Origin of the sequence: Pseudomonas sp. FW305-28, assembly GCF_017351395.1 — a bacterium.
GTDB classification, from domain to species: Bacteria; Pseudomonadota; Gammaproteobacteria; order Pseudomonadales; family Pseudomonadaceae; genus Aquipseudomonas; species Aquipseudomonas fluorescens_AA.
The window spans coordinates 1-44,093 of record NZ_JACNDD010000042.1 but is presented as its reverse complement, the minus strand read 5'-3'; the positions used below and the strand labels follow the sequence as shown (position 1 = coordinate 44,093).

Genomic DNA, 44,093 nt, shown 5'->3' with positions numbered 1-44,093 from the left:
CCACATTGATTCGGCGGGGCCCCTCCCACAGCGGTGCGATTTGTGACCGCATGACCGGATCAGAGACCCGGGTCACAAATTTCGCGCAAACATCGGTCATCGTGCTGGCTATTGCCGAGAACTGGACAGTCATTAAGGCTTTGCGGCATAGTCGCCGGGTTCTGATAACTGCTCACAGATAACAAGGAACAGCAGATGGCGACCCTATTGGTCCTGCACGGACCCAACCTGAACCTGCTGGGCACCCGTGAACCGGGCGTCTACGGCGCCGTGACACTGGCCCAGATCAACCAGGACCTGGAGCAGCGGGCCCGCAACGCCGGCCACCATTTGCTCTATCTGCAAAGCAACGCCGAATATGAACTGATCGACCGCATCCATGCCGCGCGTGGCGAAGGCGTGGATTTCATTTTGATCAATCCAGCAGCTTTTACACATACAAGTGTCGCATTACGTGACGCGCTGCTGGCGGTGAGCATCCCATTCATCGAAGTGCACTTGTCCAACGTGCACAAACGCGAACCTTTCCGCCATCACTCCTACTTCTCCGATGTAGCAGTGGGAGTGATCTGCGGCCTTGGCGCCAGCGGTTACCGACTGGCCCTGGAGGCCGCCCTAGAGCAGCTTGAACAACAAGCTATACGCCCCTGACCGACCCTTGGGAGTTGATGATTCATGGATATCCGTAAAGTTAAGAAATTGATCGAATTGCTGGAAGAGTCCGGCATCGACGAGCTTGAGATCAAGGAAGGCGAAGAGTCCGTACGCATCAGCCGCCACAGCAAGACCCCGGCCCAGCAGTTCTATGCACCGGCCCCGATGCAGGCTCCGGCCGCCGCGCCTGCTCCAGCAGCAGCCCCGGTTGCCGCCGCAGCGCCAGCCGCACCGGCGGCACCGACGCTGAACGGCACTGTCGCTCGTTCGCCAATGGTGGGCACGTTCTATCGCAAGTCTTCGCCATCCTCGCCGTCCTTCGTTGAAGTCGGCCAGACCGTGAAGAAAGGCGACACCCTGTGCATCGTCGAAGCCATGAAGATGATGAACCACATCGAAGCTGAAACCAGCGGTGTGATCGAATCCATCCTCGTCGAAGACGGCCAGCCGGTTGAGTACGACCAACCGCTGTTCACCATCGTTTGAACCGCGGAGAGCCTTTGATGACTGCGAAGTTGGAAAAAGTTCTGATCGCTAACCGCGGTGAGATCGCCCTGCGGATTCTGCGTGCCTGCAAAGAGATGGGCATCAAGACCGTCGCCGTTTACTCCAAGGCCGACAAAGAACTGATGCACCTGGGCCTGGCGGACGAATCCGTCTGCATCGGTCCGGCGTCGGCTGCGCACTCCTACCTGCACATCCCGGCGATCATCGCCGCTGCCGAAGTGACCGGCGCCACCGCCATTCACCCGGGCTACGGTTTCCTGGCGGAAAACGCCGACTTCGCCGAACAGGTGGAAAACTCCGGTTTTGCCTTCATTGGTCCGAAAGCCGACACCATCCGCCTGATGGGCGACAAGGTTTCGGCCAAGCACGCCATGATCGCGGCTGGTGTACCGACCGTTCCGGGTTCCGACGGCCCGCTGCCTGAAGACGAAGAAACCGCTTTGCGCATCGGTCGCGAAGTCGGTTATCCGGTGATCATCAAGGCCGCTGGCGGCGGCGGTGGTCGCGGCATGCGCGTGGTACACAAGGAAGAAGACCTGATTTCCTCGGCGAAACTGACCCGCTCCGAAGCGGGCGCGGCGTTCGGCAACCCGATGGTCTACCTGGAAAAATTCCTGACCAACCCGCGTCACGTCGAAGTCCAGGTGCTGTCCGACGGCCAGGGCCAGGCCATCCATCTGGGCGACCGCGACTGCTCGCTGCAACGTCGTCACCAGAAGGTCCTCGAAGAAGCGCCGGCACCGGGCATCGACGAGCAGGCTCGCCAGGAAGTCCTGGCGCGTTGCGTCAAGGCGTGTATCGACATCGGCTATCGCGGCGCCGGTACCTTCGAGTTCCTCTACGAGAACGGTCGTTTCTACTTCATCGAAATGAACACCCGTGTTCAGGTGGAGCACCCGGTTTCGGAAATGGTCACCGGTATCGACATCGTCAAGGAGATGCTCAGCATCGCCGCCGGCAACAAGCTGTCGTTCACCCAGGATGACGTGGTCATCCGCGGTCACGCGCTGGAATGCCGGATCAACGCCGAAGACCCGAAAACCTTCATGCCAAGCCCAGGCACGGTCAAGCATTTCCATGCCCCGGGCGGCAATGGCGTTCGCGTCGATTCGCACCTGTACAGCGGTTATGCCGTTCCGCCGAACTACGATTCGCTGATCGGCAAGCTGATCACCTACGGGGCGACCCGTGAAGAAGCCATGGCGCGCATGCGCAATGCGCTGGACGAAATCGTGGTAGACGGGATCAAGACCAACATCCCGCTGCACCGCGATCTCGTACGTGACGAAGGCTTCTGCAAAGGCGGCGTCAACATCCATTACCTGGAGCACAAGCTGGGCAACCAGCACTGATGCTTCACGTGATGTAAAAAGACCCCGGTCCATTGGCCGGGGTCTTTTTTTGTGCGCGCCTCAAAAGAGCAAGTGACGGATCACTTCAACTCCACCATGGAGTACGCGTGTGATTCGACCTTCGCAGCATTCGCCCGCCTCCCCTGCTGGGTGAGCACGACGCCGTTGGCATTTTCGACCAGGATGTCGCTGCGCATGCGCGCCATGAATCCGCGAGCTCGCATGGACACCGGGTCAGTGTTGTTCTTCGCTCGCGCCAGGACGGGTATGTAAAAGCGTTCGACCTGGCTGCCGGACGTCTTGAATACCGACGTGACACCCGTGCGCAGATCCAGTGACATGCCATAGTTATTGCCCAGGCAGGAAGAATACGACCAGTGATCCCAGGTCGGTCGCAGCCCGTGCTTCCTCATCACCTGCCTGACCGGCTCGCCGATGTCAGCCCCCGTCAACCAGTCCCCGCCGACCAGGGTGGCACGAACATCCTTGGCCGATCCCCCCAGGCGCCGCATCACGTCCCGGACACTTCGCTCGATCAGCGCGCGGATGTTGTGATCGAAGTGAATGACCGCCCCGACCCGGGTGGTCGGGTTGTACAACGAAGCGATCACGCACGTCTGGGCATTGAGCGAGAACAGGTAGTTGTCCGCTGCCTCGCTGAACCTCGCCACCACGGCCTCGCCCTGCAACGCTCCCCTGGTCACGTCCGGGAAGACATGCCCGGGGAACGCCTCGCGCAAATCGCCTATGCGCCCCAGGTTTCGCACCTCATCATTGCCCCCGCGCAAACCGACTTTGTTATGGGTCCACTTGCCATTCGCCATCCTGCGGATGGGCAATTTGTAAATAGCGCCGGGACGCCGGGCATCCACCAGGCACAGGCCGCCAAAGTAAGGGTCCCTCTTCACCTGGTAGTACCTGCCCCCGCTCGCGATGTAGTAAGTGCTCCGCGGTTGCGAAGCGCTGGGCGGGCTGCGATAGGTGCCGAAAAAAATCCCCTCCTCCGTCACCAACTGCAGATTCCCTGGTGTTTTGCCGACCGCCTGCTGCGGCTTGAGGCGAATGGCCGGGGCCAGCGGCCCGGACTCTTTGGCGACCACCGATGGCGCACGTCTCAAGCGTTGCGCAGACAATGACAAGGGCTTCACGGCGTGCTGCAAGTGCCTGGCCGCGTGCCCCAGTGCCGTGGCCATGCTGGCGGCGCCGAGCGTGGCGAACAGCGCCCCCCAGGTCGCGATCAGCCAGTGACCGAGCGCGCCCTCCGTGTCGCCTTCCACATGTCTCTGGACGGCCTGCCTGGCGCTGACGGCAATCAAGCCAACGTCCAGCAACAAGGCAAAGGGCGGATAAACCATGCACACCGGAACGGCCGCGAAGACCAGGCCCTGGAATACCTGGTTGCGGATCATTTCGGCACGACTGGTGGTGATGTCCTCCACATCGGTGACAGCGCGCTCGATGCCGGCATCGAACTCGGCACGGATATCAATCAACCGATTGAGTTCACGCAATGTGTCGACACGAGTGGTCCCGGCCGCCAGCCCCACCAGTGTCCGCCCCACGGCGGCACGGGCGGCGAGTGCGACCCGCTCCAGTACGTAATCGTGCAGTTGCGCGGCGATGCTCCCGGAAAACGCCAGGTACGGGCGAAACAGGATGCCGTCCGGCGCGTCGGGTGTGTACAACCAGTAAGAAGCCTTCGGATCGAAGTAGGTGAACACGTAGACGCCCAACACCACATGGCCGGCGACGGTCAGCTTGATCACGCCTTCACGCGTCACGGCGACACCGGGGTACGTGGCGCTGTTTGCAGGTCGCCCATCGCTCAATAGCGTCACTTGCCGGGTGAGCCACTGGAACACTTCGGTGCTCAACAGCGACTTGCCGTAGGCCACACGCAGGTCGCGGTCCATCCTGGCCAACAGCATGTAGCAGTAAGCCTCGCGGCGCTTGGCATACTCGGGTGCCGTGGCGTCGAGGAATCCTGCACGGATGTGCCTGGCATATCGCTCACCCAAGTAGGCCACGCGAATATAAGACGCCAGATCGGCACTGCGAACCTGCGCCAAATCCTGCCCGACAGAAGAACGCACGCCCTTGGGGGGGTCGTCGATGTCCGCGTTGCGCTCGTATCCGTAGATGGCCAGGTCCAGCAGGCTGGTGGTTTTTTTCTCGGCGGCCAGCCCCGGACTGTAGTCGATGAAGACCGTGGCCGGATCGACCGCCTCAAGCACCCCCTTGCTGCGCATGTAGGGCGCGATCATGTCGGCGAAGGTACGCTTGGCGAAGTCCATGAACACTTCATAGCCTACGAACTGCTCATCGAATACTTGCTGCTGAACCAAAAACTCCTGGCTCAAACCGCTGATGTTGCGCCGGGACTCGAGCGGCAATGCCGAGTACCAGCGAGGCGACTCATTCAGCTCCACGTGTGCCAGGTTATTGGCCAGGCCGGTCGAGACAGCATTTTGCAGACAGGTCCTGAAACTTGCCTGCGTGCCCCTGAGGTCTTGTTCCAGATCCCAGGAAACCGGTTTTTCCATCACGCGGGCAAAGTACGCCCGCGCCTGTCCACGATCAGTCGGCGAGAGTTGCTGCAACAGGTATTCGCGACCGGCCTCGTGTTGGGTCCAGGCCCCGACTTCGCCGCTCAGGGCCCGCAGCGAGGGCAATTCGATCCATTCCTGGCCATCGGGTTTGCCGGGGGCAAACAGCAGCAGGCCACTGACAGCACCGCCCACGTCTTCACGATAAAACACCAGGAGATCGGCACACTTCAGGCCATGGGGAAGCACCAGGCTGGCGACACGCAACCCGCCGGCGACTGGCGTCGCGATGTCGCTTTCCCAGAGGGCTGCGAGGTGGTCATGACTGGTCACCGACAACTGGCCGGCACAACGGGCGACAAACGCACTGTGCTGCAACCGCGCCACAAACCAATCGAGCATGGCGTCCTTCAGGTCTCCCCTCTCATACCGCTCGGCCAAGGCTGGCAAGTACCCGGCAGGCGCGTCGACGCTGGCCAACAACTGCGCAATGAAGGCCGGTGAAAGAGGCTGGTTACGGAGCATGCCGCCGTTCTCCACCAGGAACACCGACACCGCGTCCGGCCGGTCCGGGCCTGCCGCCACCAGCTCACTCAGGCTGTAGGTGCGTACGGGCTGACCAACGACCGTTCGCCACTGCAACTGCACACGAATGCTGTCCGGCTCGACCTCCATATCCAACTCGTGCCTGACATAGTCCCTGGCCAATTGCCGAGCGAAGGCCCGCAGCGAGCCCAGGCCATCGACCCGCTCATCCACCAGCGCCTGTGCCAGCGCGGCCTGGCTCTCGAAAGCCCGCAACAATTCACGATCTGGAGGGCTCAGCCCCCGCAGCCAATGCGGCAATTGCAATCGCGCCAGCGCGCCAAGGTCCCGGCGCTCGGCCGTGGTTGCCAGCGCGGTCAAGCGACTCGTCCGGCGCCAGGCGTCCTGGAGTGCTTCGATCTGCTCTCGCAACTCGTCGACACCCAGGCCAACCAGACGGTCAGGCCGAAACAGCTCGTCGACCGCGACCCTGTGCCCATCCAGTTTTTGCCTGACCACGTCTTCGAGGGAGGCATCGAGCGCCGTCATTCGCCAATGCCGTCGCAGATAGTCCTTGTAGTGATCGACAAACCTTGAGGCCGCGCCTTCCACCACCTGGACAACGAACGCCCGGCGCTCGGCCGCAAAACCCAAGTCTGGCCCGTCGGGCCAACGGTAGGGCGCGTCTTGCTCCTGGTCATACACCAACGGCGTCTGGTCGATCATGCGCTGCAGCACGGTATCAAGCAGGGTGCCCAGGAAGTGTGGATCGATGTTGCCTTGATAATGGTAGGTGCGCAGCTCGACCAGCAAGTACTCTTCCAGCACCTCCAGCAGGCTCATCTGGGTGTGCAGTCGCGCCTCGATCGCCTCCCGCCAACGTGTCAGTTTCTCCAGGGTCGCCTGTGCGGTCGCCACCGGCGGGGAATCGACCGACCCCGTGCGCTCCATGTTGCCTTGCCGTCCGGCAATGATGTCCATGCACAATCCTCCCTGTTGTGTGGACCGGCACCTTATCCGCCCTGCGACATGCCCATGGCATACATATATATATCGAAACACCACCCGGACGGCGCGAGACTCGCTTATCCACTTTGGCGGCGACCTGGCGTACACTGCGCGCCTTTGCAGCCCTGCGCTGCCCCCCTGTGGATTTTTTCAAAGGTGCCCGCCATGCCTTGGCTGCAAGTACGCCTGGCCATCAGCCCGGAACAAGCCGAAACCTACGAAGACGCGTTTCTTGAAGTAGGCGCTGTATCGGTAACCTTCATGGACGCCGAAGACCAGCCGATCTTCGAGCCGGAGCTCAATACCACCCCGCTGTGGTCCCACACCCACCTGCTGGCCCTGTTCGAAGGCGGCACCGAGGCCGCCAGCGTGCTGGCCCATCTCGAGCTGCTGACCGGCAGCCCGCTGCCCGAGCATCACAGTGAAGTGATCGAGGATCAGGATTGGGAACGCAGCTGGATGGACAACTTCCAGCCGATGCGTTTCGGCCAGCGCCTGTGGATCGTCCCGAGCTGGCATGCCGCGCCAGAGCCGGACGCGGTCAACCTGCTGCTGGACCCGGGCCTGGCGTTCGGCACCGGCACCCACCCGACCACCGCGCTGTGCCTGGAATGGCTCGACGGCCAGGACCTGAAGGGCTGCAACGTACTCGACTTTGGCTGCGGCTCGGGGATCCTGGCGATTGCCGCGCTCCTGCTGGGCGCCCGGGAAGCGGTCGGCACCGACATCGACGTCCAGGCCCTGGAAGCCTCCCGCGACAACGCCGGGCGCAACAACATCGCCGAAGCCCTGTTCCCGCTGTATTTGCCCCAGGACTTGCCACAAGTCCAGGCCGATGTGTTGGTGGCCAACATCCTGGCCGGCCCGCTGGTATCCCTGGCGCCGCAACTATCGAACCTGGTCAAGCCGGGCGGACGCCTGGCGCTGTCGGGCATCCTCGCCGAACAAGGTGAAGAAGTCGCCGCCGCTTATGCCGCGGACTTTGACCTGGACCCGATCGCCAATCGCGATGGTTGGGTGCGCATCACCGGACGTCGGCGCTAGAATGAACGCCTGTATCCACCGGATTGCCGCATGACTGACAGCTTCGTCACCCAGTGCCCGCATTGCCACACCCGTTTTCGCGTCAGCCATGCTCAACTGAGCGTGGCCCGCGGGGTGGTTCGTTGCGGCTCGTGCCTGCAGGTATTCAATGCCGCACAACAGTTGCTGGAACAACGCACAGCCAAGCAAGCGGTGCCTGCCGTCGCGCCACCCGCCAAGCCGGCCGCCGAAGCCCCGCCCCGGGCGATCAGCCAGAAACAGTGGAGCGCCGCCGAGCTGGATCTGGATGACCTGGACAAGGAACTGGCGCGCCTGGAGCGCCGCGACAATCGCGCCCCGGGCAATGCCGGCCGGCGCCGGGAAGACAACCTGAGCGCGCAACGCGATTCGCTCTCCAGCGAACAGCAAGCCTGGCCCGACAGCCTGTACAGCGAAACCTCGAACGAGCGCGTCGAAACCGTCCTCGATACCCCCTTCGAACCGTTCGAACCCCACGAACCGGCGCGACCGCCGCGTACCGAGCCGTCCCTGTCCCTGGCCCTCGAACCGCTGGAACCGGACGACGAACCGGCCGCCCCGCTCCACCTCGCGCCGGACGACGAGCCCGACGAACACCTCGAGCGCCTCTCCGCCACCGATGATCACGACCACGACGATGAGCCCGAGCGACCGCTGCCACTGCGCAAGTCACGGGAACGCCAGGAGCCGGGGATACGCGCCGAAGCCCTCCACGACCTCGACGACGACCCGCTGCAACTGGACTGGCGCAAACGCCGCTCGCCCTGGGGACGACGCCTGTTATGGACCCTGCTGATCCTGCTCGCCGCCGCGGCCCTGGGTGGCCAGTACATCGCCTACCATTTCGAAGAACTGGCCCGCCAGGACCAGTACCGGCCGTGGTTCCTGCAAATCTGCCCGACCATCGGTTGCGACGTACCGTCCAAGGTCGACATCGCCAAGATCAAAAGCAGCAACCTGGTGGTGCGCAGCCATCCGGAGTTCAGCGGTGCCCTGGTGGTGGACGCGATCATCTACAACCGTGCGCCCTTCTCCCAACCTTTTCCGTTGCTGGAGCTGCGCTTTGCCGACCTCAACGGGCACCTGATCGCCAGCCGTCGCTTCAAGCCCGGGGAGTACCTGGGCGGCGATCTCGAGGGCCGCGGCGAAATGCCGCCGCAAACGCCCATCCACATCGCGCTGGATATCCTGGATCCGGGCCCCAAGGCGGTGAACTACAGTTTGAGCTTTCATTCCCCCGAATGAAACCGGCCAGGGTCGGCCAATTGACGGCAGCTTTCTGACTGACCCCACCCAGACCAAACCGCTGGCGATAACAAAATAGCTGTTCAGATTTTATCCAATTCGATCTTTATCCAGTCATCGAGAGCGGGTATCATGCCAACCCTTTTTCGAAGTCTCATGATCCGGCCCCACTTCAGGGAAGTCCTATGTCGGCGGTACGCATCGGCCCATACACATTGCAGAACGGCCTGGTTCTCGCCCCTATGGCGGGCGTCACCGACCAGCCCTTTCGTCAGTTGTGCAAACGCTTGGGCGCAGGACTGGTGGTATCGGAAATGGTCACCAGCGACATGAGTTTGTGGAACACCCGCAAATCGCGTCTGCGCATGATCCACGAAGGCGATCCCGAGCCACGCTCGGTACAGATCGCCGGTGGCGACGCCCAGATGCTGGCGGAGGCGGCCCGGGCGAATGTCGAGCTGGGGGCGCAGATCATCGACATCAACATGGGTTGCCCGGCGAAAAAGGTCTGCAACAAGGCCGCTGGCTCGGCACTGTTGAAAGATGAAGCGCTGGTCACCGAGATCCTGCAGGCCGTAGTGGCCGCGGTCGATGTGCCGGTGACCCTGAAGATCCGCACCGGGTGGGACCGGGAGAACAAGAATGGCCTGGTGGTGGCGAAGATCGCCGAACAGGCGGGCATCACGGCGTTGGCGGTCCATGGCCGCACCCGTGCCGACCTGTACACCGGCGAAGCCGAGTACGACACCATCGCCGCGATCAAGCAGGCGGTGTCGATTCCGGTCTTTGCCAACGGCGACATCGATTCGCCCGAGAAGGCCCGGTACGTGCTGGACGCGACCGGTGCCGATGGCCTGTTGATCGGCCGGGCCGCCCAGGGGCGGCCATGGATTTTTCGTGAGATCGAACACTACCTGCGCACTGGCGAAAAGCTGGCGGCGCCGCAGTTGTCCGAGGTGGAACGTATTCTGCTAGAGCATCTGGCCGCGCTACATGCCTTCTACGGAGAAGTCATGGGCGTACGCATCGCTCGCAAGCATGTGGGCTGGTATCTCGCAACCCTGCCGGGCGCCAGGGAGTTTCGCGCCCGTTTCAATCGTTTGGATGGTACGCAAGCACAATGCGCCGACGTTCAGGCGTTCTTCGCTGAGCGTTACAAGAGCCTGACAGGGGACGAAGGGGTGGCCGCATGACGATGATGACCGAGACTTTAGTGAGTGGAACAGCACCCGTGAGCGACAACGTGAATTTGAAACAGCACCTCAATACGCCCAGCGAAGAAGGTCAGACCCTTCGCGGGAGTGTCGAGAAGGCGCTGCACAATTATTTCGCCCACCTTGAGGGCGCTGCCGTCACGGATGTGTACAACCTGGTGCTTTCCGAAGTCGAGGCACCGCTGCTCGAAAGCGTGATGAACTACGTCAAGGGCAACCAGACCAAGGCCAGTGAGTTGCTGGGCCTGAACCGCGGCACCCTGCGCAAGAAACTCAAGCAGTACGATCTGCTGTAAGCATTCAATCAAACCAGAAAGGCGCCCGCATAAAAAACGGTCGCCTTTTTTGCTGACTTCCCTTGCTTTTGATGGAAATTGAAATGACCGACCAGACCACCCGCCTGCCGATCCGCCGCGCCTTGATCAGCGTCTCCGACAAGACCGGGATCCTCGAATTCGCCCGCGAGCTGCAACAGCTGGGCGTCGAGATTCTCTCCACCGGCGGGACCTTCAAGCTGCTGCAAGACAACGGTGTCGCCGCAGTGGAAGTCGCGGACTACACCGGTTTTGCGGAAATGATGGACGGTCGGGTCAAGACCCTGCACCCGAAAATCCACGGCGGCATCCTGGGCCGTCGCGGCATCGACGACGCCATCATGAACGAACACGGCATCAAGCCGATCGACCTGGTGGCGGTCAACCTCTACCCGTTCGAAGCCACCATCAACAAGCCTGGCTGCGACCTGCCGACCGCCATCGAGAACATCGACATCGGCGGCCCGACCATGGTCCGCTCGGCGGCCAAGAACCATAAGGACGTGGCCATCGTGGTCAACGCCAGCGACTACGCCAGCGTGCTGGAGAACCTCAAGGCCGGTGGCCTGACCTACGCCCAGCGTTTCGACCTGATGCTCAAGGCCTTCGAACACACCGCCGCCTACGACGGCATGATCGCCAACTACATGGGCAGCGTGAACCAGGCCGCCGAAACCCTGTCGACCGAAGGCCGCAGCGAATTCCCGCGTACCTTCAACACCCAGTTCGTCAAGGCCCAGGAAATGCGCTACGGCGAGAACCCGCACCAGAGCGCGGCGTTCTACGTGGAAGCCAAGCCTGCCGAAGTCGGCATTGCCACCGCCACCCAACTGCAAGGCAAGGAGCTGTCGTTCAACAACGTGGCCGACACCGATGCCGCGCTGGAATGCGTGAAGAGCTTCGTCAAGCCAGCCTGCGTGATCGTCAAGCACGCCAACCCGTGCGGCGTGGCCGTGAGCCCGGACGCCGAGGGCGGCATCCGCCAGGCCTACGAACTGGCCTACGCCACCGACACCGAGTCGGCCTTCGGCGGCATCATCGCCTTCAACCGTGAACTGGACGCCGAGACCGCCAAGGCCATCGTCGAGCGCCAGTTCGTCGAAGTGATCATCGCCCCTTCCGTCAGTGAAGAAGCCCGCGCCATTGTTGCCGCCAAGGCCAACGTACGCCTGCTGGCCTGCGGCCAATGGTCGGCCGATCGTGCGCCGGCCTGGGACTACAAGCGCGTCAATGGCGGCCTGCTGGTCCAGAGCCGTGACATCGGCATGATCGGCAGCGAAGACCTGAAAGTGGTGACCCGCCGCGCCCCGAGCGAGCAGGAAATCAACGACCTGATCTTCGCCTGGAAAGTCGCCAAGTACGTCAAGTCCAATGCCATCGTCTACGCCAAGAACCGCCAGACCATCGGTGTCGGCGCCGGCCAGATGAGCCGCGTGAACTCGGCCCGCATCGCCGCCATCAAAGCTGAACACGCTGGCTTGCAGGTACAGGGCGCGGTCATGGCCTCCGATGCGTTCTTCCCGTTCCGCGACGGCATCGACAACGCGGCCAAGGTCGGCATCACCGCCGTGATCCAGCCGGGTGGCTCGATGCGTGACGCTGAAGTGATCGCCGCTGCCGACGAAGCCGGCATCGCCATGGTGTTCACCGGCATGCGCCACTTCCGTCACTGATACACCGATCAACTGTGGGAGCGAGCTTGCTCGCGATAGCGTCGGCTCAGCCAGCATTGAAGTCCGCTGACACACCGCCATCGCGAGCAAGCTCGCTCCCACAGAAAAGCATCTCTGCGATGCTCAACAGAATCAGCGTCATCCGAGGTTTTTGAAATGAATGTTTTGATCATTGGCAGCGGTGGCCGCGAACACGCCCTGGCCTGGAAAGTGGCCCAGGATCCCCGTGTGCAGAAGGTTTTCGTGGCCCCGGGCAATGCCGGCACCGCCATCGAAGCCAAGTGCGAAAACGTCGCCATCGACGTGCTGGCCCTGGAGCAACTGGCCGACTTCGCCGAGAAGAACGTCTCGCTGACCATCGTCGGCCCGGAAGTGCCACTGGTCGCCGGCGTGGTCGACCTGTTCCGCGCCCGTGGCCTGGACTGCTTCGGCCCGACCGCTGGCGCCGCGCAGCTGGAAGGCTCGAAGGCGTTCACCAAGGATTTCCTGGCGCGCCACAAGATCCCGACCGCCGACTACCAGAACTTCACCGAAATCGAACCGGCCCTGGCGTACCTGCGCGAGAAAGGCGCACCGATCGTGATCAAGGCCGACGGCCTGGCCGCCGGTAAAGGCGTGATCGTTGCCATGACCCTGGCCGAAGCCGAAGACGCCGTGCGCGACATGCTCGCTGGCAATGCCTTCGGTGACGCCGGTTCCCGCGTAGTGATCGAAGAGTTCCTCGACGGCGAGGAAGCCAGCTTCATCGTCATGGTCGATGGCAAGAACGTGCTGCCGATGGCCACCAGCCAGGACCACAAGCGTGTCGGCGATGGCGACAGCGGCCCGAATACCGGCGGCATGGGCGCCTACTCCCCAGCCCCGGTGGTGACCGCCCAGGTGCACCAGCGCGTCATGGACCTGGTGATCTGGCCGACCGTGCGCGGCATGGCCGATGAAGGCAACGTCTACACCGGCTTCCTCTACGCGGGCCTGATGATCGACAAGGCTGGTAACCCAAAAGTCATCGAATTCAACTGCCGTTTCGGCGATCCTGAGACCCAGCCGGTCATGCTGCGCCTGCAATCGAGCCTGGTCCTGCTGGTCGAGGCCGCGCTGGCCCAGGCCCTGGACAAGGTCGAAGCCCAATGGGACCCGCGCCCAAGCGTCGGTGTCGTATTGGCGGCCGGCGGTTACCCGGGCGACTACGCCAAAGGTAGCGTAATCCAGGGCCTGGACGCCGCGGCCCGGCTAGAAGGCAAAGTCTTCCACGCGGGCACTGCGTTGAAGGATGGGCAAGTGGTCACCGCCGGCGGTCGTGTGCTTTGCGCCACCGCCATGGGCGCCAGTGTGGACGACGCTCAGCAGCAGGCCTACAAGCTTGCCGCCGAGATCGACTGGGAAGGTTGTTTCTACCGCAATGACATTGGCTACCGCGCCATTGCCCGTGAGCGTGGCGAAAATCTGGAATAACCCGGCCATTCAGCCAGGCAGGGGTCTGCGGCCCTTGCCTGACTGTTCCGGCGCCGCGCATAGTTATAATCTGGCATCAACCTACGAAGGGATTTCGCCGTGCGCTGGCTCAGGATTGCCATAGGCTTTACCGTTACCCTGCTGACGCTGCTCTGCATGCTCCCGGCCCAGGCCGCGCCAGGCAGTGGCTGGGCGGTATTGCTCGATGAACAGGGCGACCTGACGCTGAGCGACATCCGCTCCGCTCGCTACACCAATCAATTCAGCCCCATCGACCTGGACCGCCTCAGGGCCGCCGAGCCCGGCGGTGCATTGTGGCTGCGCTTTCGCCTGGCCCCGGACAGGCACGAACAAATCCTGCGCATCTTCGCCCCCGACCTGTCACGCCTGAACCTCTATGTGCTGGACGGCGACGCCCTGGTCGAGCAACAGGTCAGCGGCAATGCCACGCCGCATACGGAACCGGCGGTGCCCAGCAGCGACTTCATGTTGCCGCTGCCGCGCAGCGACAAATCATTGGACGTCTACCTGCGACTGGCCTCGCGTCACGAACTGCGCCCCTACGTCACGTTGCAATCGGCCGTCGTGGCGGCCGCCGATCAGAACCAGACGCTGATCTATGGGCTGCTGTTCGGCTGCATCGCCATGCTGATCCTGCACAACCTCACCCGCTACGCCTACACCCGTTCCCGCAGTTGCCTGTGGCTGGCCGCCTGTGAAGGGCTGCTGATGCTCAGCCTGGCGCTGTTGCTGAACCTGGCCGGGCCCTGGCTGCCCGATTGGCCGGCGGTGCAGACGCCCGGCGCTTACCTGGCGTTGCTGCTGACGGCGCCCTGCGGCCTGATGTTCGCCTACCGCTTCTTCGCGCCCCTGGGGCCGCACCCGTTGAACCGGTTGCTGCTGGGGGACATTGTGTTCGTCATGCTATGCAGCCTGCTGCTGTTGTTCGTCAACACGCTGCCACTCAATATCATGACCTACGCCCTGGTGGCCCTGGCCGGCCTGAGCATGCTGTTCGTCAGCGCCTGGCACTGGCAAAAGGGCTACCGCCCGGCCCGGCTGTTCGTCGCGGCCATGGTGGTCTTCAACCTGGGCACGCTGATCATTCTTCCGGCGCTGCAAGGGCTCACGGAAGTCCCTCCCCAAGGCTTGATCATCACCCTGCTGATCTTCATCTGCATCAGCGGCCTGTTGATGAGTGTCGCCCTGGGCGAGCGTCAGCGCTCGATCAACGAAAGCCGCTTCAGCATCAGCCGCGACCTGGCGGCGAGCAATGCCGAGATCAATGCCAAGGCCGAGTTCCTGGCCAAGATCAGCCATGAGATCCGCACCCCGATGAACGGCGTGCTGGGCATGACCGAGCTGCTGCTGGGCACGCCACTGTCGGTCAAGCAACGCGACTACGTGCAGACGATCCACAGCGCCGGCAACGAACTGCTGACCCTGATCAACGAGATCCTCGACATTTCCCGGCTCGAATCCGGGCAGATCGAACTGGACGACGTGCAGTTCGACCTCAATGCGCTGATCGAGGATTGCCTGAGCATCTTCCGCGCCAAGGCCGAACAGCAGAATGTCGAGCTGATCAGCTTCATCCAGCCCCAGGTGCCGCGGGTGATCAGCGGCGACCCGACGCGGCTGCGCCAGGCGTTGCTGAGCCTGCTGGAAAACGCCCTGAAGAAGACCGACGAGGGCGAAGTGCTGATCGTCGTCGCCCTCGACGAGCGCAGCCATCAACCGCGCCTGCGCATCGCCGTGCAGGACAGCGGGACGCCGATGGACGCTGAAGAGCGCGACACGCTGATGCACGCCGAGCTGCACAGCAAGAACTTCCTCTCGGCCACGCGCCTGGGGGGCAACCTGGGGCTGGTCATCGCCCGCCAGCTGATCATCCTGATGCACGGGGAATTCGGCATCAAAAGCGGCAGCAACCAGGGCAGTACCCTGTGGCTGACCTTGCCCCTGGACCCGGATCGCCTCGAACACCCGACATCCGACCTCGATGGCCCGCTGCAAGGGGCACGGGTATTGATCGTCGACGACAACGACACTTGCCGCAAAGTGCTGGTGCAGCAGTGCAGCGCCTGGGGCCTGAACGTCAGTGCGGTGCCCTCGGGCAAGGAAGCCCTGGCGCTGCTGCGCACCAAGGCGCACCTGCGGGATTATTTCGACGTGGTGCTGCTGGACCAGAACATGCCGGGCATGACCGGCATGCAACTGGCGGCCAAGATCAAGGAAGACCCGAGCCTGAACCACGACATCCTGTTGATCATGCTCACCGGTATCAGCAATGCGCCGAGCAAGATCGTGGCGCGCAACAGCGGGGTCAAGCGCATCCTCGCCAAACCGGTGGCCGGCTATACCCTCAAGACCACCCTGGCGGACGAGTTGAACCAGCGCAACCGGGGCCAGGCTACGAACGTGCAGGTGAACGCCGGTCCTCCCATTCCGGTGAAGGTGCCGAGCGATTTCCGCATCCTGGTGGCCGAGGACAACAGCATTTCCACCAAGGTCATCCGCGGCATGCTCGGCAAGCTCAACCTGCAACCCGACACCGCCAGCAACGGCGAGGAAGCGCTCAAGGCCATGAAGGAGCAGCGCTACGACCTGGTCCTGATGGACTGCGAAATGCCGATCCTCGACGGGTTTTCCGCCACCCAGCAGCTACGAGCCTGGGAAATGGGTAACCAGCGCACCCGCACGCCGGTGGTGGCGCTCACCGCGCACATCCTGGCCGAACACAAGGAGCGCGCCCGCCAGGCCGGGATGGACGGGCACATGGCCAAGCCGGTGGAACTGTCGCAACTGCGCGAGTTGATCGAGCACTGGGTGGCCCAGCGCGACCAGCAGAACAAGGCCGTGCACACGCCCTGAACCCGCGAAGAGCATTCGGCGACTACCCGTAGCGTCGTTCAGATTTCCAGCTCATGCAGGTGACGAGTCGTTTCGGCGATCACCGCGGCCGCGACTTTTTGCCTGAACGTTGCGTAATGCAGCGTGCTGAATGTCACGACGGCCATTTCCTCCACGCTGCTTTCCACCACTTGCTCCATTGGCCAGAACAGAAATCCCGAGACCGTCCTGCGGGTGCGGAACTGCTTGTGATACAACGCGATTTCCACTTTCCCGCGAGATTTGGCCGCGCAGGGGATCACCTGGAAGAATCCCGTATTGCGCTGTAGGCTCGTTCGTTCAAACAGCTCGAGCGCAGCAGGGCTTCGTCCAAGCGTTGCTATCGCCTGGCTGGCCTGCCGCGAATAGCCTGCGCCAAAGGAACGGGCGATCTGCTGCGAAACGCTATCGGCCATCAATCCTTGCCCGGCCTGCCCCGCACTGACAGGACGCGCCGAGTCCCACCCCAGGTACCTGAGCTTGTTCTTGTAATAGTCGAACCAGTTACCGACCAGACCGTCCTTGTACGCCGAACGGGTTGCCAACTGCGCGTACAAGTTGCTCAGGTAGATATCCTCGCGATCTTGGAGGGACAAACCCTCGTCGAAGGACACGATACTCCCGCCCACCACCGCTGCCCTCGATGCCTCATCCAGGCGCAACCGCTGCCCGTCGGCCGATCGAAACCCTTGATCCGTCATAACGCCCCCGCTTCCGGTTGCGCTTGCTCGACCGCATCGGAAATATCGATGATGTTCCTGGCGGCCTTATCCCCCAGCTTGTGGACAATCGCATCACGGAAGGGCGCATAGAGCGCCTGGGACAAATTCGCCTTGAAGCAACGCAATTGAATATTGCCCACCACGGGATCGGTGGAAAAAAGTTGTCCAAGAGGGTTGGACGTCACGTGCTCGGGCTCAAACTCCAGGCAGACGCTACTCAATACAGGCCCCTGTTGGGCCAGGATGACTTGCAGCCTGATTCTGTCGGGTGCTTTATGGGGTGCCTCGGACGAATCCGGGCTTTTCGGCCGATGGGCATGTTCACGCAGCAATTCAATAGCGGGCAACGTGCTGGACAACTGGGCGACGCGCTTCAATACATCAGTTACCTGCGTAATCAAAGTTCGCTCAACATATTCTCCCAGCCGCTCTTCGACACATCCCATCAGGTTGGTTTTCGATGAGGCAGCGAGTGTAAAGCTGTCCCAACTCACGGCCTTTTGCATCCAGCCATTATTCAGTACTTCCCGGTACGCTGAGTACCAGTCACTGGACCGGGCAAGAGCGGGGTATCTTTTACTGGCTACCAGCTGGGCAAACAATATCGAATTCAATATATCGAGCCGGTCCTGCCCAATCAGGTCAGTGGGCAGCAGGACAACAGCACCGGCATCAATAAAAACCGAACAATGATCTTTCATGACAATTACCTTATTCCATTAACGGATGGCGACTACCTCGGTAGTCGCCAGGAGATCAATCAATCAGATCTCGTACTCGTCGATTTTTTGTTTCGCGCGTTCACCCAGCTTTGCAACAATCATCTCTCGAGTTGCACTGATAATTGTCGGCACCATGGTCATATGACATTCACCGCGATACAGGTCTACCGAACTGCTATCCCAATCCACGAACAGGACCTTGGTCTGGTTCGTCCGCTTGATGAAGCGCACGGCGCCTAATGCCATGAGGATTTCACCGTGCGGGGTTTCGTGACAGGACGCCACACCAAAGCCCCCGGTGCCGGACTCCTGGATATTCTGGTCAAAGAGCCGCAGCGACTTGTCATTGGTTTGCAATGCGGCGATCGCATCACCGGCCACTTTAAGCATCAGCAATGAGGTTGGGCCAGGAACGGCAGCCGCCGCCACCGCCGAACCGAGGATTTTCAACACCAGTTGATCCATCTTGAAACTCTTGCCGGACGCGGCAACCTTATCGTGGTAATGCCGCAGAATGGTCCAGCCACAACTCTGCATGACCTCAAGGAAGGTTTTATACCATTCATCGCCTTCGTCATCCCGCGGATACTTCTTATTGGCAACCAGCGATGCAAACAGATAGGAATGCTGGATATCCGCTTGATTTTGCGCCGTCATACCTGAAACGAACGACATGATAGCGTCTCCGACAATCGAAGCGCGGTCCGGCTTTTCGATTTCGTTGTCAAACCCTGCCGTTTTATATCTGGCAATCCGAGGGGAAACAATTACATCGTCCGGCGATACATCGTAGGCATTCAGGCGTTCCAGTCGGTCCGCCAAGGTGATAACCGAATCAAATTTAGTATTCATTGAATATGTCCCTTATTTAATTAAAGCCCTCCATGGGCCCGAGCGCCATACTTACCTATCCACCTTAAGGGTAACAAGCACAGAACTGTAACCGCACTTAATTCCAGGACAACAACCAACAACTAACAGAAAAAACAAACCAAGGTTTCACTACATTAAAACCCTCAAAGACACCCCGGCGCCTGATAGACTCCACGTCAATTGTCATTCGTTGCGAGTTCCGACCATGCTCCACGTGCTGTTCAGCGTTTACCTGAAGATGCTGGTGCTCTACAGCCCTTTCTTCGTCCTGTCCTGCTTCATCGGCCTGACGCGCGGCTATTCCCGCAAGGAACAACGCCGCCTGGCCTGGAAAGTCGCGACGGCGACGCTGATCTCCAGCGTGTTGCTGTATTTGTTCGGGCGAGTGATTTTCAGCGTGTTCGGCATCACCGTGGATGCGTTCCGGATCGGCGCCGGCAGCGTGCTGTTCATTTCGGCCCTGGGCATGGCCCAGGGCAAGTCGGCCGTGCAAACCGACAACGTGCAGCAGGACGTGACCATCGTCCCGCTGACCATTCCGTTGACCGTCGGCCCCGGCACCATCGGCGCCCTGCTGGTGATGGGCGTGAGCCAGCCGCACTGGGACGACAAACTCATGGCCATCATCAGCATCGCCCTGGCGAGCTTCACCGTCGGCGTCGTGCTCTACCTGTCCAGCCGCATCGAACGGATCCTCGGCGACCAGGGCCTGCAGATCGTCAGCCGCTTGATGGGGCTGTTTGTCTGCGCCTTGGCGGCGCAGATCATTTTTACCGGGGTGAAGGGCTACCTGGTGCCGTAAAAGGAGGACGGTTCATTCTGCGACCGGCGCTGTCGCCAGCAGCGCCTTCAGGGTTGCACTGCCAGTCGCCCCCAGGTCCCTTAACCGCGCCACGAATGTCGACACCGGGCGAGATTGTGCGGCGTTGAAGCCCAGGCATATTTCACCGCGCAAGGCCGGATCGGCGGAACACACGTCACGCAAGATCAGGCAGCGTTCACTGTCCGGATCGACAATGACCAGGTGCGCCTGGACGATCTCGAACACGAGTTTTCCAGGCTCATCGAATGCCCAGATCAAGGTGCTGGCCGTGACGGGTGTTTCACCCAAGGCATGGCGACAGTCGACAATGACCGACTCCAGCTTCAGCCACACCGTCTTCGTCAAATGGCAAGTCACCGCGCCCTGGCCCATACGCAGGATCAACCGGTTGACCTCATCGGGAATCAGCGGCAACAGATCACGACCGACCTTCTCCCCTTCGACCACCAGCACCTGGGCGTTGCGCTGGACGTAATCGAACGGCCCGATGCTGTGCTTGTCCGGATAGATCAGCACCCGCCCATCCTGGTGCGCGTGCAGCAGCACGTTCAGCGGTGCTTGAGTGCCCAGCAGGGTGAAGTCCCTGGGCAGGTTCTTGCCAGTGACCCGCAACAGCCGGGCACTTTGCACGTCATACCATTGCAGGCTTCCAGGCTCGGACTCCACCGAGACGAACTCGGCATGTTGCGCCGCCTCCAGCAATCGCTGCAGGGCTGCGACCAGGTGCTCGTCCTGGGCCCTCACCCAGGCGTGGTTGACCCCGGTGATGGTCGCCGCCTCCTGATGACGCAGCGCCAGCGACACACCTTCCACGCTGGTCCCGCGCAATCCGCTGCCTTCGGGCGTGACGTCGGCGAACCGCCAGCCGGTCCACTCGCGTCGATAAGCCGGCAGGCTGGTGCCCGGCAGCAGTTGCGAGCCGGCGCCGAATGCTTGATAGAGCTGCTGCGGGTCGAAGAATGCCTGGCTCACGACTTCACCGCTCGACCGATCGAACAGCCAGGCCGACTGATTGTCCGGCGTCACGCCGAGCAAGCGCACTTCTTTGTCGAGTCCCGGATCGCCCAACAACAATCGGTGCTTCACGTACCAGGCACACAGGTTGCCGTCGCCGGCGGCATTGCGCAGGCCGGCAATGGCGAAATCCTTGTCCGGGTAGCGCTTGGCCAACGGCTCCAATGCCTGCCACCAACGGGCACGGCCCTTGAGCCAGTGCTCGCTCACACCGGCAAACTGCAGCGCGCCTTGCGCGGTCAGGTTGAAAAACAGCCCATTGTCATCGAGCGCCACGTAGCCCCCTTCGACAGCCAGGATCTGCTTGAGCCCGTCGGGCTGCACCCAGCGGTGCGTCCATTGCGCCTTGCCGTCCTTCACGCTGCGTTGCAGCCGGCAGAGCGTTTGGTTGGGGGTGACTCGCTGGTAGACGAAGAACACATCGCTGTCATCGGCCATCGGCAAGAGCATCAGGCCGTCCAGGTGCTTGATCGAATCGTCCCAGCCACGGGCATGATGCTTGGCCGGCTGTGCAAGGATCAGCTGTCGATCACTGCCGCGTACCCACGCCATGTCTCGGACGTCGGGCGTAATCGCCCAGCAGATCGAAACATACGGCGCCGGCTGCCAATCGACGGTGACAAGCCCATTGCTCGAAGGCCCGGAGGCCAGCCGCAGGAAGTTGCCGAGCAAGGACGACCATTCGGCCAGGGTATCGTTGGTCAACAGCAGCGCTTGCAGCTGCGGTGCCGTGTCGTAGGTGACGGAACTCAACAGCAGTTGCCCGTCATGAATCAGGTAGCGGTATTGCCGGACGGTTTTCTTGTCGACGACGTATTCCTGCACCACATGAATCACGCCCTGGGCATCCGCCGAAACGCTGCGAATGGTGCTTTGACCGTCCTGGATAAGTAACAGGTAACGGCGTTTGAGCAGGCCCGTGGCGCAATCCGTTTGCCAGATCTGCAATTGCTCGGGGTCATGGAAATACGCGGAGCCCTCCAGGACCACCGACAACTGCGGCTCGCCTAGCACTTCCAGGTCGTCGCGGATGTAGAGGAAACGGTCTTCGTGGGCGTCATACCAGGCCGTGGTGTAGCGCGGTTGCCGGGGATCCTCGAACGGGATCAGGAAACGCTGGACCGGTGTATACGGCAGTGCCAATCGGTGCTCCCGCGCCAGGCCCTTGTAGTGATCAAGCAGCGCCTGCTCGTCGAGCCCCTCGGGCGCCGTCTGCTCGACCAGGTCCAGCTGCTGTTTACCCTGGGTGACGCTGAACAACTGGTCGGCCGTGCGGATCAGCACTTCCTGGCGACCGACCCGGGTCACATGGACGGTGCCGATGTACAGGTCGCCGGAAGGCTCGACCCGGATGTCACTGTCCTTGGCCCAGTTCGCCTGTAATACCCAGCGGCAATACGTCTGGTTCGGTGCGACCAGCCGGATGTCGGCCCCGGGGTTGAGCATCACCGTACAGCGCCCGCCCGCGCCCCGGAGCCAATAGGCCAACTTTCCTTGCCAGGCTTCCGGCAGGACGGGAACCACCAGTGTCCGCTCCAACGCATCCAGGTTCACCCGGATAACCGTTTCGCCATACACCGGGTTCAGGCGATTGAGGATGTAGTCGGAAGGAAACGAATAGAACGAGAACAGAAACAGCCAGGTGCCGTCCGCTTGCTTTTTTTCCAGGCGCCGGGCCGTGTCGAAGCCGCGGTCATGACGCCAACGGGCGAAGGGCAGCGCCTTGTATTCATAACCGTACGTGGTGTGTGGCGTGCAGGGCAGCACGATGGGTTGGCCGGCGGGCGGCGCGAACCCGACTTGCCCGGGCAGCCCCAGCTCCCGGCGAATGTCGATGGCCCGCGCGTTATCGGGATCGAAGCCAGGCACACCAAAATGATCACGCAGCGGATACAGCTTCGGGCTGTCGAGCAGCACCGTTGCCTCGTTCAGATCGATGCTTTTGACCAGCAGTGACGGCCGTGCCACCCACGCGGCCAGCGTGTGATCGTAGTGGTAGCCGTCGCCCCGGTAGGCCTGCTCCAGGTCGTCGAAAAACTGACCGACTTGCCGCGCCTCGCGGGCGATGGTGGCAAACCCCTGGGCCAGGGCGGCAACGCCGACGGCCAATCCGCCGAGAATCACCCCCGCACCGCCGAGTACCGCCGCCGCGGTCGATGCCCCGGCCAACCCCGCCCCGACACCGCCCGCCGTCAAGGCCAGGCTGGCAGAGTCGAAGGTCAGTTGGGTGCCGAATTGCGCGGTCTCGACGCCGGTTTGCGCGGTCTTCAACTGATAGATATCGAAGCCGACATTGGCCAGCCCCAGCACCGCGCCGACGCCCTCGTTGGCCGCGTGCCCCAGCGCCTGGCCGACAATCGGCGCGCACGTGCGGGCGATGAGCCGTTCTTCCGCCAGCGCGGTGCGAGCCAACTGCACCAGGCCTGCCACGTCCACGACATTGCCGTGCACCAACTGTGCATAGTTGACGTAAGCGTGCAGGCGCACGGCGGTGGTCAACGTCCGGTCATCCCCTTCCCGACCGCGCAAGGCATTCATCAAGGCCTGGATGGTGAAACCGGCGTTGAGGGTATGGACACTGGCGGCCTCGGTCGGGTCCAGGACGTTCCCTGTCTGCGCGGGTCTGCGCGCCAGGGTCGAAAACTGTTCCGACAGCCAGTTCTTGATCCGCAACAGGCGCTGATCGTCGCTGAGCACCTGAACCGACTGTTGCGGTTGTGCGGGATCGATCAGGCTTACCCGGTATTTGCCTTCGGGGGTGATTTCCAGCGTTTCGAACAAGGGCACCAGCGGCGTCGCCGAGTCATGCAAATCCTGCAAATCGACCGTTGCCTGGGCGATCTGCTGGCCCCACCAGTGGCTGTCCAGTTCCAGCAAACTGCTGCCCAGGTGCGAGTTGTCCACCAGGGATCTGCCGTGGGCATTGTTCAGGCGCTGGCGAATCGCAAGCGCCGGTTTGCCGGGCAACGGATCGGGCTTGAGCAGGTGTTCCACGGTGAAGCCGTCAGCCAGTTCCAGGGCGGCGATTTTTTTGTTGTGCAGGTCGATCAGATCGAATTCCGGCCGCGCGTCAGGGCCATAAGCGGCGTAATAGCGAGCCATGCCCTCTGTTCGGAAAAACGTCTCCAGTGCCCGTTGCAGTGCATCCGGCTGGTCGAACTTGCACAGGCCGAAGTTGGGGTCGAAAAAATGGTAGGAGGCACGTTCTCCACTGACGGTCTTGGCCACCAGCATCGAATGGTTGTCAGAGTTGAGCATCAGCGTACGGGGGCCGATGTGCTTCTCGAGCCGAGCCCTGACCTGATCCAGGTTCGCCTGCCCCAGACGCGTCCCGACCTCCGTCATCGGTACGTCCCGCAGCGCCTCCAATGTTTGCACAAAGGCCTGGGAATCGGCTTGCCCGGGTTCGAGCACCGCCAGGAAGAAACGCTCGCGCAAGTGCCCGGAGGACGCATCGCCCTGGGCAAGCGCTGCACTCATCACCAACGCCAAGGGGTAGCAGCGCCCGCCAATCGCCTCACCATCGCCGTTGAGCAGCAAATCCTGAGGGACCATTTGCACGCCGTTGCGGCCGAATCCGTCCAGCACCTGCGCGGAGCGTTCGACGACCTGGAGACGGTGCTCCAGGGTCGCCACTTTCTGGATCCGCGCGACATGACGGCCCCACTGGAACAGCGTCCGCGCCTGTTTCAAGGCGGTTTTCTTCAGCTCCAGCGCGCTGTCGGACGGCAGCGGCGTATCCGCCGGATCGTTCACCAGGCCGTTCATGAACCCTGCCGCCCTGCGCTTGAACAATTGCCGCTCGATGACCGCGTAACGGCCGGCCACCGCCTGTTCGGCGACGCTGTTGGCCAGGTTCTCAAGTTCACTGGTGGCGGCGTTGAAGCGCCGGTTATCCAAGCTATCCAAACCGAGCAACACGCCCAGTGACAGCCTTTGCACAGGGCTGACCTCAATGACGCGTCGAGCGCCGCTGGCGATCTCGCCCAGCACGTCGTCGATCCCCAGGCTTTGCATCTTTGCATCGCTCAGGAACACCGGAACCAGCGTATCGGGCGCCTGGCGCCGGATACGCTGGCGATCATCGAAACTCAGCGGCAGCGGCTTCCCGAAACGGATTTCACCGTCATGCCCCCGGCTCATCGCCTCGATGAACGGCTCGCCGAGTCCCTCGACCAAGCGCTCCAGGACATCGGTCAGCAGCACGGCCCGGCCTTCGATCAGCGGCCAGCCCTGTTGGAATTCAACGGTCGAATGCTTGAGCAACTGGGCGATGTCGCCGCTGTAGCGCGTGCGGTACTGACCTTCACGCCAGCGGGCCTGCTCGTCGGCCAGCCATTTTTCCGGTTGGTTGCCATGTTCTTTCCAGGAGTGATCCTGCTCCTCTTCGGTGGCGCCGTTAACCGTCAGGTGGGGGGAAACGCCCGCCTCCTCGCGCAAGGTCTTGGCAACCGCCGCGCTCAAGTGCGCGTTCGCATAGTCGGCCATGCCGTCGCGCATGGCTCCGGGGCCCGTCAGATGGATGGTGCCTTCACTTTCAAAGCGGATGCCGTCGCCAAAGTGGGTGGCTACGCCCGATATCCGCGCGATCGCCCTGAGCACCTCGCCCATCGGCAGGCGGCTCAGCGATCCATGTCTTTTTTCGAAGACTTCTTCCACCAGCACCAACATGCCGGCAACGTCGCTCAATGCAACACCGCGCTGGGCGGCCAGTTGGACCGATGCTTCAATCAACTCGAAGTTGGAGCGCAGACGGTCGATCACACTCTTGAGAATCTCGGCACCCGGATGACCCATCAGAAAAGCATTGGTTAACGACAGCTCCATGCTCAAGGCCCGCAGCGCGAAAGGTCGGGCCAGCCGCTCCGCCGGCAGTTCGAAGACCTCGCTCAAGCTTGGCCGGCTCCGCGCGAACGCTTCCAGTGCCGGCAGATGCTCGGCAGGAATATGCCCACGATAACGGGAGGAGGCCTGGCGACCCGGCAGCCATTCGGGGTTCTCGTTCAGCAGCAATTGCAGGGTGCCCAGACGGGCATCATAGTCAAAACCGCTGATGTCGACGCCGCCCAGGGTGGCCGATAACGGCGGAAGGTAGTCGATATCGGTATACCTGCCACCTTCGGCGAACAGGACTTCCATGCGCACCACATCCGCAGCCGCCGCCATATTGCCAAGCAAGCGCATCTCCCGGTCATAGACCTCCTGCAACTGCAGCGAAACCGCGCCGGCGGCAAGATCGCGCAACTTGAAGCCGTCCATGTCCAGGACACTGCGCCGATTGCGTTCCAACTGTTGGCGCAGCACTTGCGCATCCTGACCGTAGGCGCGGGCCAGTAAATCGATCCGGGCTTCATCGGCTGATCCGCCATTCACCACAGCGGCATTGATATGGGCCTGCATCTGTTGTTTCAGAACAAGGGCATGTTCGTTGTACAGGGCCCCCAACTCGACTTCAGTAATACGTTCATCTACGCCGTGCAAAAAAACATTGGCCTTGGCCGCCTCGACAATAAACTTATTGGTTTGCCAGGCCAGTAGTGCATCGCTGTCATACCAGAGATTCAGGGTATAACCCTGTCGGGCCAACACCTGCCGCCATACATTGAGATAATCGCGCTGAATGTCGCCAAGACCGCCGCCGAGCCAGACGAAGTGCAACATCCTTGGCACTTCCGTGGGCAACTTTTTCATCTGCTCGGCACTGAACTGGAGGCGCGCTTCGTGCTGTTCGACTTTGTCGTATATCTGCGGCAGATCAATCCCGGCGCCGGCAGGGCTGGAGATATGCGTATCTTGGCTGCGCTTGACCCTGCGCTTGCCCACCAGCTTGGCGAGCGTCTGTTTCAAGAGCCCCAAGGGCTCGAGCAACCGGTGGGAATCCGGCATGCCGATACAGGCAAAGTAATAACGGATGACCGCGTCATAGTGCTCAGTGTTCTTGTAAGGCAACAGTGCCCGTTCGAGATCGGCCAGTTTGAAAAGGCTGATGAAGCCGAGCGCACTGTCGCCCGTCTTGATGTTCGCTTCCTGCATAAAAAAACACTCCTTGGCCTGTTCCGTAAAAAACAGGCCTATAACAACGCCGCCGCCAGCACGTGTTCTGGCGACCTATTGATTCAATTTAATATCTTGCAACTTGGCGACACCTGAAACGCCTGCCAAACACTGACAAGCGCACACCGAAAACTTATCAGGCAGGCAAACTAACGCTTAGAAACCAACAACTCAAACGGGAAGGCTTTCAATGCATTTCAAAGAAGGGTCAAGGCTGTAACTTGCGCTTTTATTTATATGAGAAACAAATACAGCGAAAGAATCGAATGCACGGTCCTGAAGGCGATGTTTCTCTTCTGTGGCGAGGGAGATTTCGCAGCCTGCGATGAGGCTGCGCGGTGTGGTAGGAGCTGTCGAGCGAAGCGAGGCTGCGATCTTTCCCCAGACACTTGAGTCCCAAGCGAAAGATCAAAAGATCGCAGGCTTCGCCAGCTCCTACAGGGATCCCTCGCCGCAGTAGCCATCCATGAATGAACGGTGTCACGGTTCAGGCAGGTTTGGCGCCATACCAGCGAGGCGTGTACACCCAGTTTCCGCCGGACGCCCGCGGGAACACGCAGGTGGTGGAGGAACCGATCAGGACCATGGTGCGCATGTCCACCTGCTCGGCCGTGAGCTGTCCCAACGTGATGACACGCAGGGTCTGGCCCGGACGGCCAATGTCACGCCCCAACACCACCGGCGTCTCCGGCGTGCGGTGCCGGGCGACGATTTCCAGCGCACGCCCCAATTGCCACGGTCGCGCACGGGAAATCGGATTGTAGAAGGCCAGCGCCAGATCGGCTTCGGCAGCCAGGTCCAGACGCTTTTCGATGATCGACCAGGGCTTGAGATTGTCCGACAGCGACATCACGCAGAAGTCATGCCCCAACGGCGCACCGGCCTGGGCGGCGGTCGCGAGGGAGGCGGACACGCCGGGCAGGATCTCCAGGTCCACCTGATGCCAGGCCGGGTCGCTGGATTCGTGCAACGCTTCGAGCACCGCCGCCGCCATGGCAAAGACACCCGGGTCGCCGGACGACACCACGATCACCGAACGACCCAGGGCAGCCAGTTCAAAGGCGTGACGAGCGCGCTGCATTTCTTCGCGGTTGTCGGTGCAGTGCAGCACTTGATCGTCGCGAAACGGGCCGGCCATGCGCACATAGGTTTCGTAACCGAGCACATCGGTGGCCCGCGCCAGTTCGGCTTTCACCGCCGGCACCATCAACTCGGCAGCGCCCGGCCCCAGGCCGATCACCGCCAGGCGGCCGCGCGGACGACCGATTCGGGCCACATCCAAGGGCTGCGCGGCGACGGCGATGACCAGGTTGTCCGTTGCCGAAACGAGGGTCGCCGCCGGCATCGAGTTGCGGGCCAAGGTGGCGGCATCGCCTGTCGCCGCCACAAAGCGCAGCGCCACCCCGAGTTCCAGCGCGGCTTCACGCAAGGCCGTGCTGGCCATCAGCGTATCCGCCGCCACCAGGCACGCCAGGCTCGCAATCGCCACGTTGGCTTGTTGCAAAGCTGCACGAACGGCGCTTGGCAGATCAGCCACCTCGGCGCTCACCACCACCGCGACACTGCGCGGATAAATCAACAGCTCATGGGCACTGGCCTCACGCTCGGCATGGCTAACGTGGATCGTGCGCCGGGCTTGCGGGTCTTGGGGCAACTGCGCTTGATCCAGCCATGGTGCTGCACCTTCGATGCGCACCGGCTCGCCGGCCAACAGATCGGAGACGAAGCGCTTGCCTTGCTCCAGGTCGCCGAGGCTGTAACCGCTGGGTGGATTGAGCAGGCACGTGCCGAAACGCAATTCACCGCTGGTGGTGATCGCCGGCGCGACCTGCAGCATTGCCGCGATGTCCCGGGCCATGCCATTCACCCCGCCCAGGCCGCCCAGCAGCGGCACCACGGCGCTGCCATCCTCGGCCACTGCCAGCACCGGCGGTTCGGCGCCTTTTTCCAGCAACAGCGGCGCCAGGGTACGGATGACAATACCCGCTGCGCACAGGGCGATGATCGGCGTGTCCTGTTGATAAAGTTCGCGCAACGTCGCGCCGAACTCGAGGTATTGCCGATCACCCTCGACCCGCCCGGCCAGGCCGTGGATCAGGGCGTCGGGGTAACGCTGCTGGATCCGTCGGGCTGTTGCCAGGCTGCCGGGGCCGAGGATGACGATGGCCGGCGTCTTGGCGGCCATCAACCCTGCCACCGTTCGCCCGGCACGATGATCAGCGAGAAGTACGGCGAAGACATCGGCTCGACTTCATCCAACGGCACGATTTTCTGGTTGGCCATGGTCGCTCGCTCGACGTACAGCGCTCGCCCGTCCATGCCCAGTTCCTGGAGCACCTGGCGAACCTTGGGGAAATTGCGTCCCAGCTTCATGATCACCGCCGCATCGGCATCGGCCAGGCGACGTTTGAGATCGTCGTGAGGCAAGACACCGGAGAGCACCGACAGGCTCTGGTTACGATAGACCAGCGGCGCGCCGAGCACCGAGGCGCCGCCCAGCATCGAGCAGACGCCGGGAATGACTTGGGCCTCATAACGCTCGGCCAGGCGATCGTGCAGGTACATGTAGGAGCCGTAGAAGAACGGGTCGCCCTCACAGATCACCGCCACGTCGCGACCGGCATCCAGGTGCACGGCCAACTGCTCGGCGGCGGTGTCGTAGAAGTCGGCGATCACCTGTTCATAGGACAGCGGCGCAGGCAGCACCTCGGTGGTGACCGGGTAGACCAATGGCAGCAACGTCTGCGCGTCCTGCAAATGGGCCTCGATGATGCCGAAGGCGTTGCCCTTCTTGCCCTTGGCGACGAAATACGCCACCACGGGCGATTCGCGCAGCAGGCGCAGGGCCTTGACCGTAATCAGTTCCGGGTCACCGGGGCCCACGCCGAGGCCGATCAGACGTCCAGGCTGCTGCATCATTCAATCTCCGTGGCGAGGGCGTTGACGGCGGCGGCGGCCATGGCGCTGCCGCCCAGGCGGCCTTGCATGATCACGAATGGCACGCCACGGCTGTTGGCCGCCAGCATCGCCTTGGACTCGGCGGCGCCGACGAAACCCACTGGGAAACCGAGGATCAATGCCGGTTTCGGCGCGCCGGCATCGAGCATTTCCAGCAGATAGAACAGCGCGGTCGGTGCGTTGCCGATGACCACGACACTGCCTTCCAGGTGCGGGCGCCACAACTCCAGCGCTGCCGCCGAACGGGTGTTGCCCAGTTCCTGGGCCAATGCCGGTACACGCTCGTCGCGCAAGGTGCAGATCACCGGATTGTTGGCTGGCAGGCGAGCCCGGGTCACGCCTTCGGAAACCATCCGCGCATCGCACAGGATCGGCGCACCGGCGGCCAGCGCCTGGCGCCCGGCCGTGCCCGCGCCCTCGGAAAACTGCAGGCCATCGATAGCCTCGACCATGCCGCAGGCGTGGATCACCCGCACGGCGAGTTTCTCCAGGTCGGCCGGAATGCGCGCCAGGTTGGCTTCGGCGCGGATGATCGCGAAGGAGTTGCGATAGATCTCCTGACCGTCGCGGATGTAATCAAGCATCAAGGGGGCTCCGGGGGCGAGCGTCGAGCCAGTGGCCGATCGCTTCAATAGTCAGATTGTGTGCCTGCAACGCGCCGAAACCCGGCAACGTGGCATCGCGAAAATACAGGTCGTAACGACCGGGGGCGACCGCCAGCAAGGTGGCAGCCGCGACGTGGGCCGCCGCGCAGGAACGCGGGCAGCCCGACAGATGAACCTTCAGGGTTTGGCCCTGGCGTCGCAGCAGCTCGGCCAGTTGGCGGGCGTCGGCCTTGGTGTCGGCCAAGGCTTTGCCGCAGCCACTGGAGCCAGTGCAGGCGATGAGTTGCGCCAGGGGTTGATCGTTCGAACCTAACAGCCCCAACCCCTCAAGCCGCGCCAGCACTTCGTCGGCATCCGCGCGGCGCACGTTGGGCAGCAGCAGGCTTTGCCAAGGGCTGAAACGCAGGCTCGCATCGCCCTTCTCCCGCGCCAGTTGCGCGGCCCCCCGCAGCATGACCGCATCGAGCCGGCCGAGGGGCGCCGCCGCGCCGACGTAGACACGGTCGTCGTGCTGGGGATGAACACCGAGGTGCAGTCCATCGATGGCCCCATCCCGCTGCCAATCCAGGCACGCTTGCAGGGGCACAAGACGGGCCAGCCGGGTCATGAATTCATCCACAGAGACGTCAGCCAGCAAGTGGCGCATGCGGATCTGGTCCGGGCGGGCCAAGTCGAGGAACAACTCCAGCACCGCCACCACCAAGGCATGCCCCTGGCTCAGGAGCACCTTGCCCGCCGGTTTATCCAGCGGGGTGCCGGCCAAGCCGAAGGCCAGCCAGGGCTCGCCGTTACGGACAAGGGCCGAAAGCCACAAGTCGTGGTGATGTTCGAGCATCGCCAACGCCTCTCCGCCGTCCAGTTGCACGGCGAACTTGGCGGACAGTTCATGGAAGCGTTCATGGGTTTGCAGGGTGACGAGGATCTGCTCGGCCAACGGACGGGTGTCGAACAGCATCTGCCGGTCGATCCCGGCCGCGGGGCTGAGCATCAGGTTGCGCACGTCATCACCCGCCGGCTTGCGCGGGCCAAGCCCGGCGGCCAGCAACGGCTCGATCAGCGCGTCATGCCCGGGGCCGATCCCGCGGATTTGCAGGTTGGCCCGGTTGGTCGCCTCGATCACACCCCCGGCGAACCGCTCGGCCACCGCCGCCACGGCTTCGGCCTGATCCGCCTGGATGGCACCGCCGTCGAGCTTGATCCGACAGATCCCACCGTCCAGCGCCTGGACGACACGCAGCAACCCCGGGCAACCCGAGGGGCGGATGACGTTGGCGGATGGACGTTCGTTCAAGGGCAAACCGGCAGATAAGACACGCCATGACGGCGAAGGACCGCCATTATGCCTGCTTTGCCGGGGGGCATGAAAAGCTTGCTGGTCGGATTGGGGGTGGCGAGATGACAAATATATCCGTCACGGGGTCATTGTGAAGAACATGGGGGCGTAGGTTTTCTGGAGCTTTCTTGTAGGCTTTTTTACCTTTTAAAACAGCTACATACCTTGAAACCAACGCGCATTTGAACAATCCGGCAAACACCGCTTTATTCAAAGAGCAAGCATTCACCTCAACCTCATTCTCGATAAGGAAATCCGGAATGTCACACACACAGAGCTACACCTACACCCCGGCACAGGTCACCGCCGCGTACGATGAAATCATTGCCACGCTGTTGGACGGCGTCACCACCGAGACGATCCCCAAGATGTTGATTACCGCCGGATCGCAAGGCTCGGGCAAGACCTATCTGCTGGAAAAAAGTCTGCTGCCCTCCAAGCGCTACGACAACTACGTACGCCTGTATCTGCCCGAGTACCGGGAAAAACATCCGCAATACGCGCAGATGATCAAGCACGGCGTGCTGCACGCCTATGAACATACGGAAGCATTTGTCCGGGAAGTCGGCTCGAAAATCTTCGAGAAGGCGTTCAATGACAAGTACAACATCATCATGGAATGTGCGTTCGACAGCTTGGATTTTGCCGCATTTCCACCGACGGCGACGGCCGCCGGGTATCAGTTCGAGACCCACATCATTGCCTGCAAAAAAGAGTTCGCGCATCTGTCGAGTATCAAGCGGGCACTCAAAAGCCTGGAAAACCAGGAAATGGAAAGGTTTGTCTCACTGGCAGCGCTGAATACGAGCTTGAGTAACGCCCAGGCAACCATCCTCGCTTTCGAGACGGCGGCCAAAGCGGTCAGCGGCTCGCAGATTTTCCTGTATGAGCGGGGGTTCGGTCAGTTGAAAGAACGGGTCCTGCGCGCTCAAAGCACCTATACCCTGGATGCGAATGGTACTTCGATCATCACTGGCCCCAAGGTGGTGTATGCCAGTGCTTTCGAGAACATCGTCAATAATCGCCTGCACCTTATTGGCGACCGTGAAGAAATGGTGAAGGCATGTCACCTGGCATTGCATAAAGTCCAGGCTAATGCTGAACATGTGCCGGACTCTGTCGTCAGCGATTTGTATGCGTATATTCTTAAGTATGTTTATCGGTAGGCGTGGTATCGACTGCATGTGGCGGCCTGAGAGCCGGGCTGGGTCTTTTGTACATATCCATTGCTGCGGTAACGGCTACTCAGGGCTCCGCTCTTACAGCGGGTCACTTTTGAAAGGGCGCCTAAAGTAACCAAAAGCGCCTTGCCCCACCACTGGGTACCTCGCTTAGGCTCGATGTGCCCAAGATCAAAATCAAAAGCGAGGCGGCCTGACAGCCGGCCTGATGCTCCCGGCTGTACTCCTATCCAATTGTGGGAGCGGGCTTGCTCGCGAAGGCGCCCTGGCAGCCAACCTGTCTGTTCTGGCTTCACCCGATCCAACTGTGGGAGCGAGCCTGCTCGCGATGGCGGTCTGCCCTGCACAGCTGAGCTGGATCGGACGCAGCCTTAACCAAACACTCACGGTATGATGACCGCCCGGTTCGCGGGCGTCAGCCTGCTTATCAAACAGATCGAGTCGAGGAACACAGATGACGCCCTGGTTGACCGTAGTGGGCATCGGCGAAGACGGCTTCAAGGGCCTGGGCCGCACCGCCCGGCATGCTTTGCTGCGGGCGTCGCGCATTGTTGGCAGCGCTCGGCAGTTGGCGCTGTTGCCACCGTGTATTGGCGGCGAACGGGAGCTGTGGCCCAGTCCGTTTTCCCTGGAGCCGCTGCTGGCCCGTCGGGGCGAGGCGGTGTGCGTGTTGGCGAGCGGCGATCCAATGTTCTACGGCGTCGGCGCCAGTCTCGCTAAACAGATTCCGGGCGGCCAGATGCTGGTTATCCCGGCGCCATCGTCCTGCTCGCAGGCAGCGGCGCGCATGGGCTGGCCGTTGCAGGACGTGGTCACACTGTCGCTGGTGGCGCGGCCCCTGGCAGCGCTCAATGGGCATTTATCCACAGGCGTCAGGCTGTTGCTGCTGAGCAATGACCGCCACAGCCCTGCCGCCGTGGCGACGTTGCTGCGCGAGCGAGGGTTCGGCCCAAGCGCCATGACCGTGCTGGAACATCTGGGAGGTGCGGCGGAACGACGGATCGACGGTAGCGCCGCGCAATGGTCCGATGGCACCGTCGCCGACCTGAACCTGATCGCCGTCGAATGCCGGGCCGAACCGGCGACACCGCGACTGTCACGCTTGGCCGGTTTGCCGGACAGCGCGTTCGAGCATGACGGCCAGTTGACCAAACGCGACGTGCGCGCCATCACCCTCGCCCGCCTCGCCCCGACCCCCGGCGAGTTGCTCTGGGATGTCGGCGCCGGTAGCGGCTCCATCGGCATCGAATGGATGCGCACCCACCCCAGTTGCCGAGCCCTGGCTATCGAAGCCGACGAAGGCCGGCAAGGCTTGATCGAACGCAACCGCGACACCCTCGGCGTGCCCGGCCTGCAACTGATTCGCGGCAGCGCCCCGCAGGCGCTGGACAACCTGGAGCGTCCGGACGCAGTGTTCATCGGTGGCGGCGTCACCCGCGAAGGCGTGCTCGACGCCTGCTGGGCCCAACTCAAGCCCGGCGGTCGGCTGGTCGCCAACGCCGTAACCCTGCAAAGCGAAATGACCCTGATGCACTGGCGCGAACGTCATGGCGGTGAACTGACCCGCATCCACATCGCCCAGGCCCAGCCGTTGGGCGAATTCGACACCTGGCGTCAGGCCTTGCCGATTACCTTGCTGGACCTGACGAAACCTCTCGATGCGTGACGAAACCGCCGAACAACCCGCCCCCCTGCGCAGCGGCCTGACCACCGGCAGTTGCGCCACGGCCACCAGCCTGGCGGCGGCCCGTTTGCTGCTGCGCGGTACCGAAGCCGACGCCGTGGAAATCGTACTGCCCAAGGGCAAGCAGGTGCAGATGCGCCTGGAGTTCTGTCGCCTGACCGAACAAGGCGCCGAGGCCGGGACGATCAAGGACGCAGGCGATGACCCGGACGTGACCCACGGCGCCCTGCTGTTTTCCCAAGTGCGCCTGATCGCCGAACCCGGCGTACGTTTCGTCGCCGGTCGCGGCGTAGGCACAGTGACACGACCGGGGTTGGTGCTGGGTGTCGGTGAGCCGGCGATCAACCCGGTGCCACGCAAAATGATCAACGATCACCTGGGCCGCCTGGCCGAGGAAAGCGGTTATGCCGGTGGTTTCGAAGTCACGGTCAATGTCGAGGACGGCGAAGCCCTGGCGCTGAAAACCATGAACCCGCGACTGGGCATCCTCGGCGGCCTGTCGATCCTCGGCACCAGCGGCATCGTCCGGCCATTCTCCTGCGCGGCCTACATCGCCTCGATCCACCAGGGCATCGACGTGGCGAAGACCAACGGTTACCTGCACATCGCCGCGTGCACCGGCAATGCCAGCGAAGACACTATGCGCCGGGTCTACGACCTGCCGGAAATCGCCCTGATCGAAATGGGCGACTTCGTCGGCGCCGTGCTCAAACATGTGCGCAAGGTGCCGGTGGAAAAACTCAGCCTCTGCGGCGGCTTCGGCAAGATCAGCAAACTCGCCGCCGGCCACATGGACCTGCACAGCCGTCACTCGAGCATCGACCTGCCGCAACTGGCCGAATGGGCGGCCGCCATCGGGGCCGATGAGGTTTTGCAGCAGGGCATCCGAGACGCCAACACCAGCCAACAGGCCCTGGCGATGGCCAGCGCCGCCGGCGTCGCCCTCGGCGATGCGGTGTGCGAGCACGCGCTGGCCTTCGCTCGCAGCGTGGTACCGGCCCAGGTCCAGGTCGAAGTCTTCGCCATCGACCGCCAGGGTGGGATCGTCGGTCACGCCGGAGGCTTCCAATGAAACGCATCCTGCTGCTCGGTGGCGTCACCGAAGCCCTGGCCATCGCCCGCACCCTGGGACCCAATCACATCTACAGCCTGGCTGGCATCGGTCGCGTCCCCACCGACCTCACCTGCCAGGTCCGCGCCGGCGGCTACGGCGGCGCCGAAGGCCTGGCGCAATTCATTCGCGACCAAGGCATCGACCTGCTGCTGGACGCCACCCACCCCTACGCCGCGCAAATCAGCCACAACGCCGCCCACGCCGCCCGCGCCTGCGGCATTCCCTGCTGGGCCCTGCGCCGTCCGGCCTGGCAGCCCCAGGCCGGGGATGACTGGCGCGAAGTGGCCGATTGGGCCGAACTGATCCAGGCCCTGCAACCCTTCCGCCGCCCGCTGTTCACCCTCGGCCGCGAACCGCTGCAACACCTGCACGAAATCCCACCGGAGCAATTCTGGACCCTGCGCGCCCTGGACGTTTACCCCGGCAATGAACGCTGCGAAGTCATCGGCGCCCGTGGGCCGTTTCACCTCGAAGACGAGCGCGAACTCTTCGAACGCCGGAAGATCGATGTGCTGATCAGCAAGAACAGCGGGAGCACGGCCACTGAGCCGAAGCTGGAGGTGGCGCGGGAGCGGGGGGTGCCGGTGTTGGTTTTGCGGCGGCCGGTGTTGGCGGGGGTGGATCGGGAGTTTGGAGAGATCAATGAAATGCTGGACGCTTTATTCGTACAAAACGGGTTCTGAATTCAGCGCATTCGCGCGACATTTCTGACAAGTTTTCAAGACGAAGCCGGCTGTTTCGTCCAAGACGTTCAATTCTATAGTTCCGCTCCTTAATACCCACCGCAGCACCTGGCAGTCATTCAGCATGAGCGACCCGTCTCGTGCCGAGGAAAGTGCTGCTTGCCAATATGTATCCCAAGGAATACGATCCAAATGATCGAATTTGAACAGTCCCGAGTATTCTCAACCTGGCTTGACGGGTTGAAGGACATTGCTGGGAAAGCTCGCATCATTGCCAGGCTCCGATCGGCAGAGCATGGGAATTTTGGTGATTGCGAACCGGTGGGTAACGCAGTGTATGAGATGCGTATTCACTCGGGTCCTGGCTACAGAGTGTACTTCTCCCGTCAAGGCTCCGTGCTTTATTTGCTGCTTGTGGGAGGTGACAAATCGACTCAGAAACGGGATATCGCACGCGCTGTTCAAATGGCGCAAACCATGGGTAATGAGGAGTGAATCATGACTGAAGAATTCACACGTTTCGATGCAGCCACCTACCTCAAGACGCCTGAGGAAATGGCCGCTTATCTGGATGCCTGTTTTGAAGAGGATGCGGGTGACGGCGTACTGGTTCGGGCAGCTCTTAACGATATTGCCAGGGCAAAGGGCATGACGCAGATTGCTCGTGATGCAGGCCTGGGACGAGAGAGTCTTTACAAAGCACTGGGAAGTACGGGCAATCCGGAGTTCACAACTATCATGAAAGTCATGAAAGCTTTGGGCTTGAGGTTACATGCGACGGCCATTTGACAGAGGTTCCCTTCCCTCCTGTATTGGAGTGATTGAATACCGATTGATCAAAAACACGCGACGAGGGAACTTGCTCCCTCGCCACAAAAGCACTCACTTGAAGATCTGTTGATACTGTTAACACCAGCCCTGCGACCCTATACCGCACACGCCTTTTTTACTTCTCAACCCCGATCAGGCTAAATACCGCCACCTGATCGCCCAACCGAGCGGATTGCCCCATGTCCCGACAACGGCTTGCATTTGCCTGGATCGCCTGCTTCGCAGTGCTGTTCAACATGCTTGCCATGCCGCTTTCCAACAGCGGTGGCGCGACTGCCAATTCGCCAGCCGAGCAACTGCTGTGGGGCAGTTTCTGCTCGTCCAGCGGCACGAAAATGGTCGCGATTTCCCTGGGCAAGCTCGAACAGGGCGCGCCACAGAAAGACAATCACTCGACGATGCAGCATTGCTGGTGCTGCGCCGGCACCGCGTCGCTGGTGGCACTCACCGGCCATGCCCCGCAACTGTACCTGGATGCCCGGCTCGATCATCGCGGCATCGCCCAATCGAAACTCGATAGCCCCACGCCCCGCCAACAATGGCCAAGCCTCAATCCCCGCGCCTCGCCCCTGGTCTGATTCTTTCCGCATACACCTGCGCCCTGAATCGTTCCGGAGAATCGCCATGTTGAACAGACTTATCCTGCTGGCCGCCCTGTTGCTTCCCATCGGCTTTGCCCAAGCTCACCAGTACAAGGCAGGCGATCTTGAAATCGCCCACCCCTGGTCTCAAGAGTTGCCGCCCAATGCGCCGACCGTGGCCGCGTATTTCGTCATCCACAACGGCGGCACCAGCGACGACAAGCTGCTCAGCGTCGACTCACCCATCGCCGGCAAGGCCGAGCTCCATGAGCATGTGATGCAAAACGACCTGATGAAAATGCAACCGGTATCCGACGTCGATATCGCCCCGGGTGCGACTGTCACCTTCGCACCGATGGCGTATCACGTGATGCTGCTGGAGTTGAAGGACCGCAGCCTGCTCAGCGACGGCAAGCGCTTCCCGATGACCCTGCATTTCGAAAAAGCCGGCGATGTCACGGTCGACGTTGTGGTGCAGAAAAAAGCACCCGACGGCACCAAGACACACATGCACGCCCAGTAGACGTAGCCGCCCGTGCACGCCCTTCGCGCCAGGCCATCCATGCCCCGCCGTCAGCCCATGAGCCAGACACGCGGCAGCTGGATCAGCCTGTTCGCCATGCTGATGATCTTTATCGCTCCGCTGATTTCCCAGTCGATGCCGATGGATCAGCGCATGCCTGCGAGCATGAACATGAGCATGTCGATGGACATGAGCATGGACATGCCGGCGGGAGTCCACGCCGAACATGAGGCCTCAACCGACGAACACTGCCCGCCCCAGCGCGAGCACCACGCACTGTGGGAAAAGTGTGGCTATTGCAGCCTGCTGTTCAACTGTCCGGCGCTGACTGGCGGCCAGGGCTTCGCCACCTTTGAAACACCACTGGCCAACACCTACACCGCCCCCTCCCCGCGCCTGGGCCATGCCCGCACCGCATTCTTCCCGGGTGCCCGCACCCGCGCACCGCCCTTCGACGCGTAAGCCGACACTCCACTCACCCGGTCGTACAAGACAGCCCCAGGCTGCCCGACCGTGTCGTCTACGTTTGTTCGATGGAATCATCATGTCCAGGTTTTCTGCTGGCATCGCGTTGGGCTCTGCCCAGGTTCGCTGCCCCCTGAACGAGCCACGGGTTCGTTTGCGCCAAACCATCGCCGCCCTGTGCGGCCTGCTGCTCACGCCTCTCGCGCTGGCCGACGAGCACGAGCATCACGACCATCAGGTCGACGAACTGAGCCCGACGGTCATCACCGCCATCGCCCCCAGCTCGCCGCTGACCGTCGTCACCAACCCCAAGGACCCGCGCCAACCGGTGCCGGCCAGTGATGGCGGCGACTACCTCAAGACCATTCCGGGCTTTGCCCTGGTGCGCAACGGCGGCACCAATGGCGACCCGGTGCTGCGTGGCATGTTCGGCTCACGGCTGAACATCCTCACCAACGGCAGCATGCTGTTGGGTGCTTGCCCAGGCCGGATGGACGCACCGACCTCCTATATCTCGCCAGAAACCTACGACAAGCTCACCGTCATCAAAGGCCCGCAAACCGTGCTCTGGGGCCCCGGCGCCTCGGCCGGGACCGTGCTGTTCGAGCGCGAGCCGGAACAGTTCGGCGAGCTGGGCACCCGGGTCAACGCCAGTGTGCTGGCCGGCTCCAATGGCCGTTTCGACAAAGTGGTGGATGCCGCCGCCGGTGGCCCGCAGGGCTATGTACGGGTGATCGGCAACACCGCCCATTCGGACGATTACCGCGACGGCAATAACGACACCGTGCCGTCGCGCTATGACAAGTGGAATGGCGACGTCACCCTTGGCTGGACGCCGGACGCCGACACCTTGCTGGAATTGACGGCCGGCAAGGGCGACGGTGAAGCGCGCTACGCCGGACGCGGCATGGACGGCTCACAGTTCAAGCGCGAAAGCCTCGGGCTGCGTTTCGAGCGCTCGAACATCGGCCAGGTGCTGGACAAGGTCGAGGCCCAGGTCTACTACAACTACGCCGACCACGTGATGGACAACTACACGCTGCGCACGCCGTCCGGCACCGGGATGATGGCCGGGCCCATGGCTTCCAACGTCGACCGCCGCACCCTCGGCGCGCGCATCAAGGCCACCTGGCGCTGGGCCGATGTGCAATTGATCAGCGGCCTGGACGCCCAGACCAACGAGCACCGCCAACGCAGCAGCATGGGCGTGGATACCTACAAGGACCTGCCGTACACCAAGGACGCCGACTTCCACAACTACGGGGTGTTCGGCGAACTGACCTGGTACGCCGCCGACCGCGACAGGCTGATCACCGGTGCCCGGCTCGACCGCGCCTCGGCCAAGGACTATCGCCAGAGCATCGGTTCCGGCATGTCGGCCCGCCCCAATCCCACCGCCGACGACACTCGCGCCGACACACTGCCCAGCGGTTTTGTCCGCTACGAGCACGACCTGGACGACAGCCCCACCACCCTCTACGCAGGCATCGGTCACGCCCAGCGCTTTCCGGACTACTGGGAGCTGTTCTCGCCGAACGTCGGCCCCAGCGGTTCGTTGAATGCCTTCGACGCGATCAAGCCGGAGAAAACCACCCAGCTCGACTTCGGCCTGCAGTACAAGACCGAAACCCTTGAAGCCTGGGCGTCGGGTTATGTCGGCCAGGTGCGCGACTACATCCTGTTCGACTACACCCCCGGGATGATGGGCACCACCTCCCGGGCCGAGAATATCGATGCGCGGATCATGGGCGGTGAATTGGGTGCGGCCTACAAGCTGAGCGAGCGCTGGAAAGCCGACGCCACCCTGGCCTACGCCTGGGGCAAGAACAGCAGCGACGGCAGCGCCCTGGCGCAAATGCCGCCGCTGGACGCACGCCTGGGCCTGACCTACAGCGAAGACCGCTGGAGCGCCGGTGCCCTGTGGCGGGTGGTGGCGGCGCAACACCGTGTCGATGAAAACAAGGGCAACGTGGTGGGCAAGGACTACGGCAAAAGCTCGGGCTTCGGCGTGTTCTCGCTCAACGGTGCCTATCGCATCAATCAACACTGGAAGGTCAGCAGCGGCGTCGACAACCTGTTCGGCAAAGCCTACGCCGAACACTTGAACCTGGCCGGCAACGCCGGGGTCGGCTACCCGGCGAGCGACCCGCAGGCTATCAACGAACCGGGGCGCACGCTCTGGACCAAGGTGGACATGAGTTTCTAACCGGCACCGGAGATCTGTCAACAAGGACACAAACTGTGGGAGCGAGCTTGCTCGCGATGGCGAAGGCACATTCAACATCGATGCAAGCTGAACCATTGTTATCGCGAGCAAGCTCGCTCCCACAGGGTTCGATTCCACCTTGAATGACGGCACAACATAACAACCCAATTTGCCCTGCGGAGCGCTTTCTGATGAGCCAACCGAAACCGAATTTCTACAACCTGGCCTGGCGCTGGCATTTTTATGCCGGGCTGTTCGTGGCGCCGTTCATGGTGATGCTGGCCCTGACCGGCATCATCTACCTGTTCAAGCCGCAACTCGATCCACTGATGTACGGCAGCCTGTTGAACGTGCCGGCCGGGCATCACACCCTGGCGGCGGACGACCTGCTCAATAAGGTCCGCCAGGCCTACCCCGAAGGCCAGGTCAAACAGTACCTGCCACCGGTCAACGCCGAACGCAGCGCGCAATTCGTAGTGATCGACCAGGGCCGGGAACTGAATGTGTTCATCGACCCGTACCACGGCGACGTCCTCGGGGAACAGGATGCGAAGAGCAACCTGCAAGCCATGGCCCGGGCGATTCACGGCGAGTTGCTGATCGGCACCGTCGGTGACCGGTTGGTGGAAATGGCCGCCGGCTGGGGCGTGGTGCTGGTGGTCTCCGGCCTGTACCTGTGGTGGCCACGCGGGCAATCATCGGCCGGTGTGCTGTGGCCGCGCTGGAGCGCCCGCGGTCGGTTGTTCTGGCGTGACCTGCACGTCGTCGTCGGTTTCTGGGGCGCGGCATTCCTGCTGGTGATGCTGCTCAGCGGCATGACCTGGACCGGCTTCTGGGGCAAGCAATACGCAGACCTCTGGAACCGCTTCCCGGCGGCGATGTGGAATGACGTGCCCAAGTCCGACGTCGAGGCCGGCACCCTCAACAACGCCCACCGCCAGACCGTGCCCTGGGCCGTGGAAAATACGCCGATGCCGATGTCCGGCGACCATGCCGAGCACATGGGCCACGGTGGCCTGCACGAAGGCCCCGCCGCCCCGACCGTCAGCCTGCAAGCGGTGCAGGATATCGCCACCGCGCGCCAGGTCACGCCCGGCTACAGCATCACGTTGCCCACCACGGCCAGCGGCGTGTTCACCGTCGCCGTGTTCGCCGATGACCCGCGCAACGACGCCACCCTGCACGTGGACCAGTACACCGGCAAGGTCCTGGCCGATGTGCGCTGGGAGCACTACAGCATCGTCGCCCGCGCCACCGAAACCGGGGTGATGCTGCACGAAGGCAAGATGTTCGGCCCGGTGAACCAGATCCTCGTGCTGCTGGTTTGCCTGATGATCCTGCTCAGCGCCGTGAGTGGCCTGGTGATCTGGTGGAAGCGTCGGCCCCAGGGCAAGTTCGGCGTGCCGCCCCTGCGCCACGACCTGCCGACCTGGAAGACCGGAGTGTTCATCATGCTGGCCCTGGCGCTGGTGTTCCCGTTGGTAGGGGCTTCGCTGGTGGTGGTGTGGCTGTTGGACCGGCTGGTTACCCGGTTCAATCGCCAGCCTGAGGCGGCTTCATCTTCAAGCTGAAGGCCATGCGTTAACGGAAGGCGGCGCGAAACCTCCACAATCGCACCCGCTTTCCAAACGATGAACACAGTCCGGAATGTGGGAGCGAGCTTGCTCGCGATAGCGGTAGATCAGTCAGATCGGAGATGACTGACCCATCGCTATCGCGAGCAAGCTCGCTCCCACAAGGGGACTCGCACCCTTGCGCACTAATGTGGCGCACCTCCTCGCACCAGCCCCCGCAATGCGTTCACTCATGGTGCGCTCGCTCCCTTGTGCCCCACGCCAACCCCGCGTTTCAAAGCCTTTCTCCGACCGGGCACACCCCTTGCAAAAGCGCTTTCAGCGTTTGCATCTGCCCTCAAAAAAACTCATAAGTCCATGGAGATCGCACAATGAAGCGTCGTAGCTTGATCAAGGCTTTTACACTCTCGGCAAGCATTGCCGCGATGGGCATGGCCTGGACCGTCCAGGCCGCCGAGACCATCAAGGTCGGTATCTTGCATTCGTTGTCCGGCACCATGGCGATCTCCGAGACGTCCCTCAAGGACATGGCGCTGATGACCATTGACGAGATCAACGCCAAGGGTGGTGTGAACGGCAAGAAGCTTGAAGCGGTGGTCGTGGACCCGGCGTCGAACTGGCCGCTGTTCGCCGAAAAGGGCCGGCAGTTGCTGACCCAGGACAAGGTCGCCGTGGTGTTCGGCTGCTGGACATCGGTGTCGCGTAAATCCGTGTTGCCGGTGTTCGAAGAACTCAACGGCCTGCTGTTCTACCCGGTGCAATACGAAGGCGAAGAGATGTCGCCGAACGTGTTCTACACCGGTGCCGCGCCGAACCAACAGGCGATTCCGGCGGTGGAATACCTGATGAGCGAAGAAGGCGGCAGCGCCAAGCGCTACTTCCTGCTGGGCACCGACTACGTCTACCCGCGCACCACCAACAAGATCCTGCGCTCGTTCCTGCACTCCAAAGGGGTGGCGGACAAAGACATCGAAGAGGTCTACACCCCGTTCGGCCACAGCGATTACCAGACCATCGTGGCCAACATCAAGAAGTTCTCGGCCGGCGGCAAGACTGCAGTCATCTCCACGGTCAATGGCGACTCCAACGTGCCGTTCTATAAAGAACTGGCCAACCAGGGCCTGAAGGCCACCGACGTACCGGTGGTGGCGTTCTCGGTGGGCGAAGAGGAACTGCGCGGCATCGACACCAAGCCGCTGGTGGGCAACCTGGCGGCGTGGAACTACTTCGAATCCGTGGATAACCCGGCGAACAAGAAATTCGTCGATTCCTGGAAAGCCTACGCCAAGGCCAAGAACCTGCCAGGCGCCGACAAAGCGGTGACCAACGACCCGATGGAAGCCACCTACGTCGGTATCCACATGTGGGCGCAAGCGGTCGAGAAAGCCAAGTCCACCGACGTCGACAAAGTCCGCGAAGCCCTGGCCGGCCAGACCTTCGCCGCACCGTCGGGCTACACCCTGACCATGGACAAGACCAACCACCACCTGCACAAGCCGGTGATGATCGGCGAAATCCAGGCCGACGGTCAGTTCAACGTGGTCTGGCAGACCGAAGGCCCGATCCGCGCGCAACCGTGGAGCCCGTTCATCGCCGGCAACGACAAGAAGCCTGACTATGCGGTGAAGAGCAACTGAGCCCATGGGTGTCGGCCCCAATCCCCGGGCCGACACACAACCCCTGTGGGAGCGAGCTTGCTCGCG

The 44,093-nt window shown here is 62.2% G+C and carries 32 protein-coding genes; 23 read left to right on the top strand and 9 right to left on the bottom strand.

The window, feature by feature from the left end:
• Nucleotides 1-195: 195 nt before the first annotated feature.
• The 3 genes from aroQ to accC are packed head-to-tail and all read left to right on the top strand — an operon-like array spanning nucleotide 196 to nucleotide 2,513.
• Nucleotides 196-651: a type II 3-dehydroquinate dehydratase gene (gene aroQ, locus J4E53_RS12215; protein WP_072410269.1), complete on the top strand. Its 456-nt coding sequence runs from the start codon at nucleotides 196-198 to the stop codon at nucleotides 649-651.
• 24 nt (nucleotides 652-675) lie between these two features.
• Nucleotides 676-1,140, top strand: coding sequence for an acetyl-CoA carboxylase biotin carboxyl carrier protein (gene accB, locus J4E53_RS12210; protein ID WP_053118072.1), 465 nt, complete (start codon nucleotides 676-678; stop codon nucleotides 1,138-1,140).
• Between the two features lie 17 nt (nucleotides 1,141-1,157).
• The gene (gene accC, locus J4E53_RS12205; protein WP_060739349.1) at nucleotides 1,158-2,513 is read left to right on the top strand and encodes an acetyl-CoA carboxylase biotin carboxylase subunit; all 1,356 of its coding nucleotides are present in this window, start codon (nucleotides 1,158-1,160) and stop codon (nucleotides 2,511-2,513) included.
• Between the two features lie 80 nt (nucleotides 2,514-2,593).
• Here the strand turns inward: accC and J4E53_RS12200 are convergent, their stop codons facing one another.
• The gene (locus J4E53_RS12200; RefSeq protein ID WP_103309279.1) at nucleotides 2,594-6,565 is read right to left on the bottom strand and encodes a dermonecrotic toxin domain-containing protein; all 3,972 of its coding nucleotides are present in this window, start codon (nucleotides 6,563-6,565) and stop codon (nucleotides 2,594-2,596) included.
• 192 nt (nucleotides 6,566-6,757) lie between these two features.
• Here J4E53_RS12200 and prmA point away from each other — a divergent pair, with 192 nt between their 5' ends.
• The 7 genes from prmA (at nucleotide 6,758) to J4E53_RS12165 (ending at nucleotide 16,426) form a co-directional block, all read left to right on the top strand.
• Nucleotides 6,758-7,636, top strand: a complete 879-nt coding sequence (prmA, locus tag J4E53_RS12195; RefSeq protein WP_103309281.1) for a 50S ribosomal protein L11 methyltransferase — start codon at nucleotides 6,758-6,760, stop codon at nucleotides 7,634-7,636.
• Nucleotides 7,637-7,666: 30 nt separating this feature from the next.
• Entirely contained in the window at nucleotides 7,667-8,899 is a 1,233-nt protein-coding gene (locus tag J4E53_RS12190; RefSeq protein WP_103309282.1) for a DUF3426 domain-containing protein, read from the top strand.
• A 185-nt stretch (nucleotides 8,900-9,084) separates the two neighbouring features.
• Entirely contained in the window at nucleotides 9,085-10,092 is a 1,008-nt protein-coding gene (gene dusB / locus J4E53_RS12185) for a tRNA dihydrouridine synthase DusB (protein WP_053181619.1), read from the top strand.
• Nucleotides 10,089-10,409, top strand: a complete 321-nt coding sequence (gene fis / locus J4E53_RS12180; RefSeq protein WP_007921650.1) for a DNA-binding transcriptional regulator Fis — start codon at nucleotides 10,089-10,091, stop codon at nucleotides 10,407-10,409. Before dusB ends, fis begins: the two co-directional genes overlap by 4 nt.
• Nucleotides 10,410-10,492: 83 nt before the next feature.
• Complete coding sequence (gene purH / locus J4E53_RS12175; protein ID WP_103309284.1) at nucleotides 10,493-12,100, top strand: bifunctional phosphoribosylaminoimidazolecarboxamide formyltransferase/IMP cyclohydrolase; 1,608 nt, start codon at nucleotides 10,493-10,495, stop codon at nucleotides 12,098-12,100.
• Between the two features lie 156 nt (nucleotides 12,101-12,256).
• A complete protein-coding gene (gene purD, locus J4E53_RS12170; RefSeq protein ID WP_103309285.1) occupies nucleotides 12,257-13,552 on the top strand; it encodes a phosphoribosylamine--glycine ligase in 1,296 nt (431 codons plus the stop codon).
• Nucleotides 13,553-13,651: 99 nt separating this feature from the next.
• Complete coding sequence (locus J4E53_RS12165) at nucleotides 13,652-16,426, top strand: hybrid sensor histidine kinase/response regulator (protein ID WP_060739354.1); 2,775 nt, start codon at nucleotides 13,652-13,654, stop codon at nucleotides 16,424-16,426.
• Between the two features lie 38 nt (nucleotides 16,427-16,464).
• Here the strand turns inward: J4E53_RS12165 and J4E53_RS12160 are convergent, their stop codons facing one another.
• The 3 genes from J4E53_RS12160 to J4E53_RS12150 form a co-directional block, all read right to left on the bottom strand.
• Nucleotides 16,465-17,145, bottom strand: a complete 681-nt coding sequence (locus J4E53_RS12160) for a hypothetical protein (RefSeq protein ID WP_225613672.1) — start codon at nucleotides 17,143-17,145, stop codon at nucleotides 16,465-16,467.
• A complete protein-coding gene (locus J4E53_RS12155; RefSeq protein ID WP_060739356.1) occupies nucleotides 17,142-17,867 on the bottom strand; it encodes a hypothetical protein in 726 nt (241 codons plus the stop codon). The genes J4E53_RS12160 and J4E53_RS12155 overlap by 4 nt, the downstream gene beginning before the upstream one ends.
• Before the next feature lie 63 nt (nucleotides 17,868-17,930).
• Nucleotides 17,931-18,740 (bottom strand): hypothetical protein, encoded by an 810-nt coding sequence (locus tag J4E53_RS12150; RefSeq protein ID WP_103309287.1) that lies wholly within the window; start codon nucleotides 18,738-18,740, stop codon nucleotides 17,931-17,933.
• Nucleotides 18,741-18,966: 226 nt separating this feature from the next.
• Between J4E53_RS12150 and J4E53_RS12145 the strand changes: the two genes are divergently transcribed.
• Entirely contained in the window at nucleotides 18,967-19,563 is a 597-nt protein-coding gene (locus J4E53_RS12145) for a MarC family protein (RefSeq protein ID WP_060739358.1), read from the top strand.
• Between the two features lie 12 nt (nucleotides 19,564-19,575).
• On the opposite strand, the gene J4E53_RS12140 is transcribed toward J4E53_RS12145, so the two are convergent.
• From J4E53_RS12140 to cobG, 5 genes are all read right to left on the bottom strand, one after another.
• Nucleotides 19,576-26,631: a TcdA/TcdB pore-forming domain-containing protein gene (locus J4E53_RS12140; RefSeq protein ID WP_103309288.1), complete on the bottom strand. Its 7,056-nt coding sequence runs from the start codon at nucleotides 26,629-26,631 to the stop codon at nucleotides 19,576-19,578.
• A 508-nt stretch (nucleotides 26,632-27,139) separates the two neighbouring features.
• Entirely contained in the window at nucleotides 27,140-28,837 is a 1,698-nt protein-coding gene (gene cobJ / locus J4E53_RS12135) for a precorrin-3B C(17)-methyltransferase (RefSeq protein WP_103309290.1), read from the bottom strand.
• Nucleotides 28,837-29,568: a precorrin-2 C(20)-methyltransferase gene (locus J4E53_RS12130; RefSeq protein WP_060739361.1), complete on the bottom strand. Its 732-nt coding sequence runs from the start codon at nucleotides 29,566-29,568 to the stop codon at nucleotides 28,837-28,839. Before J4E53_RS12130 ends, cobJ begins: the two co-directional genes overlap by 1 nt.
• Complete coding sequence (locus J4E53_RS12125) at nucleotides 29,568-30,194, bottom strand: precorrin-8X methylmutase (RefSeq protein ID WP_060739362.1); 627 nt, start codon at nucleotides 30,192-30,194, stop codon at nucleotides 29,568-29,570. The genes J4E53_RS12130 and J4E53_RS12125 overlap by 1 nt, the downstream gene beginning before the upstream one ends.
• The gene (gene cobG, locus J4E53_RS12120) at nucleotides 30,187-31,506 is read right to left on the bottom strand and encodes a precorrin-3B synthase (RefSeq protein ID WP_103309292.1); all 1,320 of its coding nucleotides are present in this window, start codon (nucleotides 31,504-31,506) and stop codon (nucleotides 30,187-30,189) included. The genes J4E53_RS12125 and cobG overlap by 8 nt, the downstream gene beginning before the upstream one ends.
• A 302-nt stretch (nucleotides 31,507-31,808) precedes the next feature.
• Here cobG and J4E53_RS12115 point away from each other — a divergent pair, with 302 nt between their 5' ends.
• From J4E53_RS12115 to urtA, 12 genes are all read left to right on the top strand, one after another.
• Nucleotides 31,809-32,714: a zeta toxin family protein gene (locus tag J4E53_RS12115; RefSeq protein WP_103309293.1), complete on the top strand. Its 906-nt coding sequence runs from the start codon at nucleotides 31,809-31,811 to the stop codon at nucleotides 32,712-32,714.
• A gap of 469 nt (nucleotides 32,715-33,183) precedes the next feature.
• Nucleotides 33,184-34,395, top strand: coding sequence for a precorrin-6y C5,15-methyltransferase (decarboxylating) subunit CbiE (gene cbiE, locus J4E53_RS12110; protein ID WP_103309296.1), 1,212 nt, complete (start codon nucleotides 33,184-33,186; stop codon nucleotides 34,393-34,395).
• On the top strand, nucleotides 34,388-35,485 hold the full coding sequence (locus tag J4E53_RS12105; RefSeq protein WP_060739366.1) for a cobalt-precorrin-5B (C(1))-methyltransferase: 1,098 nt from the start codon (nucleotides 34,388-34,390) through the stop codon (nucleotides 35,483-35,485). The genes cbiE and J4E53_RS12105 overlap by 8 nt, the downstream gene beginning before the upstream one ends.
• A complete protein-coding gene (locus J4E53_RS12100) occupies nucleotides 35,482-36,210 on the top strand; it encodes a cobalt-precorrin-6A reductase (protein ID WP_207268145.1) in 729 nt (242 codons plus the stop codon). The genes J4E53_RS12105 and J4E53_RS12100 overlap by 4 nt, the downstream gene beginning before the upstream one ends.
• Nucleotides 36,211-36,402: 192 nt before the next feature.
• Entirely contained in the window at nucleotides 36,403-36,705 is a 303-nt protein-coding gene (locus J4E53_RS12095; protein WP_060739368.1) for a type II toxin-antitoxin system RelE/ParE family toxin, read from the top strand.
• Nucleotides 36,706-36,708: 3 nt separating this feature from the next.
• Nucleotides 36,709-36,999 carry an addiction module antidote protein gene (locus J4E53_RS12090; RefSeq protein WP_024617344.1) on the top strand — a complete coding sequence of 97 codons (291 nt, stop codon included), beginning with the start codon at nucleotides 36,709-36,711 and terminating at the stop codon, nucleotides 36,997-36,999.
• A gap of 221 nt (nucleotides 37,000-37,220) precedes the next feature.
• Nucleotides 37,221-37,619, top strand: a complete 399-nt coding sequence (locus tag J4E53_RS12085; RefSeq protein WP_103308379.1) for a DUF2946 domain-containing protein — start codon at nucleotides 37,221-37,223, stop codon at nucleotides 37,617-37,619.
• A gap of 46 nt (nucleotides 37,620-37,665) precedes the next feature.
• The gene (locus tag J4E53_RS12080; RefSeq protein WP_103308378.1) at nucleotides 37,666-38,145 is read left to right on the top strand and encodes a copper chaperone PCu(A)C; all 480 of its coding nucleotides are present in this window, start codon (nucleotides 37,666-37,668) and stop codon (nucleotides 38,143-38,145) included.
• Between the two features lie 57 nt (nucleotides 38,146-38,202).
• Nucleotides 38,203-38,607, top strand: coding sequence for a DUF2946 domain-containing protein (locus tag J4E53_RS12075; protein WP_256587145.1), 405 nt, complete (start codon nucleotides 38,203-38,205; stop codon nucleotides 38,605-38,607).
• 82 nt (nucleotides 38,608-38,689) lie between these two features.
• Nucleotides 38,690-40,816, top strand: a complete 2,127-nt coding sequence (locus J4E53_RS12070) for a TonB-dependent copper receptor (RefSeq protein ID WP_103308376.1) — start codon at nucleotides 38,690-38,692, stop codon at nucleotides 40,814-40,816.
• Nucleotides 40,817-41,007: 191 nt separating this feature from the next.
• Complete coding sequence (locus J4E53_RS12065; protein WP_103308375.1) at nucleotides 41,008-42,387, top strand: PepSY domain-containing protein; 1,380 nt, start codon at nucleotides 41,008-41,010, stop codon at nucleotides 42,385-42,387.
• 374 nt (nucleotides 42,388-42,761) lie between these two features.
• Complete coding sequence (gene urtA / locus J4E53_RS12060; RefSeq protein WP_025211599.1) at nucleotides 42,762-44,027, top strand: urea ABC transporter substrate-binding protein; 1,266 nt, start codon at nucleotides 42,762-42,764, stop codon at nucleotides 44,025-44,027.
• The last annotated feature ends 66 nt before the right edge of the window (nucleotides 44,028-44,093 follow it).

Excerpts from the sequence above, each read along its gene's own strand:
- aroQ (WP_072410269.1), top strand. The coding sequence starts at position 196 with ATGGCGACCCTATTGGTCCTGCACGGACCCAACCTGAACCTGCTGGGC.
- accB (WP_053118072.1), top strand. The coding sequence starts at position 676 with ATGGATATCCGTAAAGTTAAGAAATTGATCGAATTGCTGGAAGAGTCC.
- accC (WP_060739349.1), top strand. The coding sequence starts at position 1,158 with ATGACTGCGAAGTTGGAAAAAGTTCTGATCGCTAACCGCGGTGAGATC.
- J4E53_RS12200 (WP_103309279.1), bottom strand. The coding sequence starts at position 6,565 with ATGGACATCATTGCCGGACGGCAAGGCAACATGGAGCGCACGGGGTCG.
- prmA (WP_103309281.1), top strand. The coding sequence starts at position 6,758 with ATGCCTTGGCTGCAAGTACGCCTGGCCATCAGCCCGGAACAAGCCGAA.
- J4E53_RS12190 (WP_103309282.1), top strand. The coding sequence starts at position 7,667 with ATGACTGACAGCTTCGTCACCCAGTGCCCGCATTGCCACACCCGTTTT.
- dusB (WP_053181619.1), top strand. The coding sequence starts at position 9,085 with ATGTCGGCGGTACGCATCGGCCCATACACATTGCAGAACGGCCTGGTT.
- fis (WP_007921650.1), top strand. The coding sequence starts at position 10,089 with ATGACGATGATGACCGAGACTTTAGTGAGTGGAACAGCACCCGTGAGC.
- purH (WP_103309284.1), top strand. The coding sequence starts at position 10,493 with ATGACCGACCAGACCACCCGCCTGCCGATCCGCCGCGCCTTGATCAGC.
- purD (WP_103309285.1), top strand. The coding sequence starts at position 12,257 with ATGAATGTTTTGATCATTGGCAGCGGTGGCCGCGAACACGCCCTGGCC.
- J4E53_RS12160 (WP_225613672.1), bottom strand. The coding sequence starts at position 17,145 with ATGACGGATCAAGGGTTTCGATCGGCCGACGGGCAGCGGTTGCGCCTG.
- J4E53_RS12155 (WP_060739356.1), bottom strand. The coding sequence starts at position 17,867 with ATGAAAGATCATTGTTCGGTTTTTATTGATGCCGGTGCTGTTGTCCTG.
- J4E53_RS12150 (WP_103309287.1), bottom strand. The coding sequence starts at position 18,740 with ATGAATACTAAATTTGATTCGGTTATCACCTTGGCGGACCGACTGGAA.
- J4E53_RS12145 (WP_060739358.1), top strand. The coding sequence starts at position 18,967 with ATGCTCCACGTGCTGTTCAGCGTTTACCTGAAGATGCTGGTGCTCTAC.
- J4E53_RS12140 (WP_103309288.1), bottom strand. The coding sequence starts at position 26,631 with ATGCAGGAAGCGAACATCAAGACGGGCGACAGTGCGCTCGGCTTCATC.
- cobJ (WP_103309290.1), bottom strand. The coding sequence starts at position 28,837 with ATGGCCGCCAAGACGCCGGCCATCGTCATCCTCGGCCCCGGCAGCCTG.
- J4E53_RS12130 (WP_060739361.1), bottom strand. The coding sequence starts at position 29,568 with ATGCAGCAGCCTGGACGTCTGATCGGCCTCGGCGTGGGCCCCGGTGAC.
- J4E53_RS12125 (WP_060739362.1), bottom strand. The coding sequence starts at position 30,194 with ATGCTTGATTACATCCGCGACGGTCAGGAGATCTATCGCAACTCCTTC.
- J4E53_RS12115 (WP_103309293.1), top strand. The coding sequence starts at position 31,809 with ATGTCACACACACAGAGCTACACCTACACCCCGGCACAGGTCACCGCC.
- cbiE (WP_103309296.1), top strand. The coding sequence starts at position 33,184 with ATGACGCCCTGGTTGACCGTAGTGGGCATCGGCGAAGACGGCTTCAAG.
- J4E53_RS12105 (WP_060739366.1), top strand. The coding sequence starts at position 34,388 with ATGCGTGACGAAACCGCCGAACAACCCGCCCCCCTGCGCAGCGGCCTG.
- J4E53_RS12100 (WP_207268145.1), top strand. The coding sequence starts at position 35,482 with ATGAAACGCATCCTGCTGCTCGGTGGCGTCACCGAAGCCCTGGCCATC.
- J4E53_RS12095 (WP_060739368.1), top strand. The coding sequence starts at position 36,403 with ATGATCGAATTTGAACAGTCCCGAGTATTCTCAACCTGGCTTGACGGG.
- J4E53_RS12090 (WP_024617344.1), top strand. The coding sequence starts at position 36,709 with ATGACTGAAGAATTCACACGTTTCGATGCAGCCACCTACCTCAAGACG.
- J4E53_RS12085 (WP_103308379.1), top strand. The coding sequence starts at position 37,221 with ATGTCCCGACAACGGCTTGCATTTGCCTGGATCGCCTGCTTCGCAGTG.
- J4E53_RS12080 (WP_103308378.1), top strand. The coding sequence starts at position 37,666 with ATGTTGAACAGACTTATCCTGCTGGCCGCCCTGTTGCTTCCCATCGGC.
- J4E53_RS12075 (WP_256587145.1), top strand. The coding sequence starts at position 38,203 with ATGAGCCAGACACGCGGCAGCTGGATCAGCCTGTTCGCCATGCTGATG.
- J4E53_RS12070 (WP_103308376.1), top strand. The coding sequence starts at position 38,690 with ATGTCCAGGTTTTCTGCTGGCATCGCGTTGGGCTCTGCCCAGGTTCGC.
- J4E53_RS12065 (WP_103308375.1), top strand. The coding sequence starts at position 41,008 with ATGAGCCAACCGAAACCGAATTTCTACAACCTGGCCTGGCGCTGGCAT.
- urtA (WP_025211599.1), top strand. The coding sequence starts at position 42,762 with ATGAAGCGTCGTAGCTTGATCAAGGCTTTTACACTCTCGGCAAGCATT.